The following is a 57671-nucleotide window of genomic DNA, read 5'->3' on the forward strand; positions in this document are numbered from 1 at the left end:
CCTTCAAAACCGGATCAACCGAGGAAGAAGAGCAGCTCTGGCCGAATCCAGGAAGTCCCATCACCGCACGCGAGATCGCGCACCATCATCCGGAAGGCGCGTGCGGGGTGGGTACCGCCGTGGGTCAGCATCGGCGGCTGGATCAGTGCCATCTGGGAGTGCTCTCCTTTACAGGGCGGTGTAGGCGTCGCGCCACGACACCGCGAGGCGGGTGGAGTTGGTGTAGTCCGCGCCGGTCCACCGGACTTCGCTCGTTCCGGGCGGGATCTGGAACAGGTCCAGGCGGGATGCAGCGGACAGGGCCGTTGCGACGTTGCCGCCGTTGCGCAGGACCCAGCGCGTTCCGGGGCGCGTGTCGATCTGGAGGGTGTCGTTCTCGCCGAGCGTCAGCGCGAGGTCGAGGACGCGGCCTGTCTCCGTGATCCAGATGCGGGGGTTCACGACCGGGCCCTTGATCTTCAGGGAGGGCCAGGCGGGCAAGTCGCCAGCATTGGTCGCCCACCCGGGACGCTCCACAGGATTGGATACGCCGGTCGTGATCGGCGCGGTCACAGGAGCGGTGAACCCTCCGTCGTCGTCGCCGCGCGCGAGAGGAAGAGTGACCTGCTGCTCGGGCTCTCCCTGCCATACCGGGTCCGTGACTTCGAACACCAGGTTCAACGGAATCCAGCCGAACATGGCCTGTGCCATGGACACCGGCTCAACATCGCGAATCCTTCCCAGCACGCGCTTGGGCCCGTCACGGCCCGGCCAGAACACACGAAGCGTCTGCAAAGCCCCAGCGGTCTTGCGGGTCGTGGGGTCCGACGCAGCACGCTTCAGCTCAGCCAGGGCATCGACAGCGGCAGCCGGATCTCCCGGCGTGCGGATTCCGGCCTCGATCGTCACCGTCTGCGTGCCGTAGTAGTCCACACCGGGGAACGCACCGTCCTCGGTCGGCAACTCGACATCCTGAGAACGGACTTTGGGCGTTCCGAAGCCAGTGATATCGCCGACGGGGTATCGCGTTCCGGGGCCCAGGAGGACGCCGGCGAAGTCGACTTGCCACTCTTGGGTGATCGTCGCCATCAGAGACGGCCTCCTCGCTGAGCGTTCCGAAGACGCCGCATGATCTCTGTGCCGACACGGTCGGCCGCTTTGGCGTCGGCGCCGCCGTTGACGGTCACGGGCATGGATCCGACGAGCGCGGCGGGCCGCTCTTCTCGGACGACGACGACTTGGACTGGGGCGGGCCGGGCGTCGACGAGTCGTACGAGGCCGCTGTCGCCCGCGGGGGTGAGCTGGTAGCCGAACCTGTTCGCCACGTCCGCCAGGACGGTCGTCGCCGATCGCCGCTTGTTCACGCCGAGCGGCACGTACGCCTCTCCCCCGGTGGACGGCTCGGCGAAGCGGATGATCCCGTTACTGGTGGCGTACAAGCCAGTCCGGATGCCGCCGTCCTCGTACGCGAGTTGCTTGTTGGCCTTGTCCAGGTCGGACAGGAAGCGCGTGGCCTTCTTCCCCAGCGCATCCTTGATCCGGGTCCGGCCGAGCGTGCCGATCTCGATGATTCGGTCCTCGCCGAGCTCTGTCTTCTCGGCGACATCGTGGATACCGGTCTTGCTGGAGGTGATCGCGGAGATGATCGCCACGAGGTCCGGTAGGTCGTCGTCCGGGATGGCCTTCGAGGCGGCCTTGGCCTGGGTGTTGGCCTTCTTGGCCTTGCTCGGGGACTTGGCGGCCTCGGCGGCGACGTCCTCCGCGTCCTCGTCTCCCTGCTCGGCGAGCATCGTCGCCAAGTCGCCGTAGCCCATGGCCGCGAGCTTGGAGAGGTTCTTCTCGAACGCGGCCTGGTCCTTGATGGCCTGCTTGAGCTGGGTGGTGTAGTCGGACAGCGTGGCTCGCGCGACCACACCCAGCTTCTCCAGGTCCTTGGTCATCTCCGTGACGTACTTGGAGCTACCAGTGGCCATCTTGTGTGTGAGCTCCACGCCGTCCTCGCCCATGTTCTCCAGGGCATCGGCGACATCCTGGCCAGCGCGACGGGCGACGGTGGCGAGGTCCTTGCGCCACCGCTGGGCGCTCTTCACAGCCTTGTCGAGGTTCTTCTCGAAGAGCTTCAGGTCGAAGACCTCGGTCTCCTTGCCGCCCTTCTTCACCGTCCGCATGGAGTCCGCACGGACCGAAGAGATCGAGATCAGCTCTGTCGAGCCCGAGGAGCTGTAGGACCAGTCGGTCAATCCTCCGTCGGCGTACCAGTCGACGTTCTTGCCGCCGAGTCGCCGGACGACCTCCTCGGTGATTGCCCGTGACCGGGTGCGTTTGTTGTGGGCGAGCGGGATGTACGCCTCGGGGCCCGCGGCCTCCTCGGCCCACACCCGCCATGTCCCCTGCCGGGCGATCTGCGCGACATGGTTCTCGCGCTCACGGACACCTCCGCCAGCGTAGAACTCGAGCACGGAGCCATTGGCTTGCTTGCTCGGGGCCTGGATGGAGTCGGGGACACCGTTGGCGTCACGGTCCCAGGAAGTGGCCTGCCGCTTGACCACGAGGGGGATGACCACGGGCGGCGGTTGGTTCGTGGACACGCTGACGGTGACCGACTTGGTGCCGGGGATGTTCTGGACCGACAGCCCGATGGCGTCGAGCTGCGCCTTGACTGCGGCCATGTCGCCGGAGAGCAGAGCGGACGTCAACGCCGCGGCGGCGTCGGTGCCCTTGGTGTCTGCGACTTGCCGGATGAGGTCCAGGGCCCCGGACCATTCGGCGTTCGCGTCCTTTCCTGCCTTGGAGAACGCGGCCACGACCTTCGACAGGTCCGGGGCGTCGATCGGTACGTCCGCTCCCCAGATGCTCTTCAGGGTGTCCATAGCTCTTTCGGTGTCGCCTGAGAGAAGGGCGTCCTGGAAGGCTCCGGCGGCGTCCTTCCCCTTCTTCTTGACGACCTCGGCGAGGAGGTCCATGCCACGGTCGAACTCGCCGCGGGCGTCACCGACGGACTTCTTCACGGCCTTGCGCAGGTCGATCATGGCCATTTGCTCGGTGACCTTCTGGAAGGCAGCCGGGTCGTTGCGCTCCGACGCCTTGGCCCAGGCGCGGCCGATCTCCTTGCCGTACCTCTCGGTGATCTCGGCGGTCTTCTGCAGGCCGAGCCGGTACGCCTCCGTGGACCGTTCCGCGTCCTCGGTCACGATGTCGCGCAGTTCGTCGGCGACCTTCGTCTTGCCCTTCTTCAGCTGACCGACGAGTTCGTTGAGCATCGGCGCGGCATCCACGCCGAGTTCCGCGAAGTGGTCGGCCAGGTCGTCGTAGCCGAACACCGCGAGTTCGGACAGGTTGCCCTGGAAGTCGCGTTGCGCCTGGAGCTGCTTGTGCAGCTCCTTCATGTAGTCGGACAGCTTGACCTTGGCGGTGTCGGCGTCCTTCCCGGCTTTGCGCATCGCCTCGGCTGCAGCGGTCTGCGCGTCTCTGAAAGCCCGGGACGGGTCGACGGCGTCACCGACGGCCTCGGCGAGCGCCTTCATCTCGTCGGTGATCTCGGGCGCACCGGTGCGGTCGATGTCCGCGAGGGAGAACAGGTCGAAGATGCCGCCACTGGTCTTGGCCTGCTGCTTGATCTTCGCCTCGACGATCGCCTTCTGCTGGGCGATCTCGGCTTCCTTCTTGACCGCCTCGGACCATATCTTGTGGCGCTCTTCGAGGGTCTTCTCCGCCTTGGAGTATTGGGTGATGCTCTCGTAGTCGCCGGATGCATCACCGGCTCTCGCCTTACGCGAGTACTCATAGGAGTCCTGCTGAAGGCGGCTCTGGAGCATGGCGAGCTTGGCCCCGCCGGAGGTGATCGCGTCGATCGCCTCGGTGGTTCTGATGCCGACCTTCTCCAGGTCCTTCAGCGCGCCGTCGGCGGTGAGCTGGTCGTACAGCTTGTTGATGCTGGCACCGGTCGTCGCCTCCTCGCGCTCTTGCTGCAAGGCTTGGACCAGCTCGTTGGTGGCGTCCTTCGCCTTCTGCTTGGAGGCGGTGTAGGCGGCGTATCCGGCGATGCCCAGGGTGAGGACAGCGGCAAGGCCGGTGACCGCGAGGCTGGTACCCGCCAGCACGGCGGGCATCACGGCGCCGCCCGCCTGAGCGGCGGCCAGGGCGGTACGGAACGCGGCGATCTGAACGGTGACCTTCGTGTAGGCAGCCCGGAGCAGCAGCAGTCCCACGATGGACGCGGTGACCATCGTGAGGACGGACTTCATCGGTCCAGGGAGGTCCTCGATGCTGCCGACGACGGTGTGGACGACGGACCCAACGGCCTTGAGCGCCGGCAGCAGGGCTCGGCCGACGTCGATGGCGAGCGCACGGGCCTGATTGGCGGCCAACTGCCACTGGCCGGTGACGGTGTCGGTCTGGAGGGCGTACGCCTTCTGCGTGGCTTCCGCACGCGACACTTCGTTGGCGATGCCCGCGTAGGTTTTGGCGTAGTTCTCTCCTCCGGCGGAGGCCAGGGCGAGGGCGGCACGTGTGGCGCGGATGTCCTTCCACATGTTCGAGATGCCCTCGGCGGTGTTGCCCGCCGCCCCGTTGAGCTTGTTCACGACCACGTAGAGGCCGTCCTGTTCGACGGCGGAGGCGGCCGACTCGTAGCCCAGGTCCTTGATGGCCTGCTTGAGGTCCTGCGTCGGCTTCATGACGCGGGTGAGGAGCATGTTCAAGGCCGTCACGGCCTCGGCCGCGGGGATGCCGGTCAGCGTGATCGCGGCGAGCGCGGCGCTCATGTCGTCGAACTCGACGCCGGCCGCCGCCGCCATCGGTACGACGTCGCCGAGCTGCTGCGCGAGTTCCTCGAAGGAGATGACGCCGTAGTTGACGGTCTGGAACATCACGTCCATGACGTCGCTGGCGTCGGACGCCGACATGCCGTACGCGTTGAGCACCCCGAGAACAGCGCGGGCAGAGGTCTCCGTCGTAGTCAGGCCCGCTGCCGCGCCCCGAGCCGCGACTTGGAGGATCTCCATGGCGTCCGCGCCGTCGAAGCCCGACGAGACGATCTGATAGAGGCCGTCGGCGAGCTGGTCGGCGGTCTGCGGCAGCTCGGTGGACAGCTCGACGATCTGATCGGTGAAGGCTCCGACGTTCTCGGAGGTGATCTGCTGGGAGATCGTCAGCACGTTAGCCATCGCCCGCTCCAGCGAGATCGCCTGAGCCACGCCGACACCAAGAGCGGCACCGATGAGCAGGCCGTTCTTCGCGGTCCGCGCCGCCTGGGCGCTCCGCGCGGCGGCCAGCTGGGCCTCAGCCCGCGCGACTTGCTGTGCCTGTCGCTGCGCGTTGCGCGCCGCGGTGGTCTGCACCTCGTCCCGCATTCGGACTGCCGACAGAGCACGGGCATCGGCCGAAGCCGCGAGGCCAGTGGCGCGGGTCGCCGTCGCCTGGGCCGCAGCTGCACGCCGTTGAGCTTCGGCGTGCTCCTGGGCGGCGCGGGCAGCGGCCGTCTGAGCCGCAGCGGCGGTACGTGCGGCGGCTGCGGCGCCGGCGCCCGCTGTGGCCTGGGCGCGGGCGTTCATCGTCTGCGCCAGGGCCTGCGCCCGTGCGGCGCGCTGTCCCGTTGCCGCCACCGCAGCCTGTTCCGCTGCCGTACGGCGGGCCGCTGTCGCTGCCACCGCTTGCGCACGGCCAGCACGTTCCTGGAGCACGGTGGTCCGCTGCACGGCCTGAGCCACCTGCGCCTGGGAGCGAACCATCTGCGCGGACGCGGCCACTTGGGCGCGGGCCAGATTGTCACCGGCCACGCGTACCTGGTTGAGCCGGGCTGCCGTTCCGTCCAACTGCCCGTCGAACGCGCGGAGTTGCGTGGCGCCTTGTCGCAGACCGGTGGCAAGTCCACCGGTTGACGCGAGCAGGTTGACGTACAGGGTGTAGGCACCAGCCACGTCAGGATGCCTCTCTGGGCTTCAGCCCGATCTTGAGCCCCCGCGCATCTGGTCCATCAGGAATGTGTTCGCGCTCCATCTCGATGACCTCGCAGCCCACACAGCGGTAGGGCTCGGCCACGTACGCGAAGCGGTCGCCGCCCCGGCTCTCGTCCCACTCCGCCGCCCGGGTCCCGCAGGTCTCGCAGACGCTGCGGTGGTGCGTGAGGTAGGCCATCGCCTTCGCCCGGTCCAAAGCCGTCCATCGGCCGTCCCCCGCACCCGTGAACTGCGAGTGCGGGAGTCCGTAGGCGTGGCACAGCTCCATCTCGTCCCTGAACTGGGCGTCGGCGATCAGCCTTTTCCCAGGTCGGCCCTCATGGTCTGGTTGACCAGCAGCGCGGCCGTGAACAGGGCCTTGGCGTCTGCGTCGCTCCAGCTGTCGAGGAGTTCCTGTGCCTCCGCCTCGCTCATGCCGTCCACCGAGGAGGCCGAGATGAGTGCGGCGGGGAAGGTCTCCACGTTGTACTCATGGCCGTGGTCCGCCTGCTCCTCCGTGGGGGCGTGCTCGCGGAGCAGCTGCTCCCAGACAGGTCGCGGCAGAGCCCGGAAGGTGAGGGTGAGGGTCCCGGCCGCCAGGGCTCGCCGGGCCTCGTCCAACACGGTCTGCGCGGCCAGCACTTCCGGCTGTGCGAGTGCCCAGCTCTCACGCTCGTCGGCTGGCACCTCCATCTCGGAGGCCCGGCCAACGGCCCCGGTACGGGCCTTGGCCATGTCGAGCGCCGCATCGGTCACGCGCTGCTTCAGGTCCTGGTCGTCGAGGAAGGACACCGCGCGCTCGGGAAGTCGACGGGCCCGCAGACGGGCCATCTTAGCCGCCCAGTGCGGATCGCGGGCGACAGCATCGGCCGGCGGGTCAACGAAGGTCGTAGTCATGCAGCACCCCCGCCGATCAGGCCGCGGCCGGGACGGCTACGTCCTGGACGGGCTTGCCGGTCACGTTGAAGCTGACCTTGAACTTCGCCGGTTCGGAGGCGGTCGTGTACGTGCTCGACCGGGAGCCGACGCGCACCGGGAAGATGTCCATGGACTTCGATCCCGGGATGTCGCCCTTGCGGAGGATGACTACGTAGCCCTCGACCCCCTTGGCGAGGAGCGTCTCCAGGGCGTTGTCGACCTTGTCCTCGTAGAAGGTGAGGCTGGAGTTGTCGGCCTTGTCCTCACCGGGGATGTTGCCGGTGAACTCGGTGGCCAAGTCCGGTGTGTCGATGGGGGTGTTTTCGACGGCAAAGCCCTCGATGTCACTGATCGCCGGGGACAGGTCGGTCCCGTTGCTTGCGCCGAGTTCCGGACGGGTCGGGATCAGTTCTTTCGAGACGATGTCTTTCAGGAAGAAGAACTTCGTCGTGCCGCGACGGGTGAACCGCTGCTGTGACACTGATTCTCGCTCTCCGGGAACCGGTGTCCGGAGCGCGCACACGCCGGGCCGGTCCCCAAGAAGGGGGAATCGGCCCGTGCCGGGCGGCCGGGCGTCCGCGAGGCGCCTCCGCGGTGAGGTAGCTGGAACGTCAGGACCCGAGTGTGGTCACAGTGAGGACGTACCGCTGCACATAACTGTATACGCCACCGCTGACAGACATCCCTTCCTCCTTGTCCAGCTCGCGGTCGATCACGATGTAGCCGGTGATGGTGATGGTGTTGACGTAGTTCCCGCTCAGGCGCGCAAGGAGTGCGGTGCGGACCTTGTCCGCCATCCACTCGACCTGTTCGGCGGTTGAGGCGACCGAGGTGACCTGGACGAGCACACGGGCGTCAGCGTCGCCGTCACCGTAGGGCGGGCCGCTGGTAGTCACGCCCAGCGGGTAGAGGACGCTGTAGGGGATCGTGGCGCCGGTGGGCGTACTCGATGCCGTGGGGGCGGTCCCGTATCCGCAGCTTCGGGCTGTTGCTGTGGCCAGTGTCTTCTGGATCGCGAGGGACACTTCTCTGCCGGAGACGGGCACTACTCCTCCTCTTCTTCTACAGGGGTGGTGATCTGTCGCCCGGTGGCGTGGCGGTCACTCACGAGTCGTCGTCGATCGTGTCGCCGATCGCGGCGATGAACAGCGGCCGGATCTCCTCGACAGCTGGGCCGACGTGCGGGTATGGGGGCTGGTTGTAGATGCGCCCCAGGCTGTCGGCGCCGACGAAGCCGTACTCCAGGCGTCTGGCCTGGGGCTTGTTCGTGCCGACGACCGCCGTGACGGAGAGCCCGTCCGTGGACACCTCGTGCGTCCAGGATCGCCGGTAGTCGCCCGTGGGTGCGTTGGGACCCGGCCTGCCGCTGGCCTTGGCCTTGATCCTGGTCTCCAGCAGCATCGCGTAGTGCTGGACGGTGGCCGTGACCTCGGGCAGAGTGCGCGCCGCCCTGGCGTCGAGCTGTGCGGCGATCTGGAACGCGTTGGAGTAAGCGCCCGCAAGGGGGTGGGCATTGGGGTGCGGATTCAGCGAGGACGCCACTGACTCATCGCCCGTCTTCCCGCTCCGGCTCGCCCCACTGGCCGAGGGCCCACTCCCTCAGCAGGGCGAGCATGGCGCGGGTCAGCTCGTGCGGGCGGCCGTCCATGAGGTCATGACGGTCGAGCGCAGCCTTCTCCAACTCGGCGGGACTGATCGCGGACAGGAAGGCAGCCGCTGCCGGGCCAGGGTCCGGCGGGTCGCCGACGACGACGTGCGCCAAGCCCTCGAACACACCGGTCGCCGTGGATCTCGGAGAAAGCTCGATGACCATCTGTGGTACGGCACCCGCGTGGTGGGACAGTGAATAGGCAGCGAGGTCCCGGGAGACGTCGTGACCGCCGATCTCCACGACGGCGGTATGCCCCTGCCCGGTGACGCGCACCGTCAGGGGCACACCCTGGGGAGAAATGGTACTTCCACTCTGATGTGTTGGCACCTATATAAGCTTACGCGTATCCGATGGCAGCCCAGCTCGCCAGCCGTCTACGGAGGCGTGATCTCGTCGAGACGAGTCACCCGAACGATCTCGACCGTGGATGCTTCCGACGGATCCAGGACCTGCCACACCCGATTCGTTGTCGCCGCGTGCTCGCCCGCTGCGGCGACAACTTCCACGCGGTCGTACCGCATGGGAACGGGCGCCGAGATCGGCGTGAGGAGCCGATACCAGCTGACCGTGTCGTCCAGCCACTCCCGCCCGAGAACGTGCTGCGCGGTGACCTGTCCATGTCCGGACAGGACAGCTCCTGGTCCCTCGTAGACGGACTCCGCCGGCAGAGACCCCAGGAGGCCGGTCGATAGGTCGAGTTGGGGAGTACCGGTTGGGCGGGTGATCCGTACCCTGTCCACCAGCAGCGTCGACTCCAGCTTCTCCCGTTCCACCTCCGTGTCGATCGGCGTGCTCACGAGGTGCTGCCCGAAGTGCTGTGTTGAGTGTTCTGATCCAGGAACGTCGTGCGGACCACGGCCAGAGTGGAGGTCTGCCCGACATCGAGGACGCGCCACGTACGGCCGATCGCTGCCGGGTCGGCGGCGTGGACGACGCTCACCGAGTCCTCACGCGAAGCCACCGGGGCGTCCAGAGGCGTGAGCAGCTTGTACTTCGACGTGGAGTCGTCGACGTACGCCTGGCCTTCCAGGTGCAGGACGATCCCGGGATCACCATTCGGGAAGACCCCGCCGTGCCCTTCGTAGATGATTACCGGCGGGCCGGGCTCGTACTGGCCTGTGTCCGGGTTGAAGACCGGCTCACCATCCCTGCTGATCCGTACGGTATCCGTGAGGATCTTGCGTTTGATCATGTTGCTGACGGCCGCCAGGGTCAGCCCTTCAGTAGGCACACTCATGCGTTCGAGCGTAGTCCCGCTGGTGAGCAACCCGAATCCCCACAGCTATTGATCTTTCTCGGTAAAGGTTGCGCGTCACCATTGAAGATTGCCGGCCGACCTACCGCTGATGCACAGAGCAGTCGCTCCTCTGCTCGGCTCATGACTTCCAAAGCCTTCCCTCGTCCAGGGGTTGGTGAAAGAATTTGAGCCTTGCTTCTTATCGGACGAGGGGGATCCGATGCCGGAACCACTGACGCTGGCTGCACTAGGCGGAGCCGCGATCGCGGAGGGCATCAAGTTTCTGTATGCGCAGGCGGGTGAGCTCCTGCGACGCAGGCGCGAGCACGCAGACGGCGAGGCGGAAGAGACGGCAACGCCAGCCGTCATTTCGGAGCCGGAACTCCTGCCAAGGCTTGACCTCACTCGCATTGAGGGGCTGGAAGACGAGCTACGGCTCCTGCGGTCTGATCTACACGAGTACGCCACCGGCGTAGACATCGTCACCGATCCGCCGGACTCGGCTCTCATCCAACGAGTGGACGCGCTGCGCCAAGTGTTCGAATGCATCTACGGAACGCGACTCATGTTCGCAGGAGAGGCCCGTCGGGCGGCCGATGTCTCCGGCGCGATGACCGCGCAAGATGTTGCTGGTTACGTAGCGGCGGTACGAGCCAGCGGATCAGGGACATTCAGAGGAGTAACCAAGGTGGGCCGTGTCGAGAAAGGCGGCGAGGCCGTAGGCGTTGAGTACCAAGGATGAGTTAAGACTCCAGTGTCTAATCTCCAAGACTTCTCAGGACGCGACTGGCTCTTTGAGGTACTCAGCGACTGGGCACGAACGGGCGAAACTCCAGCATGCCTGATCATTGGCCCGCCTGGCAGCGGCAAGTCACTGGTGGCAGAACGCCTTGCGCAGTTACCTCAGCTACTTCCCGGCGTGCTAGCTCATGTGCACTTCTGCCAGTTCAACAGCGTTGCCGTGGACCCTTTGCGTCTCATCGAAGCCGTTGCAGGCGCACTCGCGTCTCGGTACCCGGTTTACCGGAGAGCTTTGAATATTGACGACAGTCGGACCCTTATCAACATCCATGGTGAGGCCAGCGTCGAAAGAGCCGAGTGCGCCCAGGTGACGGTGACTGGTGTCCATATCACACTGAACCTATCTTCAGAACGTTCCGCGAGGCGAGCCTTTGAACAGTTGGTAGCCAACCCAATTCGAGCACTGCGTGCATCGGGTAACCACGAGCCGATCTACGTCGTCGTGGATGCCTTGGATGAAACATTCGACACTCAAGGAAACAGCCTACTGATCCCGTTCTTGTCTGGGATTATGCATCCCAACGCAGACCTGCCTCCGGGACTCAAGTTTGTGCTTACCAGCAGGCCCGATCAACGAATTTTCGGTGCCCTTGGCAGGGCTACACGGGTTCATCTCATCGAGGACGAACCACTACCCAATGCCGACATCGTTTCCTTCCTAGAAACACGGTACGCGGACCTAAATCAAGGGGACTTCGTAAGCAAGCTGGCAGCTCGGAGCCACGGCAACTTTCTGTATGCGTACTATGTGGCCGAGGACTCTCGGCGTCACCGGGATGTCAAAGCGCGTCAATTCCCTGATGGGCTGGACGAAACCTATCGGGAGTACCTAGAACGCGAGCTGCCCCATGATCGCATCACCTGGCGAAAACTTGTAAGACCGGTCCTCGGCTTGCTCTGCGTGGCACATGGAGAGGGGTTACCCCACGAACTCATTGCTGGCGCTACTGGCCTACGTCGCTCGCAAGTAGACGATGCCCTCTCTATGCTTGGTCAGTTCGTCACACTACAGCCCGACACCAAAACGGTTCGCTTGTATCACGATTCTTTTCGCGAATTTCTAATCAGCACCGAAACCCAGCTCGTCTATCCAGACGAGGCCCTGGAATACCTTAATAATCATCTGCTCGATATCGCCTGCGGTCGGGTGACTCTTCACACAGAGTCGGTTCGCCATTACCTCCTCAGTCATCTACCCAGACATCTACAGGAGGAGGATCGGACCGATGCTCTTCGACTCCTATTGCTAGATATATCTTGGATGTCAGAAAAGCTTCGCGCACTCGGAACGTTTGACTTGATCAGCGACCTTGAGCTGGCCTCCCCATGGCCACCAGCCGTGGCGCTGACAAAGGTCCTACGCATGTCTGCCGCGATAGTCGACGAACATCCGGAACAGCTACGAGCCCAGCTCGCCGGCCGACTCTTGGAAAACCAAAACGAGGCGTTGCACGCGTTATGGCGTAGCCTCAGCGACGACCAAGAGACCATGTGGCTCCGGCCAGTAACAGCAAGCTTGCCAACCGAAGTTGGCCCCGAGTACCTGTCCTTCCATCCGCATGCCGGTCCTGTGAGCTGCCTAGCGTTCAGTTTCCCGGTCGACGTCCTGCTGTCATGTTCCCGGGGCGAACCGTATATTCGAGCCTGGTCCATTGGTGACCGCGAGCAAACCTTCACCCTCGAACTTCCGGCAGAACGCGTAACAAGTCTGGCCTGCTCCGCCACGTCGCCCATCGCAGCATCGGGCCACAAGGACGGGACCATCTGTCTATGGGACCTCGCTAAGAGGTCGTTGATCACCAGTTTGCGGACGGCGCAGGATCCAATCGTTGCCACCATTCTAAATGGAGAGAAATTCTACGCCGTCACACTTACTGGAATTATCACTAGGATTTCGTTCACAGACTGGTCCACGATTGCAGAACAAACGATCGACGCTGGACATGTCACTTCTGTCGGGGTGAGCCCCGTAAGCGGCGACTTGTTCGTAAACACTACTTCATCTAAGGCCTACCAGCTGTCCGCGGGTAACCTGGAAGTGATCCAAATATTCCACGAGACGGGCGACGGCGGTTTCTGGACCCACGGCGCCGCTATACACCCCGACGGCGATATTCTCGTGACCTCGGGTCACGACAAACTCAAGCATTTCAGCATATCCACCGGGGCATTAATACTCAGTCAATACATCGGGCATGTTTTCTTCAAAGATCTTACCTTTACTAAATCTGGCGACATGCTCCTTGGGCGCTCATCACTGATGGAAGTGCTAGACCGAGAGTTCTACCATAAGGCCTCTTTTGGAAACGAACTAAGCTGCATGACCCTGTGCCATCCCCACAACTTGGTAGCGACCGGATCCGAGACTGGTCTGATAAAAATTTGGGACCTCACCGCACCCAACCTTCGACAAGAAGACACGTTTCGACATCGGGGACGCATCACCGATATCAGGGTGAGCGACGATGGCGAGATTGCCGCTGTGGCTGTGGCCCGTAACGTCGTCGAGTACTGGAATCTCAGGGAGCGGAAGACGATCGGTGCGGCCCTTGTGGATCCTGAGCTCTGGTACAACCGCAGCCCGCAGCCAGTAGGTCTTGCGCTGTCTCCGGACGGGCAGTATTCACTCTCCGCAGGAGACGTTGGGGCCGTGTGCGCAGTGCATATCCCTGCCCTGAATGAGGATGGGGTTGAAGGTAAGAGTGAAGTGATTCCTGACCCGTGTGTCGTGGGGAGTCCTGTCACAGGTCATATCGCAGCGATTGGATCAAAAGGCGACATCTATCTATGGAACATGCAACGCGACCGACGTCTGGCCGTAATTCATCTCGGCAGGGATGAACGCATTCGCGCCGTGATCGGCCCGCTCTGGGACTGTGTCTTCGTGCTGACCTCCACCACACTATTCGAACTCAGTGTCAGAAGGGGAAAGATTACACGTCGAACTCCACATTCCGGAGAGTTCACTGGACCGCTCGGATGGCTCCGAGATGGCCCAACGGCCATCGCCCTAAACGCCCGAGGTGACATTGTCTGTTTTCTCTCTGGGAAGCAGTCGGGCTGGCCCGATGTTCGGGCTCAACTTTTCGCGACGGCGCCTAATACTGGCAGGGTTGTATGCGTCTCCCAGGACGGGAGGATCGCATGCTGGCAATGGCATCGCGAACAACCCCTATGGAGCCGTCAAACAGGACGGCGGAAGCTCACGTCGATCGTTATTTCACCGGAAGAAACTTGGGGACTATTGATCGGCGAGGACGATGAAATTGAGCTTTTCGAAATCGAAACCGGTCGCAGTATCGCTACTTTCATGGCCGAAGGTCCTGTGACTGCAGCTCAAGTATCCCAACGTACTCGGATAGTTATTGCGGGAGAGGCGTCAGGGCGGCTGCATATCCTTGAAGTCATGGGTCAATGAGTATATCGCGAGCCGACGAAACTCCTATCCGTCCATCTTTGCTAGTTGATCAGCAGTGGCGTCGTGACTGACGGGCAGCTTAGTCGACAAGTTCAGCTCCTGCTCACCATCCTTGGTGCTGCGATCAGTTTGCAGGACTCGACGGTCAACAGCCGCCTGCTCGACTGCACCGCCAACCATTCATAAAGCGTGAGTCGAAGGTGGCTACTCGCAGCACTTCAATGACTGACTGAGCACCCTCTCGCCAGCATCCAGGGCAATTGTGAGATCGCGGTGTAGCTTTTCTGGAAGCGTGCCCGAGTCGAGGGCGCAGTTGCGGAGCAGGTCCTCGCAGTCCTGCCACTGGGTATCTCTAGCGAGCGCGTCGAACAGAGAATGAGCCATGAGTTCACGGGCCGCATACCCGTTGCGCGCTTCCGTTGTTCGTCGACATAGATCATCGACAAGTAGGCGAACTTCTGGGTGTTCGACCGATCCGATGGCGTCCAGGACGGTGAGGCCGAGACGGACGTCGAAGACGGTCATGCCCGCGTTCGCTTCGTGGTTGAGGAAAGTATTCGTCAATGACGCGAAGCAGTCGTCGATTGTTTGGCCTGCATCGCGGCGGCACAGCGTCATCAGGCAGGCGGTGACGGCATGTTCCCACGGCTCCCCCGGCTTTGTGGAGGCCAGCAGCTCGTGAGCGGTGCCGGTCTGGCCCGCCGTGAGAGCCGCGATGACTGCGACTTGGCGCCCGTCCAGCATCCTGGTACCCACGCCCCGGTGCTGTTCGAGGTGGGCCAGGGCCTCACCCCACCGCCCTGTAGCGGTGAGGCTGCGTGTGCCGTCAGCGAGGAGTACGCGCCATAGCCATGCCCGCACCTCTCGTCGGTCGCTCTCAGTGCAGGTCAGTTCAGGTGGCACGGTGATGCCCTCGAAGGAGACTGCGGCGGCGGCACCGACCGCCTCGTACAGATCCAGCAGCCGCTGACGGCCTTCGTCGGTTCGGCCGGCGCGGATCTGCAGGCGGGCGAGGTTGACCAGGGGCTCCAGTGCGCGGATGGCGGCCATGGCGGGGAGGGGGCAAGCATTGAGGTACGCCTCAGCATGCCGGTGGCACATCGCTCTCGCGAGATCCGGAAGGCCAAGGTCGGAGGCGATGAGCGCCGTCTGGTTGAAAACGGTGGAGGCCAGTCCCTGGTCACTCTGCTCTACGGCTCTTGAGGCCAGCACGGTAACGGACCGTACCCGTTCGGGCAGGGGGAGGCAGGCGGGGCGGAAGCGGGCAACTAGCGGGAAGCGTCCTGCTATTGGGCCGTGTGGATCCATGGTCCCCTCGGGCGGCATTGACGTGGTGGTGGGTGAACGATCGGGGGCGGTGCTCGTCGAAACGGCCGACGGGCACCGCCCCTCATCTATGGGCAGTTGTCTGTACGGGCCGTTGTCAGTTCCAGCCGACGAGAATGCGGTTGAGCGGTGTGCCGAGGACGAAGCGGCCAGGGCGCGGCTCGCTCACGGGAGCGTCGAGGGGCTGGATCTCGAAGGTGGCCTCGCGGCCGCGGTACTCGCGGTCCCAGGTACGGATCGCGGCGGCGGCCATCGCGGTCAGCTTGTCGCTGCCTGGGCCGTGGCCGATGACGCCGAACTCCCAGAGCTTCCCGCCGTCGGCGGTCTTCTGGTCCGACAGGCGGCGGGCGAGGTAGGTGAGGGCGCCCTGGTCGACGGCTGCGGTGGAGGAGGGGTAGGGGTCCTCGGTCAGGACGGTCCCCTTGGCTTCCTTCGGGAACAGCATCCGGATCAGGCCGCTGGGCAGGGAGCAGGAGACGAACAGCTCCATCCACTCGGGCGACTCCATGGCTCGGACCGTCATCCCGGTCCATTCCTCGGTGCGCGGCTGCGTCAGGACTCCGGCCAAGGCGTCGGCGTCGATGTTCTGTCCGGCGGGGGCCTGGAGGCGCACGGTGCCGTCCGTGCTGAGCGGGATGACGCGGCGGTCGTCGTCGGCGATGCCCCTACGCAGCGGCATGAAGGTGTTCATCTTGCTGCTTACGCTCGTCCAGCGGCCGTCGCGCTGCTCGTAGGCGATGGAGCGGGACACGCTGCCCTTGAGTCGTTGGGGTACGACGAGCCGTCCGCCGGGGGCGAGTTGCTGCATCCAGGCGTGCGGGACGCCATGGGCGCCAACGGTGGCGATGATCCGGTCGTAGGGGGCGCCTTCGGCGTGGCCGACAGCTCCGTCACGGGTCAGGGCCTGCACGTTGGTGAACCCGGCGGCCGTGAGGTGTGCGCGGGCGCCTTGCACGAGGTCGTCGTCCACGTCGATGGTTGTAACGTGACCGGCCTCGCCGACCAGGTGGGCGATCAACCCCGCGTTGTAGCCGGTGCCGGCGCCGAGTTCGAGAATGCGCTCGCCGGGCTGGGCCTGAAGCTGGTCGAGCATGAGGGCGACGATTCCGGGCTGGGATGCGCAGGAGATCGACGTACCGTCGGTGTCGTACTTGATGTTGACCGGCACGTTGGCGTAGGCATCTTCGAGCGAGGCGTCGGGCACGAACAGGTGCCGTGGGACGGTGCGCAACGCGGTCTCCACGGCGGCGGTGCGGGCATGTCCGGCTGCGCGGATCTGGTCGACCAGAGCGTTGCGGAGCCTGGTGGCCTCGGAGTCGGTCGGGGTGATCGTGTCGGTGTTCACCGCCCCGACGCTAGTGGTTTCGGACGTGTCCTCGGCGGGCGACGCAGTGTTGTCACTCGATCCCATGACGGCCTTTCTTGCGATGTTGAACAGGGTGCTCTGGTCTGCGGAAGGGAGACCAGCTCGGTTGGCGTGGAAGATCAGGTGGTGTGCGATGACGGCTCGCAGACCGCGGGTGAGATGACCGCCCGCAGCGAGGCGGGCGAGGGTCGTTCCCGCCTGCTCGAATGCCTCAACCCATTCGGTTTGTCCTTCGAGCGGCCCGCTCGGGCGGCACAGGCTGTGGGCGTCGACCGTCATCAGCTTGTGCATGGACGGAATCAGGGCGGTCGCCCGTTCGGGGGCGAGCGGGTGGGCGGCTGGCCTGAGTGCGGCGGCCTTCGCCCAGACGTCCCCTTGCTCGAACCAGTCGAGACGGGCGGCCCGCATCATGGCGCTGATCAGGAGGACGGCCAACTCCCGGCCGCCCAGCCGCCCAGGGCGGGGCTGGTAGCTCAGAAGGTGTCGGCTGTCGTGGTGGAACAGGTCGTGGGCGGCGTCCATGGCCTGCAGGCCGCCGAAGGCGTCCGTCTCCGGTTCGTAGATTCCACGGACACACGACGCTGCTGTGCCGTCGTCGACGAGGTCGCTATGCAGCAGCTCGATGAGCGGGGACGGTTCGGGGGCCCGGTAGCGCAGCGGCCAGGGCTGTTTGTTCATGAACCACCAGCCGGTGAGCTGGCCGTCTTCTTCGGCCGCGCACAGGGTGGGGCCGATGCGCTCGGCGATGGCGCGCTTGCCGATCTCGCGGTTGGTGAAGGTGATGTTGTGCTGGTGCCAGGGGGCCGGGCGCATGGCGGTGGTCCTTCGGTAGGTGGGGGTCAGGCGATGAGCAGGCAGGCGTCCCAGGAGGTTCGGGGCGGAGCCTCGGTCGCGGGGACCATGAGCGCCAGGGCGATGCCGGCGGCGCCGTTGAGGAAGCCGTGCCCGGCTTCGTTGACGATCGCCGTGGCGGCATCGTCCGGATCGGTTCCTGGCTTGCAGAGGAGGGTCAGGAGGGCGGGGATCGCTGCGCGCAGAAGGCCTGCGGTCGAAGGGTGCGCGTCCTCGGCGGTGCGGGCGGCGATGTGGGCGAGACCGGCGAAGCCGTGGCACAAGCCGTTGTCCGTGGTGGCTTTGAGCTGGGCGGGGTCTGTGAGTGCTGCCACGAGTGCGTTCTCGGCTTCGACCTGGCGGCCGGTGTCACCGAGGGCGAGAGCGGCAAGTTGCTGGGCGCGGGCCAGTCCCGCGGTGCCGTAGCACCATGACGGTCGCCCGGGCACGGACGGTTCAAGGAGACCGGTCCGCAGTTCGTCTCGCGTGATCCAGTACGGCCAGATGGGGCCCCGGTTGGTTTCCTCTTGCCAGCGGTCCAGCCAGGCCAGGATAGTGCGCAGGGCTTCATGGTGATCACCGACAGTGGTGCCGCGATGGGCGGCGAGCGCCAGGAGGGCGAGGACCCCGCCAATTCCGTGAGCCATGCCGGTGTTGCCGTGCCCGTCCGGAAACCGGCTGTCCGCTCGCCCGGAGGGGCCGGTCGGTGTCCACCAGCCGGGCAAGATCTCGCCGTTGTGCGTGACCGGTTGGGTGAGGCGTACGCAGTAGTCGAGGATGGCGCGCACTTCGGCACCGGCGGGGTCGCGGCGCAGGAAGTGGGCCCCGTAGCCGGTCAGGCCCCGGATCGTGTCGAACTCGGCCAGTTGCGGTAGGTGTCCGGCGTCGATGCGGCGGTGCGCGGCGTCCAGCCTGCGGCGGATGTCCATGGCCAGTTGGCTCTCGATCAGGCTCAGTGCTCGCTGGTAGGCGCCGGCTGAGTGGTCGGCGGCGCAAGCCATGGCATGCGCGAGGGCAGGTGCCCCGTAGAAGGGGTGGCTGTCCGAGCCGCTGGTGAGAGGGGATTGTGCGGCTGCGTTGAGCCAGTCGTGGGCGCGATGCCATGGGCCCAGGCCGGCTGCGGCCCGCTCGATGTGCAGCAGCGCGAGCCCGGTCGGCCCGTACGCGAGGTGCTGGCGTGAGGGTGCGCCGTTTGGGCCCGGCAGGTCGGTGGCCGGGTCGGCCAGCAGATCGGCGACGGCTTCGGCCACCTTGAGCGTGATCGGGTCGGTCACCGTGTCCTCCGGGACATCCAGGCCATGGCGGCGGCGCGCGTGAGGTACAGGCAGATCGCTTCCTCGGGGAAGTCGACCGCGACATGGCGTACGAAGTGGACGTGCAGCAGCGAGGAGAGGACGTCGTCCTCGGCGATGCCCTGGGTGTCCGGACTGGGGAGATGGGTTCGGTAGGCCGCCAAGGCCGACTCCCGGTCGGCCCACGCCTCCACTGTGGCCGCTCCCCCGGGCGTACTGCGCAGGGCCGCCCAGTTGCCGGACGGGTCGGACAACCTGACTGTCTCCTTCAGTTGAGCGCGGGGAACCGATGAGGGCGCCGTGCGCGGAATGTGGTTGATCAGCCAGCGCGTGGCGGCCTCGGTGCTGCCGAGGAACGCGCTGGCGATGGCGATGCTGTGCGCGGCCACCAGGGTGCGCTGGTGGGGACGCCCCGGCAGGCGGAGCTGGGTGACGACGGCGCGCGAGTCGGCCCGGAACACCTCCTCGGCTGCGTCCCAGGCGGTTCCGGAGCCCCAACGGCCCATCTCGCGGTAGGAGGTGGGGTAGCGCAAGTCCGACAGCAGCCCCATAGCGCGCAGTTCGTCGGCCCAGGTGCTGATCGTGCGGACAGTCCTGGCGAAGGCAGCGGGGTCGGGCAGGGCGATCCTGATGCGCAGGTGTTGGTCAGGATCTCGGAAGCGGATGAACCACCAGGGCGGAGCGCCGAGTTGGTTCATCAGGTCGGGGATGTGCTGGGCCAGGAGGAGGTCCTGGCGCCGTACGTCGCCGTACAGGGTGGCGAGCAGCAAGGAGGAGACGCCCGGGGTCTGTGTCTGTGCCAGGGAAAGTACGCGTGCTGAGGTGGGGGTGGGCAGCGGTGGCCATGCTGGTGGCCGCGTCGCCTTGAGGGGCACGATCACCTCGTGGGCGCGATCGCCGCACCATCCGTAGGCGTCGCGGCTCGGGGCTTCAACGAGGTGCGCGGGTCGGGCACGGTTCAGGTGCTGGCGCAGCAGGCAGCGGTGCCCGGCCTGGTCCAGGTCGAGGAGCAGGCGACGGTCGTCCTCGGCGAGGAAGACCCGTTGCGGCATTCGCCGTCGGATCCGCCAGTCCTCCAGCGCCGCGTCCCATTCGCTCTGCAGGCGGTTGCGTGCGGGCAGCTCTGCGGGCTCCAGTCGCCACCGCGCGGGGGCGAGTACGGTGCGCCCATATCGCAGTCGGGGCAGGAACGGCATGGCCGAGGCCGCGCCCCAGTCGAAGACGGTGACCTGGGCGCACTGAGCGCGGGACAGTTCGGTGAGGAATCGCACCAGCGGCGGGGTGTGCGTCGCGAGGTTCAGCGCGTGCATGCCGACGGCTTCGATCCGGTGCCCGCGCTGGGGGGCGGCCAGGTACATGCGGCGGCCGTCGCACGCCACCGCAAGGTCGTCGGGCGTGAGGACACCTTCGTCGCGAGTTCGGTGTTCCTGAACGCTGATCACGGTGGGCAGGATTTGTGGGGTGCGGGTGACATGGGCACTCGTCGGCAACAGCGGTGGAAAGGACAGCTGAGCAGGCACGGTTGCGCCGTCCGCCGCCGGCAGGTCGGCCAGCTCCGTCTCCAGGGCGGTACGGTCCGCTGGAGAGAGCACGCTGAGGAATCTGCCCGAGGTGACGCCGACGCCCCTGGACACGCTCACGATCTCCAGCCGGAACCGCCCGCTCTGCAAGTCGACGGCGCTGGCTGCGTGCACGCGGACCCCGATCTCCACGTGCGGCGGAACCCGGGGCTGCTCGGGCCCGATATCCATCGCGGAGATCAGTTCATCGGTGAGGACCACTTCATCACGGCCGTCCAGCACGGCGGCCTGCGCCAGGGCGACCAAGGTGTCGTCTCGCACGGAGGTCCGGCGACGGTGCACATCTGCTGACGTGCCGGGGTAGCCGTCTGGGAAACCGGTGCCGCTATCGGCCAGAACTTCCTTGAGGGGCACCATCGTGCCGATGCCGTACCGCTCGTAGAACCGCCGCTGATACGCCTTCCAGGCCGCGGTCCCGTACGGGAGGGGGCTGACCCGGGTCATCATCCAGGCAGCACGCTCGACCTCGCGTGCGACGGACTCGGGAAGAGCGACCTGGGCGTCGAGCCGGAGATCAAGAGCGAGCGGATGGCGGCGAACCTCGGGAACCAGGGCCCGCATCCGCGCCGCCGTGCCGGCCCGGCCGCTACGGGAGTCACATTTTCGCAAGTCGACCTGCACTGCGCGGAGTTCTCCGACGGTGGCGGCGACCGATGGCACGGTCTCGGCGTGAATCGCATCAAGGCTTCGCAGCAGGTACTCCAGTGCATCAGTCTCGGTGCTTGGCGCGTGCAGGCCGGAGATCAGAACCTGGTGTCGCATCAACTCCTGCACGAGCTGAAGTGCCTTCTCCGCCCCTCCGTGGGGGAACTCTGAGACCAGCTTGTCGGCAAGGTCTCCGGCGCGGACCGGTGATCGTGCGGCGTCCAGGACCAGGCGCACCGGCGCGGACAGGCCGATGGACGCCTCTACCGCGTGTCGCGGGTCATCATGGGTGTCGGGCTTGTACGGCACGACGAGCCGATCTCCGCGTTCCGCCACGGCGCTGTTCAGCACCACCGGCAGGCGCCCGAGTAGGTCCGGGCACGACTCCAGCCGCTCGATAGCGGCCGCCAGCCATTCTGCGCTCGCCCGGCCGATCGCGACATGATCTGCACCCCACACCGTGGCCGCCCTGGAGCCGAGAGCCGCTGTCGTTACGCCGGCGAACAATCCGAAAGGAGTCGCCCGATGCTCGGCGCGCAGCAGATAGCGGGCCACGGAAGTGACCGCACGACGTACGTCGCGCGTGGCCGGATTGTCGGATGAGCACAGGGTGCGGACCTGGGAGGCAAGCACAGGGCTGGCGTGCTCCAGGGCCTCTGCAAGGTCCTCGTCGGAACATGCTTCCCGCAGCCACGCGAGCCGCGTATTCGCGCCGCGGGGCGAGGGGTCATCAAGGTCAGGGCACGGCGAAAGAGGAAGCTCCGGCCGGGCAACTGCACGGACAAGGGCCGCCTTACCGGCGCGGAAACCGGTGCTCGAAACCATCACAACCTCCGTGGTCCAGAAGGGCGGCCGGTGCCCTCGCCGTGCGAGGTGCGATGGCACCGGCCTGTACTGATGTGCGCCTTGGGTCAGGCCACGTTGGTGGTGCAGGCGCCGCAGGTCTCGCCGCAGCCGTCATCCGTCAGGTTGATCAAGCCGGCGACATCGGCGACCTCGACCAGACTGACGTCGAGGTCGAAGCTGTCCGGCGTCGCGGCGGTCGGTTGGGTCGCCTTCGTGCTGTGCTCGATACGGGGACTCATTTCCAACTCCCTTTCCTTGAAGGTGAATTGCGGAGGGTTGTACGACCGGGTCAGCGCGTGTCGAGCGTGTTGATGTCGCTGCGTCATAGGGCGCTTCCCGGCCACCGGCCCGAGGTCCGTGTCCCGATCAAGAAGGGGACGGGACCGCTTTTCGGGACGGAGCTCAGTTGCCAGCCCGGCAGCCCTGCTGCCAGACAGCGCGGATCGTCGTTTCCCTGATCACGGACTGTCTGGGGTACTACGGACGATCGGTGGCTCAGGCACGGCCAAGCCCTCTCTCTCGCTCGACGTCGGTTACCTGAGCGCGCTGCCAGGCGATCTCGGCCTGGGCCGCACGGGAGTAGTGCCGCAGGACGGTCTCACCGAGCGCGTCGTGCGCGATCTTGTGGCCGTCGAAGTCGGCGACGGCCTCAGCGAGATCGGCCGGTACGGGTGCCGCATCGGTTGCCGTGTACGGGTCGCCCTCGCATGGTGGCGGGAGGTCAGGGCGGTCCTGGATGCCGTGGACGATGGCGGCGCGTGCGGCAGTCAGCGCGAGGTACGGGTTGGCGTCGGCGCCGGGCAGGCGGATCTCCAGATGGGCGCTCTCTCCGACGCCGGTGATGCGGATGGCGCAGCCGCGGTTGTCGAAGCCCCAGGTGTAGCGGGTGGGGGCGAAGGTGTGGGGGACGTACCGCTTGTATGAGTTGGTGGTGGGGGCATACAGCGGTGCCAGGTGCGGCATGCCGGAGAGGAGGCCCGCGATGGCCCGTTCCATCACCGGCGGCAGATCCTCGCCACGGTGGTAGGTGAAGGCGTTGCCATGCGCGGACCACAGCGACAGGTGCAGGTGCATCCCGCTGCTCACGCCAGTGGAGGGTGCGGCCATGAAGGCGGGCGTCAAGCTACGCCGTGCGGCGAGGTCCTGGACGATCAGCCGGAAGGCGGTGTAGGCGTCGCATGCCGCCATCACATCTCCGTAGACGAAGGTCACTTCGACCTGGCCTGCGGCACCCTCCGTCTTGATCGCCTCGACGGGGATGCCGGCGTGACACAGAGCCTCGTGGAGGTGGTGGAAGAAGTCGGCGGCTTCTGGCGGGTGTTGCAGCGCGTAGTCGAGATTGTGGGCCCAAGTCGGGCGCAGACTCTGGTATCCCGCCTGGTGCGCGTCCTGTGGACTTCCCTGATAGAGCAGGAACTCCACCTCCGTCCCGACCGCCACGTGGTAGCCAATGTCGGCCAGGCGCTCCAGCTGGTTGCGCAGCATGTGGCGCGGGGCGACCTCGACAGGCGTGCCGTTGTGGTGGAAGGCGTCACCGATGACGAGCGCGGCGCCGGGCTGGTGGGGCAGTAGGCGCATGCTGCTCAGGTCGGCCTTCACGCCGAGGTCGCCATAACCCTGCTGCCAACCGGTGAGATCGAACCCGTCGAGCGGGGTCATGTTGATGTCGGTGGCCAGGACGTAGGCGCACATCTCCCCTTCGGAGTTCATCCGTTCCACGAAGACAGGGGCGTTGAGGATCTTGCCCTTGGGTCGGCCTTGCATGTCCGGCACGGCGAATCGGACCGTGGTGATCTCCCCTCGCTCGATGTACTCCCTCAGCACCGCCGGGGAAACCGTTCCCGCATGCCAGGGGCCTGGTTCGGTGAGCGGCTCGTCGTGGCTCATCAGACGACTTCCTCCATGTCGGCCTGGTCCGCGGTCATACTGTTGTGGCTTGTGAGTTGGTAGTCGTGGCGGCCGCGGGTGATCCAGGTCAGCCAGGCCAGCAGCAGCGCGATGGCCAGCGTCGCGCCCGCGTAGTTGAAGGATTCCGCGGTGATCGGCGCGGACTGGGGCAGGCAGAAGGCCCCGGTGATGATCACGACGTACGCCACGGCGATCCAGCCGATCGGGCGCCGCCAACGGCCCAGCGACCATGGGCCGGACATGTAGTGGTCGCCCTTTCGGAGGGCGAGGTAGACCGGGATGCCGTAGGCGGGGATCATGCCGACCGCGTTGATCGCCGTGATGGCGCCGTAGGCGGCTGGCGACCACAGCGCCGGGAGAGCAAGCACGAACGGCAGCGCCACGGCCAGCCACACGGCCGGGACGGGGGTCTTGGTGTGGCTGCTGACGCTCCGCCAGGTCTGCCAGTACGGCAGGGCACGGCTGCGGGAGAAGGCGTAGATCATCCGGCTTGCGGCGGCGACCTCGGCATTGCCGCAGAACAACATGGCCACGATGACGATCAGCAGCATGGCCTTGGCTCCGCCAGCGCCCAGGACGTCGAGGAAGATCTGGGCGGGCGGCACGCCTGTGGCGGAGTTCTGGGTGGCTTTGTAGTCCTGGATGGCAAACAGCATCCCCGCCAGCAGGACGAACCCGGCGATCCACGAGACCGTGATGGCATGCAGGATTCCGCGCGGCGCCGAGGTCTGCGCCTTGGTGGTCTCCTCGGCGACGTGGGCGCTGGCGTCGTAGCCGCAGAAGGTGTAGCCGGCCAGCAAGGCGCCGATGAGACAGACGTAGAGCGGGTTGGCGAAGCCGGTGTCGTTGTGGAAGTGGGTGAAGACGAAGTGCGCGGACTGGTGCTTGGCCGGGGCGAGAGCCAGTGTGCTGACGATGATCGCGACGCCGAGCAGCTGCCACCACACCGAGATGGAGTTCAGGACGGTGACCAGACGCACGCCGCAGACGTTCAGTAGACCGTGGAGCAGCAGGATGCCCCCGAAGACGGCCATCGTCGCGTGGTCGGTCGGCTCCATGCCCCATTGCAGCTGGGCGAAAGCACCGATGAACGCGGCGGCGCCGTAGTCGATTCCGGCGATCGCGCCGAGCAGACCGAGCAGGTTCAGCCAGCCTGTCGTCCAGCCCCAGCGGGGACCGCCCAGCCTGTCAGCCATGAAATACGGACCGCCGCTGGTGGGGTAGGCGGAGACGACGTCGGCCAGGGACACCCCGACCAGCAGCGTCATGAAGCCGATGACGACCCAGCTGCCCAGCATGACCACGGGCCCACCGTGGCTCAGGCCGAAGCCGAACAGGCTCATACCGCCGGCCAGGATGCAGATCACGGAGAAGCTGATCGCGAAGTTCCCGAACACACCCATTTTGCGGGAGAGTTCGGCCTTGATGCCGAGCTCGGCCAGGACGGCGTCGTCGTGCGCTAACGAAGGAGCCGTTGTTCTTCCAAACACCAGAGTTCCTCTGCGGTGACGTGGGGACGAAACGGGGGAAATGATCCGTGCTCACCGAACGGCGGTGACCGACTGCTCATGAGCGGCGGCCCCTTCGCGGGCGGAGGGATGCGTCGCGCATGCGTCGGAACTCGTTCTGCCAGTCCCGGCCCAGACTTGCGCTCACCTGCGCCCACGGCGCGCTGGTGGCATATGGACCGATCGCCTCGAACACCCAGCTCGCCCCGCTCTCCCCGCACGCAACGAGCGCGTAGGCCAGGTGGTTGAGGTCCAACAACGACAGCCGTGAGCGAGCCGTCGGCGGGATGCAGTAGAACCAGTCGTCCCGGGCCTTCCGCGTGTAGTGCCTGACCTGCTCGGTGGCCCAGAAGGCGATGGCGCCACCCTGGCCGTTTCCGTGCCGCCGCTGGTACTCCGCGACGAAGGCGTACAACGGCAGCACCTGCAGCGCGGAGCCCTGCGACGCTCCGGCGGTCACCCACCGAGCAAAGTCCACGGCCAGGCCGCCGGAGAGATGCGCATCGACGTACTCGCGCATGCGGTGGTAGGCCTCACGATTGCCCGGATCTCGCAGGTCCGCTTCGTGGAGCAAGGGCCATGGCCCGGGAAACAGACCCATTTCCGGCGCTTGGCCCCACCGGTGGTGGCGCTGCCTGAAGAACGGGTCCAAATGCCGGGCGTCAATGGGCAGTTTGGCCAGGTCCAGTAGGCACACCCAGGGCACCGGGTCCTCCGGCCAGGTCCGCAAAGCCGTCCAGCAGGCGTCCCGCGCGACACCGGCTGCCCGACGCAGCAACCCGACCTCTCTGTCCTCACGAAAGGCACGGACGGCCTGGCGCGTCAGTACGCGCGCCCACATCATCAGTGCGTCTGCGTTGCGTGGCTCCTCTTCGCGCCAGGCCGCGACAGCACCACCATCACCCGCTCCGACTGCCAGGACCTGGCTGCGCGCGGTGCGTAGCGGCCAGTCGCCGCCGGCCTTCAGTAGCAGATCCCGCAGGGCGAACCAGCGGTTCATGCGCAGATCGTCCAGAGCCAAGCGCAGTTCGTCGTCCCGGCCCGCCAGGTCGACAATCAGGGACATGTCATGGGCGGGCATCGGTGCCCTCCCGCCGTGCGAGAGAAGCGACGGCAGTCAGAACGGCTGGGGCACTCTGACCGCGTAATAAGGAAGTGGGGGACACGGCAGCCTCACGCTGTGGGAATTGTGGAAGACCGCCGGACGGCAGCCGGGCTCAGACCTTGGGGAGGTAGGCGGCTGCGGCCCGGCGGCCGCTCAGGGGGCCTCGATGCGCGGGAACGTGTGGTCGAGTCCACGAGGCTGCATGCGGACCCGGATGGTCTTCCCGCTGCCGGACTCATCGGGGAACCAGCTGACCTGGCCGCCCAGTTGTCGCACGAAGGCCATCCCCGTGCCGTCGCTCCCAAGGAGGGCTTCGTCGAGGCCGTGGTCCGCGGGCCTCGGATCCGTCACGTCGACGTGTAGGACGTCGGCTTCGTCAACCGACATGGTCAGCGTGACCCTGCCTGCGCCGACGTGCTGGACGGCATTCCGCACGACTTCCGTGATGACCCGTACGGCGGCCTCTTGCGGACCCGACCAGGCCATCAGTCCGAGACGCGTACGCGCGTGCAGACGAGCAAGCCTGGGGACGCACGCTTCCATCGACCAGCTGTGGGTCCAGACCTGCGGACGGACAGGAGTCGGTTGCGTGTCGGAACCGCCTGCTCGAGAGCTCGCCGAGTCAACGTCGACGAACGGAGCCTCAGTTGCTCGTGAGTTCGCCAAGGGAAAGGCGAGGGCGGCGCTCACCATTTGCGTCACGGGGGACCTCTGTTTCCACGACTCTGTGCTTGGACATGCACTCTCAGCGAGGGTGCTGATCAGCGTGGTCCTGGATGGGGTGCCACCACCATGTCAGCGGGGTGCCACCTGCACGGCCGTCTGGCGGCCACCGGCCACCTGGCGGTCAGTCAAGTGCCATTCACTGGGCATGTGTTGCACTAGACGATGGCGCCGGGGTCCTCTTCCAGCGAAGGGATCGATCCGCAGGCGAGCCGCCGACGGGCCATGCTCGACGACTGGGGGACGACGTGAGTGCACATGCCGAAACGCTGCTCAAGCAGTGGTGCGACGAGCACGACTTGGGCGTCCCCGAGTTCATCGCACTGTTCGACACAACGGCCGACGAGGTCGTTCGGAAGGGCGTCAACAACCCGACGTGCAGCGAGCGTACTGTCCGTCGCTGGAGAAAGGGCCAGGTCAGGCCCGATTCGCTGTCTCCGGACACCCGTCGCGTGCTGAAGGCTATGACAGGTCGAAACATGGCAGACCTGTTTGCACCTCCGCCTTTGCCCGCAGATCCCGAGGTACCCGCGTTCAACCTGGAGCACGTGATCAACATGACCGCACGCGACGCACAAGACAACGCCAGCGCGACCGCCGCAGCGTCCGTCTCCGACACCAGCCTTGACCAGTTCACCGACGATGTGGCATCCCTCGCACGCGAGTACGCCTCGATCCCGCCGCTTGAGGCCTTCCGACGCGGTCGGCAGCTCCAGGAGGAGCTTCAAGACCTGCGAGACCGAACGCAGATCCCAACCCAACAACAGCGACTGCTCGAGCTCACCGGGCAGACAGTCGCCCTGCTTGCGGCGTCGGCCTTCAACCTCGGCGCGTTCGACGGCGCCCGCCGCCTGGCTCGTACCGCCCACTTGTACGGCGAGAGCGCCCGATTCGAGGCGTTGCAGGCGTACGCCGACGGCATCCTCGCCTACATCTCGTACTACACCGGGATGCCTGGCGAGGCCGTAATCAAGGCGCAGCGCGCCCAGACCTACGGAGGCCTCGGCGACGTCGGCCGTCGGCGTCTCCTCGCGATCGAAGCACGCGCACACGGCTATCTCGGCGACGTCGAATCCGCGCTCCGGACGCTGCGGCTCTCCGAGGAGGCCGAGAGCAGCGCACGCGATGACCTCCACGATGTGGTCGGCGGAGAATTCGGCTTTCCGCCGGAGCGCCTCGCCATGTCAAGCAGCTCCACGGCGCTCCTCGTCCACGACGGCGAGCACGCAGAGCAGTCCGCGCAGCGCGCCCTCACCTTGCACAACCACCGACCGCAGGACGCACGTTCGGCTCACGTTCTCGGAAGCGCCTCAGCCGACTTGGCCATGGCCCGGCTCCTCGCGAACGACGTCGAGGGCGCGGCGGCCGCCCTGGTGGCCGTGTGGGACATCCCGGCCGACCAGCGCGTGACCGGGATCCTCAACCGCGCTGGCCAGATTCAGCACTTCCTCACGCAGCAACCGTTTCGGGGAGCCGCACTGCCTCGGCAACTGCGTGAGCAGGTCGAGGAGTTCACGCGCACCGCCAGCAACCACCAGCTCAGCAGCCGTTCCGCGCTGCTGCAACTGGAGGCCTGAGTCAGGCCAAGGAGGCGAGGATCTTCGCCTCCTTCTCCGGGGCGATCCCGTGGTCCGCCCACCTCGGATGGTCCACGGGACGCCCATCCGCCTCCAGCCAGGCCCACGTGTCCCTGATGGTGTCAACAATCGGCCGGCATCGCAGGCCTGCGGCGACCGCGCGGCTTGCATCGACTGACCACACGCCGGCGTGCGTGCGCCACAGCGGCATTTCCGTCCATTGCTTGACGCTCTGCTCGATCAGCACGTCCGGCGCCGTCCATACCGGTTTCCCGGCGCCGCCGGTGACCGACAGGCACTCGGCGAGGAAGTCGCCGAACGCGAGCCCGTCGGGGTGGGCGACGTTGTAGCCGCCGCTAGTGCCGCTCGCAGCCTGGTCGAGAGCGAACTCGGCGACGTCGCGGACGTCGACCGGCTGGATGCGCTGGCTGCTCGGCTCGGGAGCAAGGATCCGTCCACCGCGCTTGGCCCGGTTCAGCCACCAGGGCAGCCGACCGACGTACTCGCCGGGGCCGAGGATCACGCCCGGCCTGAGGAACACCGCGCGGTCGCCGAAGACCTGAGTCACGGCTCGCTCGCCGCCGGCCTTCTGGAATCCGTAGATCGTGGGGCTGCCGTCCTCACCCGTGTACCCGTACGTCTCGTCGGCGTCCGCCGGGCATTCCAGCAGCGGCGAGGTGTCGGTAAGTGGCTGGTGCGGCCAGCCTTCGTAGACGGACACGGTCGAGATGTGCACCCAACGCCGGGCCACGTCCCGGAGGGCGGTCGTGGACAACAGGACGTCTCGGGGTGCGAGTTCGGAACTGGATGTGTCGACAACCGCGTCCCACGGCCCGTGCTGGGCGAGGCGCTGCAGGTCCTCGCGGACTGTGCGGTCACCGTGGACGGGTTCGGCACCTTCAACGTCTCGGCCGGAGCGCCCGCGGTTGAAGGTGCTGACAGACCACCCCCGTTCGAGAGCGCCTTCTGCGATGTTCTTGCCCAGGAACCACGTGCCGCCGATAACCAGAATCCTCATGCGCCTGATCCTGCCGGGTGAGCGGAGTGAACGACAGCCCGGGGGCTACGGGTCGCCATTGCGATGGACAGGAAGGTGCGGCTGATGTAATCGGCGAGGCCCGCAGCATCGCCGTTCGGCCAAGGCGACGCGCATGTACGGCAATGCACGCACAAAAGTGGATCTTGATCAAATGATTACGGTTCGCTCCGGCCGGCTTCGAAACCGGTACACACAGGCCATCGCGCGCTACGGTGAACTACCTAGTGGAAGTGGCAGGTTCGGCCTCGGGGAGATCGTATGGCCGTTTTGCTCTCGTACCCGCGGGTGAAACCACCCACGGAGGTCATCCACCAAGCACTGCTCTACTGGGACGGCATCGCCTCGATCGTGCCCCGTGATCCCAATATCTACGGATCTGCGATTTCGGCAGAGCTGGAGGATCTGCGGTCCCGAGAGTTGTACACGCCGCTCACCTTGGATTCCAGAGAGGTGTTCGACAGGCAGCAGTACTCGAGCGTCTTGCGTGGCGGTCAGATCTCCAGGCTGCTGGAGGAACAGCTAGCGACGCTTGAACGCCTGTACCAGCAAGGACGCATCTCCGATGGGCACCTCGCGTTCGTCTACCCATCCAAGATGCCGTCCGAGCTGGAGCGGACTCTGATCGACCTGCATCTGGCCCACCGAGTTCCCGGGAGGTTAGGCAGGTGGAGGCTGGCCGTGCCCAGGGCAGTGTGGGACCCAGTGGTCAGTGCCATGGTACGTGACTTCGCCGCCAGCCAACGTGAAGTCGCCTACGTGCCTTACACAAGCATCGAGGACGCATACCGGTGGGCGCTGGTGCCCGTTGGGCAGGAACGAACCCCGGCCTGGGAGATGGAACTCGGCAAGCTGCTGCCAGTGCCCGCCCCGGGGACGTCGACCGCCGACGTACTCAACTTCCGCGAGACCTACGAGGACGAACGAATCCGTCTGATGCGGGCCCTGCATTGCCTGCTCGGAGATCTGCGCCGCGACTACGACCATCCCGCCGAGGTACTGGCCCAACTGAGAAAAGAGTTGACTCGGGCGGTCGAGGACTACCGCGGGGCGGTGAAGAGCAGCCGTATGGCGTGGCTGAACCGAGGTATCACCGTCACCGCCGCCGTCGGCGCCGGGGCCGTGGGTGCTTACCTGACAGCGGATCTCAACTGGCTGATGGCCATACTCGGCAGCTACGGGATCAACGTCGCCACCCGGGAGATCCGCCCGCTGAGAAAGGCAAGTAGGGAGCATGACTTTGCCTACCTCCATCGCGTCCAAACCACCCTGTCCTGATTCTGATTGACGCTGTCTTGGACGGGAAGCTCGGCCACGCGCCACAGCGGCGGCCGTGACTTCCTGATACCTCAGACGGAATTCAGATCCGGCCGTGGACCAAACCCCCGCCGGCAGCGCGGATGGGAGATCGGCCATTCTGCCGCGTCCTCGACGGTTCGCACCGTGCGGTTGGCCTTGTCGGTGTCCTGATGGGTGGTCCAGCCGCAGTCGAGGCCATCAAAGACTTCGACCATCGCGACGCCTGCCTGGCGGGTGCGGTTGAGGGTGCCGGCGTTGTAGGCGACGGCCGACTTGGCGAGGGTGGCGGCTTCGGCCCAGGCGCTGACAGGGACGCGCGCACCGTTGCGGTAGACGACGTGGGTCAGCTTGTGCTCAGCGGCGAGTCTGGCCGCAAGATTCTTCGCGGCCTGCCTCGCCGTCGTATTGCCCGCCGCGAGCAGTGGAACCTCTCGGCGGGCTGCCTCTCGTGCCGCCCGATAGAACTGGTTCGCCATTCGCTCGGCTTCCTGGGAGCGGCGCAGGAAATCAGCGTAGGAGTCGGCCGCGAGCGACTGTAGGGCATCGCGGTGGAAGGTGGTCCAGGTGAAGGTCACGTCGAGGGCTTCGGCAACGGATTGTGCACCAGCGGCGTACAGGTGAGGTAGCTGCCGTTGGACGAACTGCCGGGCCTCCTGGTCTACGCGCTGACGGAAGTCGCGGATCGCTTGCTTGAACTCCTCCAACGTCGCGACGGTGTGCGGCGTCCTCGGGTTGTCGGCGAACTGGGTGAGGACAGCGCGTTGTTTGGCGGCGAGTCGCTGCCAGGCTTCCTGGAGTACGGCCGCGACGCGGCGCGCGATCTCGTCCGGGTCTCCGGGCACCAGCGGTGACCACTCGTACGGCATGCCGATCTACCGGCGCCGGCGAGTACGCACCAGCGGCGCGGTCACGAGGTCAGTGCTTTCCTCTCCCGCGGCCAGTTCGTCCGGCGCGACCAGGTCCACCAGCGCCGCGATCTGGCGTTCGAGCCCTGCGAGGTTGTTGCTCTGGTCCAAGGTGACCACGCCGTCCACGGTCATACGCAGCGGGTCGGCGAGCAGCTTCGCGCGCCGCTCGGCCAAGACCTCGTTCGCGACTGCGCGAGCGGAGGTCAGCCGCGCGTAGCGTGCGTCCAGGTCGGAGGTGTCAGTGGTGGGGCCGAGCTGCGCCAGCAGCCAGGCGCGTACAGCGACGTCCACGAGATGCTCCTGTCGTACGAGGTGAGGCTCGGCACCGTGGCGGTGCCGAGCCTCACCGGTGATGTGCCGCTACCTACGCACCTGCGTCAGCCGTCTTCGCGGCGCGTCGTCTCGGGGTCTTGGCGGGCTCCAGCTCCGCCACGGGTGGCGTCTCTCCCGCCTCACCGTCCGCGCCGATCGGGTTCGGGGTGTCCTCCTCCGCAGAGGGAGCCTCCCCTGACCAAGCGGCTGGGTTCGGGATGAGCAGGGCGAGCCGACCGGGAACCTCCTCCCCCGCTTCCAGTCGGATCGGGCCCTGCTCCGGGTCTCGTACGAACACCGTGCGCACCAACTTCGCCATGGTCAGCTCCCTTTAGAAGACCGTCGCGGCGATGTGGATGTCCGGCACGTACAGCACAGGCATCGCAGCAGCGGCGGAGATTGTGGACAGCTGGACTGGGGTGCGCGTCTGCACGTGGGTGGTGATCACGATGCCGGGGGCCTCCTCGCCAGTGATGACTCCCTTACCGCGCAGTTCGATCGCCTCGGCGGTCAGACCGTACTGGGTCTCGCCCCACTGTTCGCGGCGCGGCGGGATCATCGCCCACAGCGACTCCGGGGTCGTGCGCACCAGGTTGTCGCTGCTGTCGTACACCTGCACGTCGTAGGTGCTGACGGGCGGCAGGTTGTACTTGGCGCGGACCCGATTGACCTCCTCCGGCGCGAGCATCCCGGTCGGGATTTGGTCCGTGGACGGCGAGTTGTGGAACGCGGCCCGGTACTCCGCCGTGGACCCGAGCAGGGACAACGCCTTCTCCGAGGTGATGACCCGCTCCGGGCGAGGCGCACCGATGCTCTTCAGGTACTGGATCCACGCCAGCTCGTCCGTGATCGGGCTGGCCGTGCCCGACTGGGACCACGGCACCGCCACCGCCGGCCGGTTGGCAGCTGGCACCCGCCAGTCCACGTCCAGGGCCACACCGGGCAACGCCACCACACCGGTGGACAGCATCTGACCGGCGGCGATCTCCATGGCGGCCTTCGTGGCCTCCACGTGCTGCTCAAGGTCGTCATACAACAGGTCGAGGAACTCGCTCGTGTCCTGGCCACGGTCGACGGCGGACAGGATGATCTGGAGCTCGGAGAACGGCAGCTCTTGGCCGACCCAGGGCAGCATGCCCTCGTTGATGACCTGCTCGGCCCGCCGCTTCGCGAGCGCCGGCGCGGCTTCCCACGCGCGGAACCGTGCCGCGTTGACGCGCCTCTTGCTGCTCTTTGTGCGGAACTTGACGTTGTCGATGCTCCGCTCGGCGAACACCTCGCGCGTGAGGAGGTAGTCCTCCGGCGTGGTGATCGCTCGGATGAACGCCTGGATGTCCTCAGGGACGATCGCCTCAAGAAGCTTCTCAAGAGCCATAGGGGCCTGCCTCCTTACCGGTAGTGGATGAATGCGGTCGTGTTCGCGGCGGCCGGGGGCTCGAAGGCGACGGGCAACTTCGCCGCGTACACCTCGCCGCGCCACAGCAGTGCGCCTGCGGTCTTCGCGGAGCCGGGGGTGAATGCGGTCTCGGCAACGAGGAATCCGCCAAGGATCTGGGTACCGTCGCTGGCCCCGGAGTTGTACGGGGCATACAGACCAGATGCGGTGATCTTGCCCAGCGGGACGCCGGACTTGATGATGTTGCGGGGCTGGTTGAGCGTGCCCGCCATGTAATGGGTGCCTGCCGCCAGCTTGCTGGTGTCGACAGTGATCGTCTGGGCTTCGTGGACGCCGTCCAGCGAAGCGAGCCACGTCCGGTCGTCGGTGACCGTCGTGACAGTGGTGAGGACCTGGTAGTCGCTCACGATGTCTCCCTCGTGGGTGCGGATCGGGTTCCTCCCGCACCCGGCGCGAGCTGCAAGGGGCGGTGTCCACGAAATGACGACGGCCGAGCCGCGCCAGGGCGTGGTCCCTGATCAGCCCGACCGGCTTCCGGAAGGGCGTCCACGGTTTGAGGGGCGTGGTCCCACGGCCATGTCTCGTGGACCTGGTCAGTCGCTGATGAGCCCTCGCCGCCGGGCCATTTCGAGCCCCGCCGCTCCGCGCCGGGGTGGAATGCCTCCACGCGTCGGCGGGCCGCCGGCGGGAGATCCGCCCGGAGCAGGCGGCACGGTCTCCCGGGCCTGGCCGAACAACTCGGGGCGTCGCTCCTTCAGTTGCTCAGCGGCAGCAACGACAGCCGCCTCGTCGGCGTCGGGCTGGTCGTGAAGAGCACGGTCGATCAGGAGCACTGCGTCATCAAGGTCGTCCCCGGCTGCGCCAAGTCCTCCGAGGGCTGCGCGCCGGATGGCGACACGCTCCTTGGCCAGGGCCTGCGCCTCGCGTATCTCGGCTGACCTCAGCTTCTCCTCGGCGGCCTGCTCGCGGCGTTCGACCTCGGTCAGCGCGGCCTGGTCTGCGTCTCGCTTCGTCGTGATGAACTCAGTCAATGCCTCGGAGCTGTCGAACCCGAGGTCGCCGAGCAGTTTCTTCACGGCGGCCCGTCCGCCCTGGGTCTTCTCGCGGGCCAGCAGCCGCGACAGGTCTTCCTGCGAAACGCTGCCGCTCGGAGCGCCGCCGTCATCGTTCAGCATGTTGGAGTCGTCGTCGGGGGAGGCGCCGAGCAAGGGGAAGATCGGTCGGCCGTCACGGCGGTACCCAACCGGCGCGAACGGTGAAGGCAGAGAACGGCGCGTCATGCGTGAACCATCCCAGTGGTCTCCAGCGCCCCCGCGCCGCAGACAAGTGTAACCGTGGGTGACTTCAGCAAGTCCTCGACGCCGGTCCCACATGCCTTTCGCGCCCTCACCGCCGGCAAGTGGCCGCCATAGCGGAAGCGACGATCTATCGTAAGCGTGCTAGTCCGAACCACAAGGGAAGGGTTCAAAATGCTGCTCCAGGAGTGTGCCGAGAGTTTCCTGGAGGCCTTCGAGGGCCGGGCTCTCGGATGGGCCAAGCCCGTTGGCGCGCCTGCCGCTCTCGAGACGGTCCGTGTCCTGTTCGGAGAGGGGCAGCACTCTCTGGAGGTAGCGGTCGCATATGCCGTTGGCTCCGGCTCGCGACCTAAGGCGGACGAGCTGCGAACCCTGTGGAAGAAACGGCAGGCCAACCGCCCGAGTCCTGTTCTACTCGTTACCCTGTACGCCGGTGTTGACGGGGCGCCCCTCGCTGCCTTGATCGGCACAACGGGGGATCCGGCTCCTGTAGTTGACCTCGCAGTGGATCGGGTGGAGCGGATCTCGCTGGCGGCCCTGGCCGAGTCTGACCGGCATGCCGCCGCCCGTACAGTCGATCGGCTCCTTGCTGGGCTTAAAGATCAGCTAGTGCCGGGGTTGGTCAATTCAGGACTGTTCGCTTCGCACGAACTGCGCACTGGCGTCCCGGCACGGGACGACTGGAGCACCGCCCGGACAGCGGCGCGACCCTCACTCGGACTACAGGGCATGGCTCTCGTGCGGTCCCTTGGTTTCGATGCTGCCCCCCGTGGCGCAGCTGCTCACCTTCTGACCCATCAGGGGCAGTCCCGCGCAATCGCCGTTCTTCTCAACGAGGGCGAGGTATTCGAGCGGCCGACGCACCGCTTCGACGCCCTGAGCCCTGTGGCTCATGGGCTCGCTTTGGCGGCCAGAGAAGCTTTGTCCTGGCTGATCGTCCTACGCGGTACCCAGATCCGCCTGTACCCGACGCGCCCCGACATTGGCGTGGGGCGCAAGGGGCAAGCTGAGACATACACAGAGCTGGATCTTGCTCTACTGTCTGATGAGGAGGCTGCCTACCTCATCTTGCTATTCGGGCCCGACGCGCTAGGCCCTGGTGGGACCGTCGAGCAGATCCTGAGGGCCTCTCAGAACTTCGCCGCCGATCTCGGAAAGCGGCTGCGGGAACGTATTTATGAAGACGTCGTGCCCGGACTGGCGCTCGCTGTGGTGGCCCGGTCCCAGCCTCGCACGGACGAGGAACTCGCTGAGGTCTACCATCAGAGCCTGATCATCCTCTTCCGACTACTGTTCCTCGCCTATGCCGAGGACCGCGGGCTTCTTCCCTACGGCCGTAACCCACGCTATGACCGACACGCCGTCAAAACGCTAGCGAAGGACTTCGCGGCTGAGCCTGACCAGGTCTTCGATGAAGGGCAAACCGCCCTATGGGACAGTCTGGTCACTGTCTGGCATGCAGTCGACGAGGGAAACCGCAACTGGGATGTGCCTGCCTATAACGGCGGCCTCTTTTCGCGCGATGCAGTTACTAACCCCTCCGGCGCTGCTATCGGCCAAATGCAGCTCAGCGACGCCGAGTTCGGTCCAGTGCTGCGGTCCCTTCTTGTCGATGACGGGGACGACGGCACACGCGGCCCGGTCGACTTCCGCTCCCTCACTGTCCGTGAGTTCGGCACGATCTACGAAGGGCTACTCGAATCATCGCTCTCGATCGCACCCACGGCTCTGAAACTAGACAGCAAGGGCAACTACCTGCCGGCCCAGGCCACTGACGCCATTGAGGTTCCCCAAGGGCAGGTCTATTTTCACAACAAATCGGGCTCCCGGAAGAGCACCGGTTCATACTTCACAAAATCCTTTGCCGTTGAACGCCTCCTCGATAGCGCGCTGGAGCCCGCACTCGACACTCACCTGCAGCGTGTACGAGAGCTAATCGAAGCCGCCGACGACGCCGCTGCCGCCCAGATGTTCTTCGACTTCCGCGTGGCAGACCTATCCATGGGATCCGGTCATTTCTTGGTCGCGGCCATCGACCGGATAGAGGCCAGGTTCACCACGTTCCTTGCCGAACATCCGATCGCTGAGGTCACCGACGAGCTGACCAGACTCGCTCAGCTGGCATACGAAGCCCTCGGGGAGCAGGCGGAGCATGCGGAGATCGATCCCGGCGCTCTTCTTCGCCGCCAGATCGCCCGACGGTGCCTGTACGGCCTGGATCTGAACCTCATGGCAGTCGAACTGGCGCGGCTCGGTGTGTGGATCCACACCTTCGTCCCTGGCCTTCCCATGAGTGCCCTTGACCATGGGCTGATCGTCGGGAACAGTCTCGTGGGGATTGGCACTGTTGAAGAAGTCCTCAGTGTGCTCGATCCCGATACCGGTGGCGGGACTGTGAGCATTTTCGAGGAGCAGATCAAGGATGCCCTCGGAACGGCTCGCGACCGTCTGGTGCGTGTGGCTCGTACGGCAGAGGCCACTAAGCAGGAGGTACGTGAAGCACGGGCAGCCCATACCCAGGCCATGGAGGACGCCCAGGATGCACGCGCCCTCTTCGACGCCGCCGTCGCAATCCGCCTTGGCTTCATCAACCGACCCGCCACCCCCGAAGAAGCAATCCGGGCAGCCAATGCACCTAGCGTGCGCGCCCGCATGGCTGAATCGGGAGTAAAGCACTTCCCAGTCCAGTTCCCAGAGGTCTTCCTCCGGGATCGACCAGGTTTCGATGTACTGCTGGGTAACCCGCCTTGGGAAAAGTTGCAGGTTGAAGAGCACTCCTTCTACTCTCTCCACTTTCCCGGCCTGCGGAGCCTTACTCAGGCGCAGGCCGAGCAGGAGATCGCCCGCATCCGCAAGGAACGGCCGGATCTGGCCGAGGAATACGAACGCCAAACGGAGGTGATGCAGACCGTCAAGACAGCTCTCGCTGCAGGACCATACCCCGGGCTAACAGCAGGCCGCCCAGACTTGTACAAGGCATTTGCCTGGCGCATGTGGGATCTGGTCCGAAAGGGCGGTCACATCGGTGTCGTCCTACCACGTAAGGCGCTCGAAGCCAGCGGCATGAAGGACTGGCGCCAGGCCGTGTTGCGGGAAGCCACCTTTAGCGATGTCACCACGTTGACGAACACCGCCCGCTGGGTCTTCGATGACGTTCACCCTCAGTACACCGTCGGGCTCATCGCTCTACGCGCCGACCGCACGCCCGCCAAGGGACGCACGCTCCCCCTGCGAGGCCCCTTTCACAATTTGGCCAGCTTCCAGGACGGGATCAAGGTCTCCACCGATGGCCTGTCGGTGGACGATCTGCTGGACTGGTCCGATACTGCAGCCTTCCCGCTACTTCCCGATGCCGATGCTCTTCGGGTGTTCCTAGCTATCCGTGAGCACCCCCGCCTTGACCAGGACGCCCCGGGCTGGAGTGTGCGCGGCCTTCGAGAGCTAAACGCCACCGATGACAAGAAGCACTTCCTGTTCGAGCAGCGTGACGGCTTGTGGCCGGTGTACAAGGGCGAGTCATTCGAACGTTGGAATCCGGAGACTGGAACGGTGTATGCCTGGGCCGACCCCAAGCATATTAAGGCTGTGTTGCAAGCACGTCGGGTAAATCAGATCCGGTTGAAGCGTTCGGCGTTCTACCGGATGTCCCCGGACTGGGCTGCCGACCCTAAGACGTTGCCTTGTGCGGCTCCCCGTATCGCGTGGCGTGATGTGGCCCGCGCCACCGACAGCCGCACGCTGGTGGCCGCACTGGTACCGCCTGACACGATCTTGATCCACCTCGCCTACTACCTCTTCTGGCGAGAGGGGGGCCCGCGGCAACAGGCCTACGCCCTTGGAGTGTTGTCCGCCATGCCCTTTGACTGGTTCGCGCGGCAGATGGTGGAGTCCCACGTGACGATCGAGTTCATGCGCGCCGCTCCCATCCCCCGCTTCGAGGAGGGCGCCCCGCTCTGTGAACGCGTAGTGCACATCGCTGCCCGACTTGCCGCAGTCGACGGTCGGTACGCCAGCTGGGCCGCCGAGGCTGGCGTGCCGATCGGTTCCGTCACGGCGGAGGACGAGCGGGATGAACTCATCGCGGAACTCGACGCGGTGACCGCACACTTGTACGGGCTGAGCAAGAATGATCTCGAGCGAATCTTCACGACATTCCACCGTGGCTGGGCCTATCAAGGTCGGCTGTCGGCAGCTCTAGCGCACTTCGAGCGGTGGACCGGTCAGATCAAGGAGGGGGAGACCGCATGACAGCGACGCCCGGAGGAGATTTCCGCCCAACCTTCGCTACGAATCAGCCTCAGCATGGCGTCACGGTGTCAGATGCCATCAATGCGCTGCTCGAAGGTATGCGAACTCATCTGGCCACGCCACCTCCGGTCGCCATCGCCACGGCGTTCTTCAACCCCGGCGGCTTCAAGCTGCTTGCCGATGAGCTGGAGCGCGTTGGTCCCGTGCGATTGCTGCTGGGCGCCGAACCGGAGGCAGACCGACAGACCGGGCCCCGTCCGCTGTCAGCCGGCCGCGGACGGCGCGCCGCACGTGACGACGTGCGGCGGGCGTTGGAAGGACACCACCGCTCTCTGGCGGAAGACCGTGACCTGGTGGGCTTCACCAGGGAAGCGGACCGGGATGCCCGCCGGCTCGTCGAATGGCTGCGCGGTACGGGTACCGGAGGCATCGAGTTGCCAGTGGTCGAAGTGCGCCGCTACAGCGAAGGCTTCCTGCACGGCAAGGCGTTCATAGTCGATACGGCCCTGCCTCACGTCATAAGTGGTTCATCAAACTTCACCTTCGCTGGGCTGGCCAGAAACCGAGAACTGAACCTCGGACAGTTCGACCCCACGACCGTCGCGCGGGTCCGCGACTGGTACGAAGAGCTCTGGGAAGCATCAGCTCCGTACGATCTAGCCGCGGTGTACGAGCAGCGATGGGAACCGCACCTGCCCTGGCATGTATTCCTCCGCATGCTCTATGAGCTCTATGGGGCGGAGATCGAAGAGGAAGCGGCCACCCGCTCCACTTCGCAACTCGGGCTGACAGGGTTTCAGACCGATGGCGTCTGGCGAGCCAAAAGGATCCTGTCCCGCCAGCGTGGCGTAGTAATCGCCGACGAGGTCGGTCTCGGCAAGACATATATCGCCGGAGAGCTGATCTACGAAGCGACCATCACACGCCGTCAGAAAGTACTCATTATTGCCCCGGCCACCCTTCGTGATGCTACATGGGAGCCGTTCCTCGCAGAGAAGAACCTCCGCGCCGAAGTCATTTCGTTCGACCAGCTTGTCCGCCAACTCGACCGTGCTGGACGGGTCGACGCAGTGCTCCAGCACCCCGACGAATATGCCATGATCATCGTCGACGAAGCGCATGCCTTCCGTAACGCATCCACTCGTCGCGCCGACGCAATGCGGCAATTGCTCGCTGGCCAAGCGCCGAAAGACCTCGTATTGATGACCGCAACGCCGGTCAACAACTCTTTGTACGACCTGTACAACCTGATCTCGTACTTCGCCCCCAACGATGCGGCGTTTGCTGAAGCAGGCGTGCCCTCGCTACGCGAGTACTTCGACCGCGCCATGGCCATACATCCCGACGATCTTTCGCCAGAGCACCTCTTCGACGTCATCGACCAGGTCGCAGTGCGCCGCACCCGACGGTTCGTCAAGCACCACTATGTCGGCGACAAGGTCACCATCAACGGCCGCGAACAAGAGATCCGCTTCCCCACACCGCGAGTGCGCAGGATCGACTACGACCTGGACTCGGCCCTGCCCGGCGTCTTCGACATGACCGCCACGGCACTCGGCGCTCACGTCCTGGAGGATCATGCAAACGCCGACGCGGTCCTGCTGGACGCTCCCGGTGAGGTTCTCTCCCTGGCCCGCTACGTACCTTCCCGATTCCGTCGCGGCGGCGGCGGAGAGGCCCAGTACGAGGCACAGAACGCCGGCCTGCTCCGCTCAGCTCTGCTCAAGCGATTCGAGTCCTCCGCCTACGCTTTCCGGCGCACCGTCGAGAAGATGATCGTGTCGCATGAGCGATTCCTCGATGCGCTGTCGGAAGGCCACGTTCTAACTGGCGATGCCTTGCGCGAGTGGGCCAGCAGCGACAGCGACGACATCGACGACTTCATAGCTGGCTACGACGGGGACGGCGAGAACGTCGGTAATGCAGCCGACTACGACACGGATGCACTTCGCCGCGCCGTCACGGCGGACAGGCTGCTCCTGGATCGGCTCCACAATGCCGTCGAGATCCTTCCCTGGAACCAGGACCCGAAGTTGGTCGCCCTGACAGACACGCTCGCAGAGATCGCCGCCTTCGCAGAAGCCGAAGGCGTAAACGAGCAGCAGGTCAGGGACAAGCGTAAGGTCCTGGTCTTCTCCTACTACGCCGACACCGTGGGGCACCTGGCTACACAGGTGCGCGCTGCGGTAGAGGCAGACGACCGGCTCGCCCCCTACCGTGATCGCATCGCCACAGCCTCCGGACCCGACCGCCACGGACGGGCAGAGGTACTCGCCGGCTTTGCCCCCCGGACCGCAGGAAGCACCAACGACGAGGACGTCTACGACCTACTCATCGCCACCGATGTACTCAGCGAGGGCGTGAACCTGCAGCAAGCCCGCCACATCATCAACTTCGACCTGCCCTGGAACCCAATGCGGCTCGTACAGCGGCACGGACGTATCGACCGCATCGGCTCCGAGCACTCCGAAGTCTTTCTGCGCTGCTACTTCCCCGACCGGCACCTTGATGCACTGCTCGGACTCGAGGAAAGGCTCCAGCGCAAACTCAAGCAAGCAGCCGCTGCCGTGGGCGTCGGCACCGTCCTGCCCGGATTCGCGGGACGCGAGATCAACTTCACCGAAACCCGAGACGAAATCGCTCGGCTGCAACGCGAGGAATCCGACCTTTTCGAGCAAACCGGCCTCTCTGCCCTGTCTGGCGAGGAATACCGCCGAACCCTAGCTCGCGAGATCGCTGATCCGACGATGCGCAGCACTGTTCTCGATCTGCCTTGGGGTGCCGGAACCGGTTTCATCCGCACAGGCGCGGCACAACCTGGCATGGTTTTCTGCGCGCGTATCGCCGATCACAACAAACCGTGGTTCCGATACGTGCCGCTGACTCCTGACTACCAAGCACAGCGCGATGCCGACGGTAAACCCATCGTCATCGACGACACCCTAACCTGCCTCGCGCAGGCGGATCCTGGCGGCGTCTCAACACCCAGCCTCTTTGCCCAGCCGACCCACGAAGACCTTTACGACGCGGCATTCGACGTCTGGAGTATTGCCAAGGGCCACATCCACGAGGCGTGGATGTTCAACGCCGACCCCGCCAATCTAACAGCTCAGATCCCCAAAGTAATGCGCGATGCGGCCGATCTTGCCCGAAACAGCGGAAGTCACCTCGGGGACCGTCAAGACGATCTGGTAGAACGGCTGGAAGCACCCTATGCCCCCCGGATCCAGCGCGCTGTGCGGGACGTCCTAGCCGAGGACGTCCGAGGACGCGAGAAGGTGAATCGGCTTCTCACTCTGGCTGACCACCTCGGGCTCACCAAGCAAACCGCGCCTGAACCGCTTCCCGAGATCACGCCGGAAGACATCCACCTCATCTGCTGGACGGCCGTTGTCCCGGTGGCGGCACAACACAACTGATCCTGTCTCCCATGGGCACTTCTACCCGCACACGAATATCGCCGAGTACCTGCTGGTCATGATTCCGTCGACCAACACGGGCCAGCATAAAGCGGTGTTTTCGACAGCGTGAACGAGGGCAACTCGGACGGCGAAATGTAGGGAACCATTTGCGCGGTGGTTAAATGCGGCTGGGGCGAGTCGATGGATTGGCAGCCCCGGGCCCCCTCGCATGGCCCCTGACAGGCCCGGCCTGAGGGGACCCCCGGCTCTGGCGAAGCTCACACCTGGTGCTTCGTGGCCTCTTCCCGCAGGTCCTGAAGACGGCGCCCACTGGGGAGATGCTTGTACTGACCCCACCCGTTGATTTCGCTCCCCGTCTGCGTCTTCAGTGCGGGGGAAGGCTGGGGGAAAGCCCGGCCGTCCGGGATCTCGATCCAACCGTCGGCGGTGATGATGGCTTCGTGCGTGCGCTTGAGTCGCGACTGATGATGCTGCAACTTGTCGCCGGGGGCCGCCAGACCGGCTTCAATGATGAACATCAGGGCTCCAGTCCGACGAGCTCCCGCCGCGTCAGTGGAGGGCTTCTCGCCTTTAAGGAGCTGGCGTCGCAGGACATCGTTCGGGGAGTCGACCAGGGGTTCGCTATGACGCTGCAGATAGGCGAACACTTCGTCGTCGATCTCGATGGTCCGCATGCGCTTGGACATGTGACACCTTCACGTTGAACTTTGGGATCCGAATCCTGCCAGATTTGAAGTTCAAAGTGCAAGGGCGAGGTCTATCCGGCCGCCGTTGGTGGACTAGCTGGCACCGGTCCCTGGGTCAAACCGACACGCGACCGTGAGGACTCACCAGTAAGCGGCAGGTCACCGTCCCACGTTGTGCTCGGCTTTGGTGGCGGCCGACTACGTGAGACCGGCTAGGCCTGTCGAACGTCATCACTGCTACGCATCGCCCTCCGCCTGAGCCGAGCTGCGAGGAGCGCCGACCAGAGGGACCGAGGTGAGTTCCGGCCCTGTTGCGGAAAGGCCGAGATAGTCGCGGACGGCGGCGTTGTCGCCGGTTGCGTCGGCGAGGCGGGCGGCGGCGTCGAATGCGCGGGCCTGGATTCGCTCGATCTCCACTTGGGCGTCCTCAATGGGGTATCCGGCATCGATCAGCATCCGGACGCCGGTCTCGACGGACAGGACACCGGCACCCACGCCCTTGACCACCTCGTCAAGGACGGCGGCACGGTCGGTCGGGGTGTGCGGGCCCCACATAAGGCGTGCGGGCAACGACTCCCCCGCGGGCCAGCCTTCGGCCTGTCCTGCTTGGTGCAGGCGCTGCACCATGCGCAGCAGCACGGCGTACTTGTGGTTGCGGACCAGGCGCATGGCGGCGACCAGCGAGTCGAGTGGGCCCAGGGCGAGCTGTAGCGCGTACCCGGATGGTAGGGCAGTGGGATCTAGGGTGCCGAGGCCGGCGGCGGTGAGGCGACTGTTCGCGGCGATGCGGTCGAGGATGTGGTCGACACGGGCGCGGAGCTCAGCGAGTTGGGCCGATGTGTCGAGGACGTCCATGCGTCCGTTGTCGTTGAGCTGCCAGACCGACCCCGCCCGGACTTTCACCGGTAGCGGTTGCCCGGTCGCTCGGTCGATGGGCAGCCGGGCTCCGGCGAGGCCGATGATCGGGGAGCCGGTGGTGGCCGATGCGCCGGAGCCGTCGGTGTCAGTCGCGGACAGCTCGTCGAGGGCCTGGAGGACGGTGGCCACGGTCGGCTTTCCCCAGTGTTCTCCGCTGGAGGGGATGCTGTTCGTGACGTGGATGACGGGTATGAAGTCCGCCATCAGGTCGAGCCGGTCGAGCACTTCGCCGTCCGAGCGGACTCGGTACCGGGCCTTGTGCATCGGCAGGTCGTACAGCAGGTCGGCGTACGTGAGGTCGTCCAGGTCCCATTCCGCATCGGTGAGGAAGCACGTCCACGGGGAGGGCCGGTTGGGTGCCCACGGGTACGTGCGGGTGATCACGCCCGTGTCGGCGTTCTGCGTGTCACCCCCCACCAGGATCGGGTCGCCGCCGTCGGTGTACAGGTACTCGCGCGCCGAGCTGCCGTCCTTCGCTGCGCTGCGCCGACTGGCCGGACCGATCGGGCCGAGTTCGTAGGTGACCCGCCGAAGCCTGGCCTTGAGCCCGCGCCGTTTGTCCTCGGGCAGCTCCCACGCGAAGTGAACTCGCAGGGGGAACTCGGCGCCGTCCTGCTCTCCATCTTCCGGCCACTCCGGGAAGTACAGGCCCGGGTCCCAAGTACGCAGCAGGACCCGGCCCTTTGTGGGCTCCCAGGCGAGGGTGTAGACGGCGTCGCCGAGCAGGATCGCGGTTCGCTCGGCCTGCTGAAGGCGTAGCGGAAGCAGCTCCTTCTCCGCCCACGTCCTCAGCTTGTCCTGTACGGCGAGCGCCGCAGCTGCTTCGGCGGTCGGCTCGTCGTCGGTGTGCTCCGCGCCCGCGACGCTGATGACCTGTTCGGAGCCGAGGAGGTAGCCGAGCGCGGTATCGACCAGCTTGGAGGCATCGCCGAGTTCTCTCCGCTCGGTACCTGCCTCGTCGCCGCCTGTCACGGCGGCGAACTGGCCGGCTTGGTTGGAGTCGTACGCGGCCAGGAGCCGGTAGGCGGCGAGGCGTCGCAGATCCTCGTCCGGCACCCAAGAGCGGGTCAGTTCCGCCCAAGTGTTACGGCCCGGTCGGCGCGGGTCGGCCATGGCTGGCTTGTAGTCAAGCCAGCTCCAGGCGTCGGTGATCAGCTCGCGCAGGCCCACAGTGCCCCTCCGGCAGTCGGCCCCGCGCCGCGCCTCCAGCCTACGAGACGTCTTCTGCCTCGGACTTCCGCAGTTCACAGAGCCTCTGTATCCGGAAATTCCGAGCAGCCGAAGGCTCCAGGGTCGAAGATTCCGTCATGAACTGCAACCTGCCGGAAGATTGGTCCCCAGCGGACAATCCGTACTCGATCGCGCTTTCGGAAGCGAGCTGGCTGCGTGCCACCGTCGCCTTGAGCGTGGCACGCATGCACGGTGAAGACGTCCCAGTCGGCTGGTTCAGCTCGCGGCAGATCGACGCACGAACACTGGTCGTCGCCCTGCGCCAGTTCCTCGCCGCGGTCAAGCTCGAGCGGATCGCCCTCACGGGCCTCGGTATGGATCCAGCAGTGATCGCCGCGCTCGATAACGCCGAGCAGGTCTACCTTGACGCCCTGCCGAACATCAAGCACGTCCGCGACGGCCTCACCCACTTCGAGGACTGGGCGCGCGGAGAAGGCGGCGGGCCGCAGAAAGACGCCCGCAAGACCGCTGACCCGCGTGACGTAGCCCGCGACTTCTGGAGCTTCGGCTACGACCCGGTCACCGACACCGTCACCATGGGGCCGTTCACCATCTCCGTCAGTGCGGCAGTTCCCGCGGCCAACGCACTGTTCGATGCGATCTACGCCGCGACACGCGCGGTCGACCAGCGGAACGCGGCCGAACTCCGGGACCAAGTCGTCCAGGCGCTGACCGACGCGACGACTCCCTGCATTCCCCCGCAGGCCCCGGTACTCGTCTCACAGGGCCACGACATGCGGGTCTGGCTCTCCCTCAAACTCGGCGGTGTTCCAGATGCAGAGCACAAGGAACTGGCCGAGCGCGTTGTCACCGTGATGGCTCAAGCCGGGCTGCGACTGACGTCCTCTACGTTCCCGGAAGCACAGGACTTCGCTGCCCGCCTGGTCGCTGACGAACCGCTGCGCGTGGAGCGGAACAGCCCGTAGATCGGCGAGTGCCCCGGTGGGCTACCGTGGGCCATTTCTTCATGGGCCGTTTCCTCTTGGGGCCGTTTCCGGTCGTTCGTCTGCCCTCGCGAGTTCAACGGCGGCCGTCGAAGCGGTCGTCATCGGTGTCGGTGGGCAGGGTGTCGAGCTGGTCGGGGTCGGCAAGTTCGGTCAGTCCGTGAACGGCGGCGTCCATGCGGTCGGGACTGTCCATTCCCTCGACCCAGGTGACCATCTGCCCTTCCAGCTCTGGGTATTCGCCGACGTGGTGCACGAGTTGCTGTTCGTACAGCTGAGCCACGGGGGCGGCCCGCAGGCGTTTGCCGACCTTGGCGGTGACTTCCAGGATCATGGGCATGAGGAGCCCCTTGGTGACGCCCTCCCGGCGCAGCTGCTCCCATGCCTGGGTGACGATCTGGCGCGCCATGTCACCGCCGTAATTCTTCTCGACCACGATCGCGTCGGCCTTGAGTTCGAGGGCGAGACGGCATGCGGCCAGGCCCCAATCGTTGGCGCCCATCAATCCGGATCGGTCGGCCAGGACGTACAGCTGCCGGTCGAAGTCGCGGCCGACGCCGATGACGCCCGTCTCGTCGCCGACCGTGGGCTCTCCGCCAGCGGGGTCGACGGCGACGACGATGCGCGCCATGTCGAGGCCGGAGAACTGGACGGCGTTGATACGAGCGGTCTCGATCCACTCCCGCCTCCAGACGCCTCCCTCCGGCGGCCGGGGCTTCTGCAAGTAGAGGGCGGCCCAGACGCGTTCGCCGACTCGCTTACGGGTCTTGGCGTGATGGGTGACGCCGAAGCGTTCGGGCCACAGTGCCTCACCGGGAGCGCGGCCGAGCGGGTCGTCGGGACTGTCGGCGATGGCGGGGAGGTCGATGACCCGCCAGGCGTCGCGCTCGGTGGCCAGGATGCGTCCGGCGAGGTCGTCTTCGTGCCACCGGGTCTGGATGAGGCAGATGGCGCCGACTGGTTCGAGTCGGGTCTGCAACACCGAAGTCCACCAGTCCCAGGCGCGCTTGCGCATGGTGGGGCTGTCGGCGTCGGCCATGTCCTTGACCGGGTCGTCGACGATGGCGATGTGTGCGCCGCGTCCGGTGAGGCCGCCGCCAATGCCGGCCGCAAGGAGGCCGCCTTCGCCGCCGACGATGTCGAACCTATTGGCGGCCTGGCTGCCCGCCTTGAGTTGGATGCCGAGGTCGTCGCCCCAGGTGTTGATGGCGTCCCTGATCCACCGGCCGTGGTCGTCGGCCAGGTCGGCGGAGTAGCTGGCGATCATCATGCGGTGGCCGGGGTTGCGCCGCAGGTACCAGAGGGGCGCCCAGCGGGAGGCACGTCGGCTCTTGCCGTGCCGCGGGGGCATGGTCAACATCACGCGGTCGCACCGGCCTGCGGCCATGTCGATGAACGCCTGGTCGATGAGATCCAGGTGTGGGGCCTGCATCTCGCGTCCGCCGGTGAGGACGGCGGCGAGCGCGCCTGGCGAACGGTCCATGGCGAGTTGGCGCTCGACGCGTGCCAACTCCGCGCGTAGAGCCGGAGACGCGGCCCGTGCGATGGTGCGGCGCTGTGCTGGCGGAAGTGTCTTGTAGTGGGCGATGACGCTTTCATGGGCGCGCGGAGTCATTCGCCGTCCGGATCGGTGAGCGCGATCAGGGCGTCGAGTTCCTCGACGGTCACGTTCTCGACCTGGACCGGTCCGCCGTCTGGTCCGGACAGTTCAGTCCGGACCGGCATGTCGAGGCCGAGCAGCCTGGCCCGGCGCTCCATGATCCGCAGGGTGCGGTCGATGGCGGCGAGGTCCTGGTCGCGGACGGCTTTCTTGTAGGCAACGAAGAACAGTCGGTCGAGGCGGTCGGCTTCCAGCGCGCGCAACTCGTCGACTTCGTCGTTGAGTTCGGCGCGGCGGTCGGCGAGTGCCGTGCGGACGTCCCGGCAAGCGGCGTGAATCAGGGCCTCGTTGGTGGGCGGGTCCTGGTTCTTGCCGTACCGCTCGACTCCGTAGCCCTGCGGGTAGGCGATGCCGTCAGAGTTGATGGTCGGGTCGGCGGCGAGCTTGCGGGCGATCGTCAACCAGTCCACGCCGGCGAGGCGTAGATCGATGGCGTCCGAGCGGCGGCGCGCGATGGCCGCACGCGCGGCCTTGTCAGGTCGTCCCACGGCGGGGTCCTCCACGGCTCGGTGCGCCCCCGCGCCCTACGCCATGATCGCACTCAATGACATCGAGTGAACGGTTGAGTCATGCCGCTGACCTGCGTTGCAACACATGACAACTGTTGCGCACTACCGCAACGTGGTTGCGGCACCGGAAACTTGGGCTATCCAATCCACCCAGGAAATGGAACTGCAAATGGCACGTTTCTTCCCTTCAGGCCCGAACGCGCTGTCCGCCTTTGTTGCGATCCTCGTGACCGGCGTCGTCATGATCTATCTCGGAGTTGCGGTGTCAGACGCGGGCGCCATCACGGCGACGCTCATCACCATGCACGCAGCGTGGCAGGCGCGCCAAGATAGCGGTGCTGACACCGAGGGAGGACAGTGATGTAAGCCCGTCTCAGCGTGTGCTAGGGGCATAGCCGGAGAGGGGATTGATGGGGTGTCAGAGCTGATCATGGGCAATGAGCGAGGCGGTCCTCAGCAAGCAGGCGTCGGGGCGCTGAAGCCGCTCGCCCCGGACCTGCCACCAGCGAAGAGAGAGCTGGCTAAGGCACTGCGCGCCCTGTACCGAAGCACTGGCCTTACTGTCCGACAATGCGCCAGACAGTGCCACCTTGACGCCTCCGTCGTGTCCCGCTACCTCAGCGGGGCACGGATCCCACCCTGGGAATTTGTGACTGCGCTGGCGTCAGGCGCTCCCTTGAACACTCACGACCTGGGCCTCCTGCTGGAGCAGGCCCTGCAAGAGGACGGTGGGGACGCGGCTCGAATCGCAATGCTGCACCTGCAGCTCGCCAAGAAGGGCCGCGAAGCTCTCGCCGCCCAACGCAGAGCCAAAGACCTGGAAGAGCAGGTGACTCAGACGCAGAAGGAGCTGAGCACTCTCCAGAAAAAGATGAAAACCGAGATCGAGAAGCTGGAGAAGAAAATCCTCCGCGCGCGGCAGGAGCTGAAGCACCACGAGGAAGACGCTCAGCCTACAGCTGCCCTTGAGGCCAAGCTCCAAGTGTTGGAGAAAGAGAAGGCAAAGAAGAAGGGGGATCTAGCTTTCAGCCGGAAAACCACCATTACTTCCTGGGACGGGGCGTACGTTGGGCCCGATGCGTTTGATTGCGGCTACTAGCAGACCTGCATTCATTTCGCCATTTATTCTGGAGCGCGAGGCCAGTAAGTAAGGCGCGATACACCAGGCCTCCCGATACGCCAAATTCTATGAGTCTGGAGTATCCCCGCAAGGCACGATTCGAGAATCAGAAAGCGGAAGCGGTGGGGAGCGCAAGCTGCGACTCCGCCCCCCACCGGTGTCAAATTAGCATCATCTGCCCACCCTCATCTGATCTCCTCGACGGCACAAACTCAGACTTGGCGTCCGGGGCGTCCCGCTCAGCCCTCAACCACCATGCGAACTGGTAGTTGCGGCAGGTTCGGAAGCGAACCAACTTCCGGCGCGGCTCGTTCTCGGGGATATTGTGCTCGCCCCATCCGGCGATAGGGCGAGCGTTCTCCAGATGCACATAGAGGCCCGGCACAAGGGCGGGCCCCTCCCACCGCTCTCCAGGTGCACCCTCGAAGGCAAGATGCGCGTTGTCGCTCCACTTCCAGGGGTTGGGCAGCGCGCACAGATACCAGGCCAGGGGCGGGTTGTGCTCGGGGAGTTCGATCGTCTGATGCCGGCGGTCGGCGTCGAGCCTGGGACGGTCGGGCTGGCCGAAGCTGCGCAGGCAGTGTTGGTCGAGGGCTACGTGTCGCACTCCAGCCAGCCACATAATGTGATATCGAGTTCGCGATTCGATTTGAACCTGTATTCGACGTGACATCCATTCCCCATTTACCCGTTTTAATTGGTGAGAGATCCATTTCTCTCTACTACCAATTTTATCAAATTTCCCACCAATTCCAGATGTCTGTCATGTCGGAAGCCATTCGGGTACGGCATGTTGAATTCCTCTTCGAAAGCCCTCTCGTACTCCTCCTTGGGGAGAGAGATGGGGCGGCGGCAGGTGGCCTTGATGTTGGAGCCGCTGAGGTCGGTGACCTGTACGTCCTCGAAGTAGCGGCGGAGCAGCGGCTCCAGGGTCTCGGGGGTGTGGAAACGCAGCTTCTGCCACTTCCCTTTGACGAAGTTCATCTCCACGTTGTCCTCGTCGAGGAAGCTCATCTTGGTGGTCGCGGTCTGGGAGGTGACCCGCTTGGCCTGCTCGTCCCGGAGTTCGCGGGCGAGGTTGCGTGTGCCGAGGCACACGACCCCGTCCGCCGAGCAGAGGGCATTGACGGTGGTCATCACCCAGTGCTGGTAGTCCAGGGTGGTGGTGGCGTTGATGACGGAGTCGAGGACCACCACGTCGTACAGGCCGTTGGCCTGGATGTCCTTGTCGATGTCGCGGATCATGCCGACGACGGCTCGGATGTCGACGGCGTACGAGCCGTCCCGGCAGCGGTAGGGCTCGTAGTCGTGGATATTGAAGCCCTTGGCGCGCAGGTGCTTGGCGTAGTCGCCGTACCCGGCGCCGAAGTCCACGACCCGGTGGGTGGGCTTGAGCCAGGGCGTGACCAACTGGTCCCAGGTCTCGGAGCCGTAAGCGAGCTTTCCGACCTTGGCCTTGGAGGAGAACTTGCGCAGCCTCTTGGGCTGCACGATGTGCTGGTTCCACACCGGGGCCTTGCTCTCGATGGCCGTCCAGTCGTAGACGCCGTACTCGCCCGTGAGGTCAGCGTGGAGTTGGGCGGCGTCGGCGGACGTGACGGTCCAGGCCAGGAGGTTGAAGCGGTTGATGGAGGCGACGACGGCGTACTCGGCGTTGAGGACGATGCGACCCTGGTCATCGATGACAACGCTCCCCCACGGACCGTGGCCGGCGGTCATGTGCCCGATGGCGTTGATGAAGGAGAGGTTTCTTCGTTCCGCGACCCGGATGGACTGCCATGGAATCCACGACCAGGCGCCGATGACCCCGGGGTCGGCGTAGACGACGCTGGCCTCGGTCTCGACTCGGTTGTGCAGCAGGTTGAACTGGATCTCGTCCTGCAACCTGACCTTCGTGCCCAGCATGACCGCGGGCGTGTGCGTGAGGCCGATGGCCTGGAGCCCCTTGGTTCTCTGGTGGCCTGCGACCAGCGTGCCGTCGGCGTTGAGGATTACGGGCTTCACGACACCGTGGCGCCGCAGTGACGCCTGAAGCCTGACGAACGCCTCCTCACTGAGGCGGCGCGGGTTGTAGTCGGCGGGGCGAAGCTGTTCGAGCGGGTACGCCTCGTAGAACGTCGTGGTGGGGGCAATGCTCATGCCACCTCGCCCTCCTCGTGAGCCTGCTGCAAGACGTGCCAGCCGAAGCCGAGGTCGCTGTTGGTGTCGTCCACGAACTTCGTGTAGATGACGTTGAGGGCTTCCACCTCTTCGGAGGTGATCCGGACCCGCTTGGACTCCCACTGGAGGTAGCCCCACTGGAGGTAGTCGACGGTGGCCGCGGCGCCGGTGCCCGCGCCGTCGGAGGTGAGTTCCAGCGTCTCGGGAAGGGAGGTGTCGTCGAGGAGCCGGTCTACGCTCTCGCGGTCGTAGCCGGTGCCAGCCAGGTCCGGGATCTCGGAAAGGATCTCGGCCAGGAGCACGCTGTCATATCCGGCAAGGTCGTTGGTCCGGTTGTCGACGATGACGATGCGAGCCGCCGCGTCGTCGTCGACGTCGACCCAGGTGACGGCGATCTGGTCCCAGCCGAGCTGCTGGGCAGCCGCGTACGTATGGTTGCCCGCCAGGATCTCGTTGCGGCGGCCCGTGTGGGTGCCCTTGTTGACGACGATCGCCCGGTACTGGCCGTTGACGGTCAGCGATTCGGCGATCGAGGGGAGGTCACCGTTGCGAGGGTTCCGGTAGTACGGAACGAGGTCCTCGGTGGGGACGGCGAGCGGCAGGAGCAGTTCGGGGATGTTGGCAGGCGTCGGGGTCACTGGGCGTCCCTTGTGTAGGCCGTTCCCCGCGCCCTACAGCTAGTTCAGACTAGACGATCACACCGGGCCGCTACGGTCGCCGGGGTGAGGGTTCGGTTGGTGCGTCAGCCGCCGACTGCACGCCCATCGCTGAAGGTGGTGGATGGCGGCGGCCAGCAGCCCGCAGGCGGGGAAGGCCAAGAGGCCGGCAAGAAGGACACCGCCGCCGCCGAGCTGTACAACCACCCAGGCGACAACGGCGATGACCGCCATGAGCACGACGGGCATCGCGTCGGCGACAAGGCGCAGAAGGGTGTACATCACCGGTTGTTGCAGCCGCAGATGCCGGTCGGCAGGCACCAGGAGTCGCAGGATCGGCACCACACCGCACCGGGCACGGGAGGTGTCCGGCGCTCCGGCTCTGCGGGCGGTTTCTGCTTGGCGGTCATGCTCCATGTCGCTTTCGTCGTCGGGTAGTTGTGGCTGCGTCGGGTCCCGTGAGGTGCCGGGCCGCGTCTGGATCAGGGTCTGCCGGTACTTCGAGGCCCGGGTCACGTTCCGCGAGGGCCCTGATCGGCGTCCCGTCCCGCTCGACGAGGAGACGCTCGTACAGATCGCGATCTTCTGGATGCCCGGCGAAGTCCTCCGTGTTCATGGCTCTCCTGAGTGCACGGGGACCCGCCCCCGGCGTGAGGCGGGGACGGGTCCGGTCGTGATCGTGGATCTTGGCGGCGCCCCGGCGGCTCCGCTCAGACGCGGGGCCGGTGCCTGGCGGGTAGGGCGCGGGGGATTGGCCACCCGCCAGGCACCGAAGGGGAGTGCCGCATGCCACGGCACGCTAGTGAGCCGGTTCCTCGGCTGAGGCCGCCCTCACCAACGAGATAGAACGTATCACGCATCAGTGTTGGGATCTATCTCTAGCCATGGTGTAGCCCCGTACTCGAACCCGTCGAAGGGTGCAGTGCCGTGGGCTGTCGGCACGTCCGTGAAGAACAGCCCCTGCTGGGCCGCTGCGGGCCTCGCGGTGAAGTCCTCGGGCCTGGGCGCCTGGGGGTTGAACCGAGAGGGCGGCGCGGGTTCTCGTACCGGGATGACAGCAACCACCGTGGACACGCCGATCCGGAACGCGTCGTCGGGCAGTTCCGTGATCGTCCCTCGCGCCTCCTGGACCCGTGCCCGGAAGTCCTTGGCCTTACGGTCGCTCCGGTAGGGGAGGCTGCCGTACATGACCGCCACGACCAGGCCGCCCGGCCGGACGAAGCGCAACGCCCGCTGGACGTGCCGGATGTCCTGCCGGTCAGCGAACGGCGGGTTCATGATGACCCGCTGGTAGCGCCGCTGCACCTTCACACTGAAGAAGTGGCCGGCCGTGACCTCGCGGGCGTAGCCGCCAGCGCGGATGTGCTCGGCGCGAGCGGTGTCGAGTTCGATGCAGTCGACAACGGCACCGCGGGCAACTACGGCCTCAGCGATGGCGCCGCGTCCGGCCGACGGCTCCAACACCTCGCAACCGGCTTCGAGTTCCGCCAGGTCCAGGAGCTGTTCGACAAGGGGCTTCGGCGTGGGGAAGAACCCGCGGTCGACGTCGGTGATCACCTCGCCGGTGGCGAGCAGTCCCGCGATGGCGTCGGCAGCGGCGAAGGGGAAGATGTGGGCGCGCTGGTAGCGGTTCCAGGTGCCGCCGACCGCCTGAAGGGCCAGGTTGACCCGGTCGTACAGTTTGCGGTCCAGCGTGCCGTTGAGACGGAGCGTCAGGCCGTCGACCGTGGCGGAGCGGATGACCCTGAGAACGTCGGTATCTATCTTCACGGTCGGTTCCTCACTCGCTGGCAGTCTTGGCCTCAGCGGCGAGCAGCGCCGCTTCGAGCTCGACCAGGCGGGCCGTGACCATGAGGTGGGTACGCACGTACACCGAACTACCGGCACCCTTCATGAGGTCGGAGGCGGCGATGAGAGTGAGGTTGTATGCCTCGTTCAGGGCGGCTCCGTCGTTGTCACGGCGAGCCTTGAACAAGTGCCTCGCAGCCTTGCGGACGAGTTCGGCCACGTCGGAGTCGTACTCCTCAAGGGCGTTGGCCGAGGCGGGCACGTCGAACAGGTTGTGGTTGATGTTGCGCATGGTCCGGATGTCGTTCATCACTGTGGGGCTCCATAGAGAAGGGGGCGGCCCCCTGGGGCCGCCCCGGGACGGACGGGTCAGGCCGCGACAGCGACCGGCTCGGCCGCCGCCTTGACCTCGATGTCGTCCCCCTCCGGCTCCGCCGGGCTCTCGGTCTCCGCGTCGACGGCCGGGGTGGCCTCGGTCTGCGAGTCGGCGTCGGCGGCCGGGGCGGCATCCGGCTGCGGGGCGAGCTCGGCCTGGGCCTCCAGCTCGGCGTCACCCGCAGCCGGTTCCACCTGGGCGAGGACGGCCTCGGCCTCGGCCACCAGGTCGGGCGCTGCGGCGTCGGGGTTGACCATGATCTCGCTGGCGTCCGCGTGCGCCTTCGCCTGACGGAGCTGAAACCTGGCCTTCTGCACGACGTCCGCGACCCGGTCCATCTGCTCAAGCCGCTTGCCGACCTCCCCCACCAGGGTGCGGGCCAACTCCATAGGGTCTGCCTTGCCGATGCTGTCCAGCAGCGCCCACATCCCCTCGATCGCGTCGAGGTCGCTCTTGGTCTTGGCCTGCGCGCGGCTCCGCTCGGCCTTCTCCTCGGCGGTCATCTCGTCGACGTCGACCATGGAGCCCTGCGTGGCCGCCTTCTCCTGCTTACGCATGGCGTAGGCGATGTGGACGAGCTGGTTGTCGTTCTTGTCGCCCTTCTTCCAGTCCTGGAAGACCGCCTTCTGGTTCTCCTTCGAGAGTGCGGCGATCTGAACGGCGGCCTGGGTCCCGATGTGCCCGAGGTCGACGGCCGACTGGATCTCGGGGCGCAGAGCGAGCAGGGCCAGCCTCTGGTTGACGAACTGGACCGACTTGGAGAAGGTCTTCGCGACGCTGGCGGGCGTGGCGCCCTCCTTCTCGTCCATGACCTTCTTGAAACCGCGCGCCTCCTCCAGCGGGAGCATGTCCTCGCGGTTCAGGTTCTCGGCCATGGCCTTCTCGAAGGAGTCCATGTCGCTGATCTCGGACTCACCGTCAGGCAGCAGGATCTTCGCCTCGATGGTGATGTTGTCCGCGAGCTCGTTGGCGCGGAAGCGGCGCTCGCCGGCCACGAGCTCGTAGCCCTCCTCCACCTTCCGGACGACGATGGGCTGGAGGAGCCCGTGCTGCTTGATCGACTCAGCCAGCTCGTTCAGCGCGTCCTCGTCGAAGGTCTTGCGGGGCTGGTTCGGGTTGCGGTGGATCTGGCGCATCTTCAGAGTGGCGAACTTGTGCGACATTTCGATCTCCAAGAGGTCGGCGGGGGCTTCTCCTTCCCCCCTTCCTTCTGGTTCTATTCTATATGCATTTAGGAGAGAGGTCCACAATTTTCGAGAAGTTTTTGCAGGTCAGACGCGCGAGAGCGGCCCCTCGCGGGGCCCGCCCTCAGCTACTCACGTAGATCGACTCGCGGCAGCGCCACGCGCGCAATCCACCTCGCGGTCGACCCGTTTCGGGTCCACGACCGCCAGAGCCCCCAGTGCGACTAACGCAGCCTCGTCATCCAGGATGACGTTCTCCGTGCCGCCCGACTCCTCCAGCCGAGCCAGCACTCGATCCAGCTCGATCCCCACCCGTACCCTCCCCGCATTTGCAGCGTTTCGCCCCCCTCGCGAGCCGCGCTCAACTTAGATCCCTACACAGACGAGCTAGCGGCGCACATTGAGCCCCATTTGGGCACATGTTGTGATCTTGCACCCAAGGAGGCAGTAGAGGGGCGGCGGCCCCACATGCCGAGAACACGCTTACTGCGCCTGAGGCTATAGATCTTGCTTTGGGCGTTACCCATTGTCAACCAACATAGACATTGTGCTGCCTCGCCAGTCGCTGTCGCCCCGCAGCGATACTGAGTCCGCACCACATCCGTCGTCCACCGCCAGGTCAGGTCCGCTCGCCCCTAGGAGTAGTCAGCACCATGCCGCTCGGCCCGGACACCCCCCTCTCCAGCAAGCTCGCTGTCCTGATCGGCAGGAAGCTCAGGGCGGACGGGAAAACTCTGAGTACGCGCGACATCGCTGCCGCCACGGCTGAGACGCCCGGCGGCAAGCCCGCGCTGACCCACCAGGTCGTGAACGATCTACTGAACGGCGTCAAGTCGAACCCTACGATCGCCCAACTGAGCGGCCTCGCACGCGCGTTGGGCTCTCCGGTAGCTTACCTACTCCCCGGTTACAACGGATTGACGTCCCTGTCGGTCTATGAGGAGTACCAAGACGCACGCGAGGCACTTCGACTCATCCATGACCTGGGTGACGCCGGAGCCGCCGAACTTCTGGAGGCCGCACGTGAGATCCGTCTGCGACACGGGCGCAGTGATCTCGCCGTCCCAGAGGTGCCCGAGCCTCTTCCGCCTGCCCCGGAACCACCGCGGCCTGGCCGGCGGAGGCGTCTCAGCTTCACCGAAGCGGCTGAGCGTGCCGTCTCTGACTTGGAAGGAACCTGAACCAAATGGACGGCTTAGTCTTCGGCCTGTGCGCTCTGATCGGCCTGGTGGGCACCGCGCTCTCCGCTCGGGAAGCCTGGCGTCAGCGTGACCGAAGCGACTACCGCGTAGCCCGTTTCACCCGAGCTGTGGCCATCGGCATCTGCACGGTGGGCGTCATCTTCGCCGTCCCGGCCATAGAGGACGCGATCGAGTCTGTGACCGGGATGAACAACGCCGCCAAGCTCGGAGCGCACATCTGTGCAGTCGTATGGTGCGGCAGTCTTCAGCTGATGATGGTGGACTGGTCCTACAACCACGAGGTGTTGAAGGCCAGCCTGTACGCACGCATCGCGTTGGCGGTGTGCGTCCTGACGGCGATGCTGCCGCTGTTCGTCAACACCACCAATGAGAGCGTGGAGTTCACGACCGAATACGCCGTCGTACCAGGCGTCACCGTCTACCTAATGGTCTACCTCGGCTACGTAGCAATCACCTGCGGCGAGATCGCGTTCCTCTGCACCGGGATGGCTCTGGTTGCCCGACGCGCTGGACACGTCTGGTCAGCCCGCGGTCTCGGCCTGTCGTCGATCTCCGCACTCCTCGGCGTGGCCTACGCCGCCAGCAAGGGGTCATACCTGGTGACCCACTACCTGGGCCACCCGTGGCCGCTGCGGTACGAGGAGATCGTCTCCCCACTCCTGGCCGGGCTCGCCG

At 65.8% G+C, this 57671-nt stretch carries 50 protein-coding genes (1 of these 50 running past the window's edge); 12 read left to right on the top strand and 38 right to left on the bottom strand.

Going from position 1 to position 57671, the window contains the following annotated elements:
* Positions 1 to 14: 14 nt before the first annotated feature.
* The 11 genes from ABD355_RS35450 to ABD355_RS35500 all read right to left on the bottom strand — a co-directional run bounded on the left by ABD355_RS35450 (position 15) and on the right by ABD355_RS35500 (position 9721).
* Positions 15 to 152 (bottom strand): hypothetical protein, encoded by a 138-nt coding sequence (locus ABD355_RS35450; RefSeq protein WP_344405063.1) that lies wholly within the window; start codon positions 150 to 152, stop codon positions 15 to 17.
* A 16-nt stretch (positions 153 to 168) separates the two neighbouring features.
* Positions 169 to 1068 carry a phage distal tail protein gene (locus ABD355_RS35455; protein ID WP_344405064.1) on the bottom strand — a complete coding sequence of 300 codons (900 nt, stop codon included), beginning with the start codon at positions 1066 to 1068 and terminating at the stop codon, positions 169 to 171.
* Positions 1068 to 5897 carry a phage tail tape measure protein gene (locus tag ABD355_RS35460; protein WP_344405065.1) on the bottom strand — a complete coding sequence of 1610 codons (4830 nt, stop codon included), beginning with the start codon at positions 5895 to 5897 and terminating at the stop codon, positions 1068 to 1070. The genes ABD355_RS35455 and ABD355_RS35460 overlap by 1 nt, the downstream gene beginning before the upstream one ends.
* A gap of 1 nt (position 5898) precedes the next feature.
* On the bottom strand, positions 5899 to 6204 hold the full coding sequence (locus ABD355_RS35465) for a hypothetical protein (RefSeq protein ID WP_344405068.1): 306 nt from the start codon (positions 6202 to 6204) through the stop codon (positions 5899 to 5901).
* Between the two features lie 26 nt (positions 6205 to 6230).
* Complete coding sequence (locus tag ABD355_RS35470) at positions 6231 to 6812, bottom strand: hypothetical protein (RefSeq protein WP_344405070.1); 582 nt, start codon at positions 6810 to 6812, stop codon at positions 6231 to 6233.
* Positions 6813 to 6828: 16 nt separating this feature from the next.
* Positions 6829 to 7314, bottom strand: a complete 486-nt coding sequence (locus tag ABD355_RS35475; RefSeq protein ID WP_344405071.1) for a phage tail tube protein — start codon at positions 7312 to 7314, stop codon at positions 6829 to 6831.
* Between the two features lie 130 nt (positions 7315 to 7444).
* Complete coding sequence (locus tag ABD355_RS35480; protein ID WP_344405072.1) at positions 7445 to 7879, bottom strand: hypothetical protein; 435 nt, start codon at positions 7877 to 7879, stop codon at positions 7445 to 7447.
* Between the two features lie 58 nt (positions 7880 to 7937).
* The gene (locus ABD355_RS35485) at positions 7938 to 8375 is read right to left on the bottom strand and encodes an HK97 gp10 family phage protein (protein ID WP_344405073.1); all 438 of its coding nucleotides are present in this window, start codon (positions 8373 to 8375) and stop codon (positions 7938 to 7940) included.
* 4 nt (positions 8376 to 8379) lie between these two features.
* Positions 8380 to 8769 carry a hypothetical protein gene (locus tag ABD355_RS35490; RefSeq protein ID WP_344405074.1) on the bottom strand — a complete coding sequence of 130 codons (390 nt, stop codon included), beginning with the start codon at positions 8767 to 8769 and terminating at the stop codon, positions 8380 to 8382.
* 89 nt (positions 8770 to 8858) lie between these two features.
* Complete coding sequence (locus ABD355_RS35495) at positions 8859 to 9281, bottom strand: DUF6093 family protein (protein WP_344405075.1); 423 nt, start codon at positions 9279 to 9281, stop codon at positions 8859 to 8861.
* A complete protein-coding gene (locus ABD355_RS35500; protein WP_344405076.1) occupies positions 9278 to 9721 on the bottom strand; it encodes a DUF6093 family protein in 444 nt (147 codons plus the stop codon). The genes ABD355_RS35495 and ABD355_RS35500 overlap by 4 nt, the downstream gene beginning before the upstream one ends.
* 220 nt (positions 9722 to 9941) lie before the next feature.
* On the opposite strand from ABD355_RS35500, the gene ABD355_RS35505 reads away from it, so the two are divergent.
* Both ABD355_RS35505 and ABD355_RS35510 read left to right on the top strand, forming a co-directional pair.
* A complete protein-coding gene (locus tag ABD355_RS35505; RefSeq protein ID WP_344405078.1) occupies positions 9942 to 10463 on the top strand; it encodes a hypothetical protein in 522 nt (173 codons plus the stop codon).
* A gap of 12 nt (positions 10464 to 10475) precedes the next feature.
* The gene (locus ABD355_RS35510; RefSeq protein ID WP_425585822.1) at positions 10476 to 13940 is read left to right on the top strand and encodes an AAA family ATPase; all 3465 of its coding nucleotides are present in this window, start codon (positions 10476 to 10478) and stop codon (positions 13938 to 13940) included.
* A 204-nt stretch (positions 13941 to 14144) separates the two neighbouring features.
* Here ABD355_RS35510 and ABD355_RS35515 read toward each other — a convergent pair whose 3' ends face one another.
* The 9 genes from ABD355_RS35515 to ABD355_RS35555 all read right to left on the bottom strand — a co-directional run bounded on the left by ABD355_RS35515 (position 14145) and on the right by ABD355_RS35555 (position 26734).
* Positions 14145 to 15248, bottom strand: coding sequence for a hypothetical protein (locus ABD355_RS35515; RefSeq protein ID WP_344405080.1), 1104 nt, complete (start codon positions 15246 to 15248; stop codon positions 14145 to 14147).
* A 115-nt stretch (positions 15249 to 15363) separates the two neighbouring features.
* A complete protein-coding gene (gene fxlM / locus ABD355_RS35520) occupies positions 15364 to 17445 on the bottom strand; it encodes a methyltransferase, FxLD system (protein ID WP_344405081.1) in 2082 nt (693 codons plus the stop codon).
* Positions 17446 to 17471: 26 nt separating this feature from the next.
* Entirely contained in the window at positions 17472 to 18737 is a 1266-nt protein-coding gene (locus tag ABD355_RS35525) for a lanthionine synthetase C family protein (RefSeq protein ID WP_344405082.1), read from the bottom strand.
* Entirely contained in the window at positions 18734 to 21805 is a 3072-nt protein-coding gene (locus tag ABD355_RS35530; protein ID WP_344405083.1) for a lantibiotic dehydratase, read from the bottom strand. The genes ABD355_RS35525 and ABD355_RS35530 overlap by 4 nt, the downstream gene beginning before the upstream one ends.
* Before the next feature lie 86 nt (positions 21806 to 21891).
* Positions 21892 to 22065 carry an FxLD family lanthipeptide gene (locus tag ABD355_RS35535; protein ID WP_344405084.1) on the bottom strand — a complete coding sequence of 58 codons (174 nt, stop codon included), beginning with the start codon at positions 22063 to 22065 and terminating at the stop codon, positions 21892 to 21894.
* Between the two features lie 256 nt (positions 22066 to 22321).
* A complete protein-coding gene (locus ABD355_RS35540; RefSeq protein ID WP_344405085.1) occupies positions 22322 to 23713 on the bottom strand; it encodes a glutamine synthetase family protein in 1392 nt (463 codons plus the stop codon).
* Positions 23713 to 25224, bottom strand: coding sequence for an amino acid permease (locus tag ABD355_RS35545; RefSeq protein ID WP_344405086.1), 1512 nt, complete (start codon positions 25222 to 25224; stop codon positions 23713 to 23715). The genes ABD355_RS35540 and ABD355_RS35545 overlap by 1 nt, the downstream gene beginning before the upstream one ends.
* A gap of 76 nt (positions 25225 to 25300) precedes the next feature.
* On the bottom strand, positions 25301 to 26323 hold the full coding sequence (locus ABD355_RS35550; protein ID WP_344405087.1) for a hypothetical protein: 1023 nt from the start codon (positions 26321 to 26323) through the stop codon (positions 25301 to 25303).
* 177 nt (positions 26324 to 26500) lie between these two features.
* Positions 26501 to 26734 carry a hypothetical protein gene (locus tag ABD355_RS35555; RefSeq protein ID WP_344405088.1) on the bottom strand — a complete coding sequence of 78 codons (234 nt, stop codon included), beginning with the start codon at positions 26732 to 26734 and terminating at the stop codon, positions 26501 to 26503.
* Positions 26735 to 27318: 584 nt separating this feature from the next.
* Between ABD355_RS35555 and ABD355_RS35560 the strand changes: the two genes are divergently transcribed.
* On the top strand, positions 27319 to 28647 hold the full coding sequence (locus ABD355_RS35560) for an NsdA family TPR-like regulatory protein (RefSeq protein ID WP_344405090.1): 1329 nt from the start codon (positions 27319 to 27321) through the stop codon (positions 28645 to 28647).
* A 1-nt stretch (position 28648) separates the two neighbouring features.
* On the opposite strand, the gene ABD355_RS35565 is transcribed toward ABD355_RS35560, so the two are convergent.
* Positions 28649 to 29665, bottom strand: a complete 1017-nt coding sequence (locus ABD355_RS35565; protein ID WP_344405091.1) for an NAD-dependent epimerase/dehydratase family protein — start codon at positions 29663 to 29665, stop codon at positions 28649 to 28651.
* Positions 29666 to 29944: 279 nt separating this feature from the next.
* On the opposite strand from ABD355_RS35565, the gene ABD355_RS35570 reads away from it, so the two are divergent.
* On the top strand, positions 29945 to 30961 hold the full coding sequence (locus ABD355_RS35570; protein WP_344405093.1) for a DUF6236 family protein: 1017 nt from the start codon (positions 29945 to 29947) through the stop codon (positions 30959 to 30961).
* A 71-nt stretch (positions 30962 to 31032) separates the two neighbouring features.
* Here the strand turns inward: ABD355_RS35570 and ABD355_RS35575 are convergent, their stop codons facing one another.
* From ABD355_RS35575 to ABD355_RS35600, 6 genes are all read right to left on the bottom strand, one after another.
* Positions 31033 to 31848: a hypothetical protein gene (locus ABD355_RS35575; RefSeq protein WP_344405095.1), complete on the bottom strand. Its 816-nt coding sequence runs from the start codon at positions 31846 to 31848 to the stop codon at positions 31033 to 31035.
* Between the two features lie 6 nt (positions 31849 to 31854).
* Positions 31855 to 32181: a hypothetical protein gene (locus ABD355_RS35580; protein WP_344405096.1), complete on the bottom strand. Its 327-nt coding sequence runs from the start codon at positions 32179 to 32181 to the stop codon at positions 31855 to 31857.
* A gap of 73 nt (positions 32182 to 32254) precedes the next feature.
* Positions 32255 to 32521, bottom strand: coding sequence for a hypothetical protein (locus ABD355_RS35585; RefSeq protein ID WP_344405097.1), 267 nt, complete (start codon positions 32519 to 32521; stop codon positions 32255 to 32257).
* 12 nt (positions 32522 to 32533) lie between these two features.
* Complete coding sequence (locus ABD355_RS35590) at positions 32534 to 33577, bottom strand: major capsid protein (RefSeq protein WP_344405098.1); 1044 nt, start codon at positions 33575 to 33577, stop codon at positions 32534 to 32536.
* A gap of 14 nt (positions 33578 to 33591) precedes the next feature.
* Entirely contained in the window at positions 33592 to 34005 is a 414-nt protein-coding gene (locus tag ABD355_RS35595; RefSeq protein WP_344405100.1) for a head decoration protein, read from the bottom strand.
* A 186-nt stretch (positions 34006 to 34191) separates the two neighbouring features.
* A complete protein-coding gene (locus ABD355_RS35600) occupies positions 34192 to 34878 on the bottom strand; it encodes a hypothetical protein (RefSeq protein WP_344405101.1) in 687 nt (228 codons plus the stop codon).
* A gap of 189 nt (positions 34879 to 35067) precedes the next feature.
* On the opposite strand from ABD355_RS35600, the gene ABD355_RS35605 reads away from it, so the two are divergent.
* Together ABD355_RS35605 and ABD355_RS35610 are read left to right on the top strand one after the other, a co-directional pair.
* Positions 35068 to 39141 carry an Eco57I restriction-modification methylase domain-containing protein gene (locus ABD355_RS35605; protein ID WP_344405102.1) on the top strand — a complete coding sequence of 1358 codons (4074 nt, stop codon included), beginning with the start codon at positions 35068 to 35070 and terminating at the stop codon, positions 39139 to 39141.
* Complete coding sequence (locus ABD355_RS35610) at positions 39138 to 42560, top strand: helicase-related protein (RefSeq protein WP_344405103.1); 3423 nt, start codon at positions 39138 to 39140, stop codon at positions 42558 to 42560. The genes ABD355_RS35605 and ABD355_RS35610 overlap by 4 nt, the downstream gene beginning before the upstream one ends.
* A gap of 260 nt (positions 42561 to 42820) precedes the next feature.
* Here ABD355_RS35610 and ABD355_RS35615 read toward each other — a convergent pair whose 3' ends face one another.
* Both ABD355_RS35615 and ABD355_RS35620 read right to left on the bottom strand, forming a co-directional pair.
* Positions 42821 to 43249, bottom strand: a complete 429-nt coding sequence (locus ABD355_RS35615) for a restriction system modified-DNA reader domain-containing protein (protein WP_344405105.1) — start codon at positions 43247 to 43249, stop codon at positions 42821 to 42823.
* A 237-nt stretch (positions 43250 to 43486) separates the two neighbouring features.
* Positions 43487 to 45337, bottom strand: coding sequence for a hypothetical protein (locus ABD355_RS35620; RefSeq protein ID WP_344405107.1), 1851 nt, complete (start codon positions 45335 to 45337; stop codon positions 43487 to 43489).
* Between the two features lie 137 nt (positions 45338 to 45474).
* Between ABD355_RS35620 and ABD355_RS35625 the strand changes: the two genes are divergently transcribed.
* Positions 45475 to 46323, top strand: coding sequence for a hypothetical protein (locus ABD355_RS35625; protein ID WP_344405108.1), 849 nt, complete (start codon positions 45475 to 45477; stop codon positions 46321 to 46323).
* Between the two features lie 94 nt (positions 46324 to 46417).
* Here the strand turns inward: ABD355_RS35625 and ABD355_RS35630 are convergent, their stop codons facing one another.
* Together ABD355_RS35630 and ABD355_RS35635 are read right to left on the bottom strand one after the other, a co-directional pair.
* Entirely contained in the window at positions 46418 to 47956 is a 1539-nt protein-coding gene (locus ABD355_RS35630; protein WP_344405109.1) for a terminase large subunit domain-containing protein, read from the bottom strand.
* Positions 47953 to 48489, bottom strand: coding sequence for a hypothetical protein (locus ABD355_RS35635; protein ID WP_344405112.1), 537 nt, complete (start codon positions 48487 to 48489; stop codon positions 47953 to 47955). The genes ABD355_RS35630 and ABD355_RS35635 overlap by 4 nt, the downstream gene beginning before the upstream one ends.
* Before the next feature lie 106 nt (positions 48490 to 48595).
* Between ABD355_RS35635 and ABD355_RS35640 the strand changes: the two genes are divergently transcribed.
* Positions 48596 to 48871, top strand: coding sequence for a hypothetical protein (locus tag ABD355_RS35640; protein WP_344405113.1), 276 nt, complete (start codon positions 48596 to 48598; stop codon positions 48869 to 48871).
* 54 nt (positions 48872 to 48925) lie between these two features.
* Entirely contained in the window at positions 48926 to 49609 is a 684-nt protein-coding gene (locus ABD355_RS35645; RefSeq protein WP_344405115.1) for a helix-turn-helix domain-containing protein, read from the top strand.
* Between the two features lie 181 nt (positions 49610 to 49790).
* On the opposite strand, the gene ABD355_RS35650 is transcribed toward ABD355_RS35645, so the two are convergent.
* From ABD355_RS35650 to ABD355_RS35660, 3 genes are all read right to left on the bottom strand, one after another.
* Entirely contained in the window at positions 49791 to 50237 is a 447-nt protein-coding gene (locus tag ABD355_RS35650; protein ID WP_344405116.1) for a hypothetical protein, read from the bottom strand.
* Between the two features lie 86 nt (positions 50238 to 50323).
* Entirely contained in the window at positions 50324 to 51769 is a 1446-nt protein-coding gene (locus ABD355_RS35655) for a methyltransferase domain-containing protein (protein ID WP_344405117.1), read from the bottom strand.
* The gene (locus ABD355_RS35660) at positions 51766 to 52428 is read right to left on the bottom strand and encodes a ParB N-terminal domain-containing protein (protein WP_344405118.1); all 663 of its coding nucleotides are present in this window, start codon (positions 52426 to 52428) and stop codon (positions 51766 to 51768) included. The genes ABD355_RS35655 and ABD355_RS35660 overlap by 4 nt, the downstream gene beginning before the upstream one ends.
* Before the next feature lie 99 nt (positions 52429 to 52527).
* Here ABD355_RS35660 and ABD355_RS35665 point away from each other — a divergent pair, with 99 nt between their 5' ends.
* Entirely contained in the window at positions 52528 to 52884 is a 357-nt protein-coding gene (locus ABD355_RS35665) for a hypothetical protein (protein ID WP_344405120.1), read from the top strand.
* 414 nt (positions 52885 to 53298) lie between these two features.
* Here ABD355_RS35665 and ABD355_RS35670 read toward each other — a convergent pair whose 3' ends face one another.
* The 4 genes from ABD355_RS35670 to ABD355_RS35685 all read right to left on the bottom strand — a co-directional run bounded on the left by ABD355_RS35670 (position 53299) and on the right by ABD355_RS35685 (position 56106).
* Complete coding sequence (locus tag ABD355_RS35670) at positions 53299 to 54216, bottom strand: class I SAM-dependent methyltransferase (RefSeq protein WP_344405121.1); 918 nt, start codon at positions 54214 to 54216, stop codon at positions 53299 to 53301.
* A gap of 10 nt (positions 54217 to 54226) precedes the next feature.
* Positions 54227 to 54544 (bottom strand): hypothetical protein, encoded by a 318-nt coding sequence (locus tag ABD355_RS35675; RefSeq protein WP_344405123.1) that lies wholly within the window; start codon positions 54542 to 54544, stop codon positions 54227 to 54229.
* Between the two features lie 59 nt (positions 54545 to 54603).
* On the bottom strand, positions 54604 to 55773 hold the full coding sequence (locus tag ABD355_RS35680) for a ParB/RepB/Spo0J family partition protein (RefSeq protein ID WP_344405124.1): 1170 nt from the start codon (positions 55771 to 55773) through the stop codon (positions 54604 to 54606).
* A gap of 153 nt (positions 55774 to 55926) precedes the next feature.
* Positions 55927 to 56106: a hypothetical protein gene (locus tag ABD355_RS35685; protein WP_344405125.1), complete on the bottom strand. Its 180-nt coding sequence runs from the start codon at positions 56104 to 56106 to the stop codon at positions 55927 to 55929.
* Between the two features lie 341 nt (positions 56107 to 56447).
* On the opposite strand from ABD355_RS35685, the gene ABD355_RS35690 reads away from it, so the two are divergent.
* Entirely contained in the window at positions 56448 to 56975 is a 528-nt protein-coding gene (locus tag ABD355_RS35690) for a hypothetical protein (protein WP_344405126.1), read from the top strand.
* A gap of 5 nt (positions 56976 to 56980) precedes the next feature.
* Positions 56981 to 57671 carry the 5' portion of a hypothetical protein gene (locus tag ABD355_RS35695; protein ID WP_344405127.1) on the top strand. Its footprint extends 80 nt past the window's final position, so only the first 691 of its 771 coding nucleotides appear in the window; its start codon is at positions 56981 to 56983; its stop codon lies beyond the right edge, outside the window.

It is taken from the genome of Streptomyces longisporus (assembly GCF_039532765.1).
GTDB classification, from domain to species: domain Bacteria; phylum Actinomycetota; class Actinomycetes; order Streptomycetales; family Streptomycetaceae; genus Streptomyces; species Streptomyces longisporus.

Bases quoted from the DNA above. Each gene is read 5' to 3' on its own strand.
- ABD355_RS35465 (WP_344405068.1), bottom strand. From the start codon at position 6,204: ATGGAGCTGTGCCACGCCTACGGACTCCCGCACTCGCAGTTCACGGGT.
- fxlM (WP_344405081.1), bottom strand. From the start codon at position 17,445: ATGCGCCCGGCCCCCTGGCACCAGCACAACATCACCTTCACCAACCGC.
- ABD355_RS35575 (WP_344405095.1), bottom strand. From the start codon at position 31,848: ATGCCGTACGAGTGGTCACCGCTGGTGCCCGGAGACCCGGACGAGATC.
- ABD355_RS35655 (WP_344405117.1), bottom strand. From the start codon at position 51,769: ATGAGCATTGCCCCCACCACGACGTTCTACGAGGCGTACCCGCTCGAA.
- ABD355_RS35625 (WP_344405108.1), top strand. From the start codon at position 45,475: ATGAACTGCAACCTGCCGGAAGATTGGTCCCCAGCGGACAATCCGTAC.
- ABD355_RS35455 (WP_344405064.1), bottom strand. From the start codon at position 1,068: ATGGCGACGATCACCCAAGAGTGGCAAGTCGACTTCGCCGGCGTCCTC.
- ABD355_RS35600 (WP_344405101.1), bottom strand. From the start codon at position 34,878: ATGACGCGCCGTTCTCTGCCTTCACCGTTCGCGCCGGTTGGGTACCGC.
- ABD355_RS35675 (WP_344405123.1), bottom strand. From the start codon at position 54,544: ATGAACGACATCCGGACCATGCGCAACATCAACCACAACCTGTTCGAC.
- ABD355_RS35530 (WP_344405083.1), bottom strand. From the start codon at position 21,805: ATGGTTTCGAGCACCGGTTTCCGCGCCGGTAAGGCGGCCCTTGTCCGT.
- ABD355_RS35540 (WP_344405085.1), bottom strand. From the start codon at position 23,713: ATGAGCCACGACGAGCCGCTCACCGAACCAGGCCCCTGGCATGCGGGA.
- ABD355_RS35570 (WP_344405093.1), top strand. From the start codon at position 29,945: ATGGCCGTTTTGCTCTCGTACCCGCGGGTGAAACCACCCACGGAGGTC.
- ABD355_RS35615 (WP_344405105.1), bottom strand. From the start codon at position 43,249: ATGTCCAAGCGCATGCGGACCATCGAGATCGACGACGAAGTGTTCGCC.
- ABD355_RS35550 (WP_344405087.1), bottom strand. From the start codon at position 26,323: ATGCCCGCCCATGACATGTCCCTGATTGTCGACCTGGCGGGCCGGGAC.
- ABD355_RS35450 (WP_344405063.1), bottom strand. From the start codon at position 152: ATGGCACTGATCCAGCCGCCGATGCTGACCCACGGCGGTACCCACCCC.
- ABD355_RS35500 (WP_344405076.1), bottom strand. From the start codon at position 9,721: ATGAGTGTGCCTACTGAAGGGCTGACCCTGGCGGCCGTCAGCAACATG.
- ABD355_RS35610 (WP_344405103.1), top strand. From the start codon at position 39,138: ATGACAGCGACGCCCGGAGGAGATTTCCGCCCAACCTTCGCTACGAAT.
- ABD355_RS35590 (WP_344405098.1), bottom strand. From the start codon at position 33,577: ATGGCTCTTGAGAAGCTTCTTGAGGCGATCGTCCCTGAGGACATCCAG.
- ABD355_RS35555 (WP_344405088.1), bottom strand. From the start codon at position 26,734: ATGTCGGTTGACGAAGCCGACGTCCTACACGTCGACGTGACGGATCCG.
- ABD355_RS35515 (WP_344405080.1), bottom strand. From the start codon at position 15,248: ATGGATCCACACGGCCCAATAGCAGGACGCTTCCCGCTAGTTGCCCGC.
- ABD355_RS35565 (WP_344405091.1), bottom strand. From the start codon at position 29,665: ATGAGGATTCTGGTTATCGGCGGCACGTGGTTCCTGGGCAAGAACATC.
- ABD355_RS35535 (WP_344405084.1), bottom strand. From the start codon at position 22,065: ATGAGTCCCCGTATCGAGCACAGCACGAAGGCGACCCAACCGACCGCC.
- ABD355_RS35680 (WP_344405124.1), bottom strand. From the start codon at position 55,773: ATGTCGCACAAGTTCGCCACTCTGAAGATGCGCCAGATCCACCGCAAC.
- ABD355_RS35630 (WP_344405109.1), bottom strand. From the start codon at position 47,956: ATGACTCCGCGCGCCCATGAAAGCGTCATCGCCCACTACAAGACACTT.
- ABD355_RS35585 (WP_344405097.1), bottom strand. From the start codon at position 32,521: ATGGCGAAGTTGGTGCGCACGGTGTTCGTACGAGACCCGGAGCAGGGC.
- ABD355_RS35640 (WP_344405113.1), top strand. From the start codon at position 48,596: ATGACAACTGTTGCGCACTACCGCAACGTGGTTGCGGCACCGGAAACT.
- ABD355_RS35505 (WP_344405078.1), top strand. From the start codon at position 9,942: ATGCCGGAACCACTGACGCTGGCTGCACTAGGCGGAGCCGCGATCGCG.
- ABD355_RS35690 (WP_344405126.1), top strand. From the start codon at position 56,448: ATGCCGCTCGGCCCGGACACCCCCCTCTCCAGCAAGCTCGCTGTCCTG.
- ABD355_RS35605 (WP_344405102.1), top strand. From the start codon at position 35,068: ATGCTGCTCCAGGAGTGTGCCGAGAGTTTCCTGGAGGCCTTCGAGGGC.
- ABD355_RS35470 (WP_344405070.1), bottom strand. From the start codon at position 6,812: ATGACTACGACCTTCGTTGACCCGCCGGCCGATGCTGTCGCCCGCGAT.